Origin of the sequence: Duganella sp. BJB1802 (assembly GCF_013369445.1) — a bacterium.
In the GTDB taxonomy this organism is placed as follows: Bacteria; Pseudomonadota; Gammaproteobacteria; order Burkholderiales; family Burkholderiaceae_D; genus Rugamonas; species Rugamonas vulcania_A.
Genome location: NZ_JABWEF010000018.1, coordinates 115,344 through 161,625 on the forward strand (window position 1 = coordinate 115,344; position 46,282 = coordinate 161,625).

General features: G+C 69.6%; 36 protein-coding genes and 6 pseudogenes (1 of these 42 running past the window's edge). 28 read left to right on the forward strand and 14 right to left on the reverse strand.

Annotated elements, in window-relative coordinates:
* The 3 genes from HUX88_RS24875 to HUX88_RS24885 form a co-directional block, all read right to left on the reverse strand.
* Positions 1-1,391, reverse strand: the 5' portion of a protein-coding gene (locus HUX88_RS24875; RefSeq protein WP_176363524.1) for a sodium/solute symporter. Its footprint begins 283 nt before the window's first position; 1,391 of the gene's 1,674 nt are visible here — the first part of the coding sequence; its start codon is at positions 1,389-1,391; its stop codon lies beyond the left edge, outside the window.
* A gap of 171 nt (positions 1,392-1,562) precedes the next feature.
* On the reverse strand, positions 1,563-3,911 hold the full coding sequence (locus HUX88_RS24880; protein WP_176363525.1) for a glycoside hydrolase family 31 protein: 2,349 nt from the start codon (positions 3,909-3,911) through the stop codon (positions 1,563-1,565).
* Between the two features lie 30 nt (positions 3,912-3,941).
* Complete coding sequence (locus HUX88_RS24885; RefSeq protein WP_176363526.1) at positions 3,942-4,838, reverse strand: alpha/beta hydrolase; 897 nt, start codon at positions 4,836-4,838, stop codon at positions 3,942-3,944.
* 153 nt (positions 4,839-4,991) lie between these two features.
* On the opposite strand from HUX88_RS24885, the gene HUX88_RS24890 reads away from it, so the two are divergent.
* Both HUX88_RS24890 and HUX88_RS24895 read left to right on the forward strand, forming a co-directional pair.
* The gene (locus tag HUX88_RS24890; RefSeq protein WP_176363527.1) at positions 4,992-5,732 is read left to right on the forward strand and encodes a hypothetical protein; all 741 of its coding nucleotides are present in this window, start codon (positions 4,992-4,994) and stop codon (positions 5,730-5,732) included.
* 6 nt (positions 5,733-5,738) lie between these two features.
* Positions 5,739-6,224 carry a hypothetical protein gene (locus HUX88_RS24895; protein ID WP_176363528.1) on the forward strand — a complete coding sequence of 162 codons (486 nt, stop codon included), beginning with the start codon at positions 5,739-5,741 and terminating at the stop codon, positions 6,222-6,224.
* Positions 6,225-6,510: 286 nt separating this feature from the next.
* On the opposite strand, the gene HUX88_RS24900 is transcribed toward HUX88_RS24895, so the two are convergent.
* The 3 genes from HUX88_RS24900 to HUX88_RS24910 form a co-directional block, all read right to left on the reverse strand.
* Positions 6,511-8,895: a GH92 family glycosyl hydrolase gene (locus HUX88_RS24900; RefSeq protein ID WP_229219529.1), complete on the reverse strand. Its 2,385-nt coding sequence runs from the start codon at positions 8,893-8,895 to the stop codon at positions 6,511-6,513.
* Positions 8,896-8,927: 32 nt separating this feature from the next.
* Positions 8,928-10,952 carry a glycoside hydrolase family 97 protein gene (locus HUX88_RS24905; RefSeq protein WP_176363529.1) on the reverse strand — a complete coding sequence of 675 codons (2,025 nt, stop codon included), beginning with the start codon at positions 10,950-10,952 and terminating at the stop codon, positions 8,928-8,930.
* A gap of 116 nt (positions 10,953-11,068) precedes the next feature.
* On the reverse strand, positions 11,069-11,851 hold the full coding sequence (locus tag HUX88_RS24910) for an IclR family transcriptional regulator C-terminal domain-containing protein (protein WP_117011157.1): 783 nt from the start codon (positions 11,849-11,851) through the stop codon (positions 11,069-11,071).
* 130 nt (positions 11,852-11,981) lie between these two features.
* Here HUX88_RS24910 and HUX88_RS24915 point away from each other — a divergent pair, with 130 nt between their 5' ends.
* The 18 genes and pseudogenes from HUX88_RS24915 to HUX88_RS33355 form a co-directional block, all read left to right on the forward strand.
* On the forward strand, positions 11,982-12,866 hold the full coding sequence (locus tag HUX88_RS24915; RefSeq protein ID WP_176363530.1) for a 4-hydroxyphenylpyruvate dioxygenase: 885 nt from the start codon (positions 11,982-11,984) through the stop codon (positions 12,864-12,866).
* The gene (locus tag HUX88_RS24920; RefSeq protein ID WP_176363531.1) at positions 12,859-13,704 is read left to right on the forward strand and encodes a shikimate dehydrogenase; all 846 of its coding nucleotides are present in this window, start codon (positions 12,859-12,861) and stop codon (positions 13,702-13,704) included. The genes HUX88_RS24915 and HUX88_RS24920 overlap by 8 nt, the downstream gene beginning before the upstream one ends.
* Positions 13,701-14,588, forward strand: a complete 888-nt coding sequence (locus HUX88_RS24925; RefSeq protein WP_117011154.1) for a sugar phosphate isomerase/epimerase — start codon at positions 13,701-13,703, stop codon at positions 14,586-14,588. The genes HUX88_RS24920 and HUX88_RS24925 overlap by 4 nt, the downstream gene beginning before the upstream one ends.
* A 15-nt stretch (positions 14,589-14,603) precedes the next feature.
* Positions 14,604-15,059: a type II 3-dehydroquinate dehydratase gene (gene aroQ, locus HUX88_RS24930; RefSeq protein WP_176363532.1), complete on the forward strand. Its 456-nt coding sequence runs from the start codon at positions 14,604-14,606 to the stop codon at positions 15,057-15,059.
* A gap of 77 nt (positions 15,060-15,136) precedes the next feature.
* The gene (locus HUX88_RS24935; protein ID WP_117011152.1) at positions 15,137-16,261 is read left to right on the forward strand and encodes a porin; all 1,125 of its coding nucleotides are present in this window, start codon (positions 15,137-15,139) and stop codon (positions 16,259-16,261) included.
* A gap of 30 nt (positions 16,262-16,291) precedes the next feature.
* Complete coding sequence (locus HUX88_RS24940; protein ID WP_176363533.1) at positions 16,292-17,647, forward strand: MFS transporter; 1,356 nt, start codon at positions 16,292-16,294, stop codon at positions 17,645-17,647.
* A gap of 124 nt (positions 17,648-17,771) precedes the next feature.
* Complete coding sequence (locus HUX88_RS24945; protein WP_176363534.1) at positions 17,772-20,708, forward strand: diguanylate cyclase; 2,937 nt, start codon at positions 17,772-17,774, stop codon at positions 20,706-20,708.
* A 141-nt stretch (positions 20,709-20,849) separates the two neighbouring features.
* Entirely contained in the window at positions 20,850-21,305 is a 456-nt protein-coding gene (locus HUX88_RS24950) for a cache domain-containing protein (protein ID WP_229213260.1), read from the forward strand.
* A 112-nt stretch (positions 21,306-21,417) separates the two neighbouring features.
* Complete coding sequence (locus HUX88_RS24955; protein ID WP_176363535.1) at positions 21,418-22,023, forward strand: PEP-CTERM sorting domain-containing protein; 606 nt, start codon at positions 21,418-21,420, stop codon at positions 22,021-22,023.
* 111 nt (positions 22,024-22,134) lie between these two features.
* A pseudogene (locus HUX88_RS33335) lies at positions 22,135-22,515 on the forward strand (response regulator); the annotation flags it as partial.
* Between the two features lie 437 nt (positions 22,516-22,952).
* Positions 22,953-23,237: pseudogene (locus HUX88_RS33340) on the forward strand (diguanylate cyclase domain-containing protein); the annotation flags it as partial.
* Between the two features lie 259 nt (positions 23,238-23,496).
* A complete protein-coding gene (locus HUX88_RS24965) occupies positions 23,497-24,444 on the forward strand; it encodes a bifunctional diguanylate cyclase/phosphodiesterase (RefSeq protein WP_176363537.1) in 948 nt (315 codons plus the stop codon).
* A 7-nt stretch (positions 24,445-24,451) separates the two neighbouring features.
* Positions 24,452-24,757 (forward strand): annotated as a pseudogene (locus HUX88_RS33345) (response regulator); the annotation flags it as partial.
* A gap of 187 nt (positions 24,758-24,944) precedes the next feature.
* Positions 24,945-25,535: a sensor histidine kinase gene (locus HUX88_RS24975; RefSeq protein WP_176363538.1), complete on the forward strand. Its 591-nt coding sequence runs from the start codon at positions 24,945-24,947 to the stop codon at positions 25,533-25,535.
* A 159-nt stretch (positions 25,536-25,694) separates the two neighbouring features.
* Positions 25,695-26,072: a two-component regulator propeller domain-containing protein gene (locus HUX88_RS24980; protein WP_176363539.1), complete on the forward strand. Its 378-nt coding sequence runs from the start codon at positions 25,695-25,697 to the stop codon at positions 26,070-26,072.
* Positions 26,039-26,200: pseudogene (locus HUX88_RS33350) on the forward strand (two-component regulator propeller domain-containing protein); the annotation flags it as partial. The gene HUX88_RS24980 and the pseudogene HUX88_RS33350, both read left to right, overlap by 34 nt.
* 301 nt (positions 26,201-26,501) lie before the next feature.
* Entirely contained in the window at positions 26,502-27,749 is a 1,248-nt protein-coding gene (locus tag HUX88_RS24985; protein ID WP_176363540.1) for a two-component regulator propeller domain-containing protein, read from the forward strand.
* Positions 27,683-27,865, forward strand: a pseudogene (locus HUX88_RS33355) (triple tyrosine motif-containing protein); the annotation flags it as partial. The gene HUX88_RS24985 and the pseudogene HUX88_RS33355, both read left to right, overlap by 67 nt.
* Positions 27,866-27,990: 125 nt before the next feature.
* Here the strand turns inward: HUX88_RS33355 and HUX88_RS32690 are convergent.
* Positions 27,991-28,488 carry a hypothetical protein gene (locus tag HUX88_RS32690; RefSeq protein ID WP_229219531.1) on the reverse strand — a complete coding sequence of 166 codons (498 nt, stop codon included), beginning with the start codon at positions 28,486-28,488 and terminating at the stop codon, positions 27,991-27,993.
* Here HUX88_RS32690 and HUX88_RS24995 point away from each other — a divergent pair.
* From HUX88_RS24995 to HUX88_RS25025, 7 genes are all read left to right on the forward strand, one after another.
* A complete protein-coding gene (locus HUX88_RS24995) occupies positions 28,460-29,266 on the forward strand; it encodes a histidine kinase dimerization/phospho-acceptor domain-containing protein (RefSeq protein ID WP_229219532.1) in 807 nt (268 codons plus the stop codon). The two genes, HUX88_RS32690 and HUX88_RS24995, sit on opposite strands and share 29 nt — an antisense overlap.
* 439 nt (positions 29,267-29,705) lie before the next feature.
* A complete protein-coding gene (locus tag HUX88_RS25000; protein ID WP_176363542.1) occupies positions 29,706-30,614 on the forward strand; it encodes a response regulator in 909 nt (302 codons plus the stop codon).
* A complete protein-coding gene (locus HUX88_RS25005; RefSeq protein WP_176363543.1) occupies positions 30,614-30,838 on the forward strand; it encodes a hypothetical protein in 225 nt (74 codons plus the stop codon). The genes HUX88_RS25000 and HUX88_RS25005 overlap by 1 nt, the downstream gene beginning before the upstream one ends.
* A 30-nt stretch (positions 30,839-30,868) precedes the next feature.
* Positions 30,869-31,423: a two-component regulator propeller domain-containing protein gene (locus tag HUX88_RS25010; RefSeq protein ID WP_176363544.1), complete on the forward strand. Its 555-nt coding sequence runs from the start codon at positions 30,869-30,871 to the stop codon at positions 31,421-31,423.
* Positions 31,424-31,506: 83 nt separating this feature from the next.
* The gene (locus HUX88_RS33360) at positions 31,507-33,798 is read left to right on the forward strand and encodes a diguanylate cyclase (RefSeq protein ID WP_176363545.1); all 2,292 of its coding nucleotides are present in this window, start codon (positions 31,507-31,509) and stop codon (positions 33,796-33,798) included.
* Between the two features lie 85 nt (positions 33,799-33,883).
* Positions 33,884-34,516, forward strand: a complete 633-nt coding sequence (locus tag HUX88_RS25020; protein WP_117011144.1) for a response regulator transcription factor — start codon at positions 33,884-33,886, stop codon at positions 34,514-34,516.
* A 150-nt stretch (positions 34,517-34,666) separates the two neighbouring features.
* Complete coding sequence (locus HUX88_RS25025) at positions 34,667-35,062, forward strand: hypothetical protein (RefSeq protein WP_176363546.1); 396 nt, start codon at positions 34,667-34,669, stop codon at positions 35,060-35,062.
* Positions 35,063-35,095: 33 nt separating this feature from the next.
* Here HUX88_RS25025 and HUX88_RS25030 read toward each other — a convergent pair whose 3' ends face one another.
* Genes HUX88_RS25030 through HUX88_RS25040 form a run of 3 tightly spaced genes read right to left on the reverse strand, consistent with a single transcriptional unit; the run spans position 35,096 to position 39,308 of the window.
* Complete coding sequence (locus HUX88_RS25030; protein WP_176363547.1) at positions 35,096-36,958, reverse strand: feruloyl-CoA synthase; 1,863 nt, start codon at positions 36,956-36,958, stop codon at positions 35,096-35,098.
* 14 nt (positions 36,959-36,972) lie between these two features.
* Positions 36,973-38,427 (reverse strand): aldehyde dehydrogenase, encoded by a 1,455-nt coding sequence (locus tag HUX88_RS25035; RefSeq protein ID WP_176363548.1) that lies wholly within the window; start codon positions 38,425-38,427, stop codon positions 36,973-36,975.
* 47 nt (positions 38,428-38,474) lie between these two features.
* Positions 38,475-39,308, reverse strand: coding sequence for a p-hydroxycinnamoyl CoA hydratase/lyase (locus HUX88_RS25040; protein WP_117011140.1), 834 nt, complete (start codon positions 39,306-39,308; stop codon positions 38,475-38,477).
* A 119-nt stretch (positions 39,309-39,427) separates the two neighbouring features.
* Between HUX88_RS25040 and HUX88_RS25045 the strand changes: the two genes are divergently transcribed.
* Positions 39,428-39,886 carry a MarR family winged helix-turn-helix transcriptional regulator gene (locus HUX88_RS25045; RefSeq protein WP_117011484.1) on the forward strand — a complete coding sequence of 153 codons (459 nt, stop codon included), beginning with the start codon at positions 39,428-39,430 and terminating at the stop codon, positions 39,884-39,886.
* Here the strand turns inward: HUX88_RS25045 and HUX88_RS25050 are convergent.
* The 4 genes and pseudogenes from HUX88_RS25050 to HUX88_RS25060 all read right to left on the reverse strand — a co-directional run.
* On the reverse strand, positions 39,863-41,146 hold the full coding sequence (locus HUX88_RS25050; RefSeq protein ID WP_176363549.1) for a thiolase family protein: 1,284 nt from the start codon (positions 41,144-41,146) through the stop codon (positions 39,863-39,865). The genes HUX88_RS25045 and HUX88_RS25050 overlap by 24 nt on opposite strands.
* Positions 41,143-42,882, reverse strand: coding sequence for a carboxylesterase/lipase family protein (locus tag HUX88_RS32700; RefSeq protein ID WP_373886837.1), 1,740 nt, complete (start codon positions 42,880-42,882; stop codon positions 41,143-41,145). Before HUX88_RS32700 ends, HUX88_RS25050 begins: the two co-directional genes overlap by 4 nt.
* Before the next feature lie 42 nt (positions 42,883-42,924).
* Positions 42,925-45,333 (reverse strand): annotated as a pseudogene (locus tag HUX88_RS32705) (RND family transporter); the annotation flags it as partial.
* Positions 45,334-45,366: 33 nt separating this feature from the next.
* Positions 45,367-46,282 (reverse strand): YCF48-related protein (locus HUX88_RS25060; RefSeq protein WP_176363551.1); only part of this gene is annotated, 916 nt, incomplete at its 5' end.

The window sequence follows — 46,282 nt, forward strand, 5'->3', positions numbered from 1 at the left end:
TTCAGCAGGATCGAGCCGGCCAGGCCGCCCAGCGTGGCGAACATGGCGGCGCCGGAGGTGGTTTTCTTCCAGAAGAAGCCCATCAGGAACATGGCCAGGATGCCTGGCGAGACGAAGCCGGTGTATTCCTGGATGTACTGGAAGCCGCCTTTCTTGTCGATGCCCAGCATCGGCGCGATCAACACGGCCAGGGCCATCGCCACGACCACGCTCACGCGGCCGATCCACACCATGCGCTGCTCGGTCGCTTCCTTGTTGAAGGCCTTCTTGTAGATGTCGAGCGTGAAGATGGTGGCGATACTATTGGCCTTGCCCGCCAGCGAAGCAACCACGGCGGCGGTCAGCGCGGCGAACGCGATACCCTTCAAGCCCGAAGGCAGCAGGCCCAGCAGGATAGGGTAGGCGCGGTCGGGATTGACTTCGCCGCCGACCTTCATGGCGTCGCCCAGCGCGCCGGACTTGTCCAGCGCGTAGGCCGCGATACCAGGCAGCACCACGATGACCGGCATCAGCAGCTTCAGGAATGCCGCGAACAGCAGGCCCTTGCGGGCGGTCGGCAGGTCTGCGCCCAGCGCGCGCTGCGTGATGTATTGATTGCAGCCCCAGTAGTTCAGGTTGACGATCCACATGCCGCCCAGCAGGACCGACAGGCCAGGCAGGTCCATGTAGTTCGGGTTGTCGCGCTTGAGGACCATGTCGAAGTGGCCGCGGGCGTGGTTGTACAGCTCGGAGAAGCCTTGCAGCGCGCCGTGCTTGTTGCCCAGCGCGGCGACCATGTCGAGCGCCAGCCAGGTCGTGACCAGGCCGCCGACCACCAGGCAGGTGACCTGCACCACGTCGGTGTAGCCGATGACCTTCATGCCGCCCAAGGTGATGATGGCGGCGAACACGGCCAGGAACAGCATGCAGGGCAGCAGGGCGATGCCGGACAGGCTGCTGATCGCCAGCGCGCCCAGGTACAGGATCGAGGTCAGGTTGACCACGACATACAGGCCCAGCCAGAACAGCGCCATGGTGGTGGCGACCGCCTTGCCGTAGCGCTGCTCGAGGAATTGCGGCATGGTGTAGATGCGGTTCTTCAAATAGACCGGCATGAAGAACACGGCCACGATCACCAGCGTGGCGGCCGCCATCAGCTCGTAGACCGCGATGGCCATGCCGATGCGGAAGCCGGAGCCGCTCATGCCGATGAACTGTTCGGCCGAGATGTTGGAGGCGATCAGCGAAGCGCCGATGGCCCACCAGGTCAGCGAGCCTTCGGCCAGGAAGTAGTCATGCGAGGCGAGGCCGGAACCGGCCTGCTTGCGCCGGTAGACCCAGATGCCGTAGCCGGCGACCAGGACAAAATATACAAGAAAGACGGTCACGTCCAAGGTGGAAAAAGTGCTCATGCGGTACTCGCGAAAAAGATTGTCTCCGGATTGACGGCCCAAGCTGCGGCCGTGCCCATTTTATTGATGAATCTGCCAATGGATGATCTTAGGCGATTTCCACCTATAATTTCCAATACCACTTTTGCATGCAGCTATATTGTTTGGGTGGGGGCAGCTTCGGTTTTGCGCCTATTTTCCCGCGACCTTGACCAGGCTCGGCGCCTTGCGGGCCACTTCGCCGTCGCCGCTCGCGTTCAGGCGGCCGGTGGCGTCGTTCCAGTGCAGCCGGACCGTCGTTCCCTTGCCTTTTTCATAATCGTAGGACACGCCGTCGTCGTCATACAGCGCGAAGTCGCCATCCTTGCCGGGGTAGACCCGGATTTCGGCGACCGATTGGCGCTCGGCGGTCGACTGGATCTCCGAGCCCAGCGGCACGATGGCGCCGGCCCGCACGAACACCGGGATCTGGTCGATCGGCGCCGCCACCTTGACCCAGCTGCCACCGGCCAGCTTCTCGTTGGTCCAGAAGTTGTACCAGTCGCTGCCGGCCGGCAGGTAGACATCCTTCTGCGTCTGGCCCTGCTCGGTCACGGGCGCGACCAGGAACGCCGGCCCGAACATGTACTGCGTGCCGATGTCGGCCACCTTCGGATCGTTCGGGAAGTCCATCCACAGCGGCCGCATGAACGGCGCGCCGCTGTCGTAGGTCGCCTTGGCCTGGCTGTAGATGTAGGGCAGCAGCTGGTAGCGCAGGCGGTCGTAGCGGGCCAGGATCGGCTCGGCCTGGGTGCCGAATTCCCACAGTTCCGTGTGCTTGCGGTCGCCGTGCACGCGCAAGGTCGGCAGGAAGGTGCCGTACTGGAACCAGCGCGTGAACAGTTCAGGATAGTCGTGGTTCTGGCCGACCGTGTCGGTGCCGCCGGCCGGGTCGAGCAGCGGCGCCTTGGTGGCCTTGGTCGACTGCGGCAGCCACTGCCAGCCGCCGATGTCGTTGCCCCAGTAGGCGATGCCGGAGGCCGTCATGTTCAGGCCGGTCGGGATCTGGCGCGTCAGCGCTTCCCACGACGGACTGATGTCGGACGACCAGAACAGCGCGCCGGTGCGCTGCGAGCCCAGGTAGGCGGCGCGCGACAGAATCATGGCGCGCTTGTTCGGCTTCCACGCGCGCATGTTCTCGGCGAAGCCTTCGACGTGCAGCAGCGGGTAGACGTTGTGGTAGCGGTCGCCTGAGCCGATCGAATAGAAGTAGCCGTCCGGTACCAGGTCGGGTTCGGTCTCATCCAGCCATGGGTAATCGAAGCCGTGCGACATCACGTTGTCGCGCGCGTGTTCCCAGAACCATTTGCGGGCCGCCGGGTTGGTGGAGTCGATCAGCGCGCCGGTGCGGTCGGAGCGCGACGGCAGGCCGTCGACGGTCTTGCCGTCCTTGTCCTTGAGGAAGTAGCCCTTGGTATCCAGTTCGTTGAAGTAGCGGCCCGAGCTCTCGAAGCGCGGCCAGAACGAAATGATGGACTGCATGCCCAGGCCGTGCAGCTCCTTGTTCATGGCGTCCGGGTCGGGGAACTGCGCCGGGTCGATGTCCAGCTGGCCCATGCGGGTCCAGTAGAACCAGTCCACCACCATGATGTCGAGCGGGTACTTCTTCTGGCGGTAGGTGTTGGCCATGCGCAGCACTTCCTGCTGGCTCTCGTAGCGCGCCTTGGACTGGATCAGGCCGAACGCGGCCTTCGGCGGGATCGGCGTCTTGCCGGTCACGCGCGCGTAGCCCGAATACAGTTCCTCCGGCGTGTTGCCGGTGATGACGAAGAAGCTGACGCGCTCGCCCACGCTGGACTGGAACGCGGTGCGGCCGTTGATGCCGGCGATGAAGCGCGTCGGCGACGGGTTGTCCCAGACGATGCCGTAACCCTTGGACGACACCATGAACGGCACGCACACGGTCTCGCCGGCCGGCGCGTCGTACCAGTGCTTGCAGTCGATGACGCGGCCGCGCAGGTCCAGCGGGCCCATCGATTCCTGGTTCTGGCCCATGCCGTAGTAGTGCTCGTCGGCCGGCGCGCTGAACGAGGCGCTGGCCTGGTAGGTCTTCTCGGTGTTGATGGTTTGCGGCGCCAGGTCCCAGCCTGTCATGTCGAGCACCACTTCGCCCTTGGCGTTCTTCACCTGCAGCGCGACCGGCGCCAGCGTCGAGGCGAAATATTTCTCGCTCATGGACGGCACGTGCGGCGCGGGCGCCGGCGCCACGTGCAGGCTCAGCGCGGACGAGCTGAAGGTGTCGCCGTCCTTGCCGCCGGTGTGGCGGAAGGCCGCGTTGTCGGCGCCGGCCGGCAAGATGCCGTAGCCGCCGGCCTTCAGCGCCTCGGCCTTGTCGGCGGCCACTGTGACGCGGACCACGTTCGGTCCGTAGGCCTCGACCGAGACCCAGGCGCCGTTGCGGTCCAGCGTGGCGATCGGCGCGGCCTGGGCCGACGCGGCGGCGCCGAGCGCGATCAGGGAAATCGAGGCGGCCAGGGTCTTGCGCCGGTGATGCATAGTCATGTTGTCTCCTGAATTGTTGGTCATGGATGGTTATGGAATCAGTTTGCGGTCGCGCAGCCACTCTTCGGCGCGGCGCGGCCAGTTCGATGCCGTGCCCTGGCCGGCGCGCATGCCCATGCCGTGACCGCCGTGCTCGAACAGCAGCATCTCGGCCGGCACGTGGGCGCGGGTCAGGGCCTGGAAGTACAGGATGCTGTTATCGACCGGCACCGCGCCGTCGTCCTGGGAGTGCATCAGCAGCGTCGGCGGGGTCTGCGCGTTGACCTGCTGGTCGAGCGACATCTGCCGCACCAGCTCGGCGGACGGCGACGTGCCGAGCAGCGCCCGGCGCGAGCCGGCGTGCGTGACCACCGACTCCATCGAGATCACGGGATACATCAGCATGGCGAAGTCCGGGCGCGCGCTGACGGCGTCGAGCGCGTCGCCGCCACGGCCGGCCGGCAAGTTGTACAGGGTGGAGGCGCTGGCGGCCAGGTGTCCGCCGGCCGAGCTGCCCATGACGCCGATGCGGTCCGGCGCCACGCCGTATTGCGCGGCCTGCGAGCGCACCAGGCGGATCGCGCGCAGCACGTCCTGCAGCGGCGCGGGATGGCCGTAGCCGGACAGGCGCGACTTGAGCACGAAGGCGGTGATGCCCAGGTTGGACAGCCATTGGGCGTACTGGTGGCCCTCGCGGGTGAAGGACAGGATCTCATAGCCGCCGCCGGGGCAAATGATGACGGCGGCGTGGGCCGGCCTATCGTACGAGGCGGGATACACGGTCAGCGTGGGGACGCTGACGTTGCTGATCCGCTCGTCGTCCAGCCGTTCCGGCCCCAGCTGCGGGTGCGGGCCGGGGAAGCCGCTCGGCCAGAGGGTGACGACGTTGCCCTGGGCGCCGGCGCCGGCCGAGGCCACGAGCAGTAGGGCCAGTATCCATGAACGCATGATGTGATCTCCTTTGTTATACTTTTGATCCCGGTATTTTGGGCGCTTCATCATTGCAGAGCCGCCGTGCGACCGCAATTATGAAAATCACCGACCACGAGTATGATTTCACCGCCGGGACGTGCGCCGATCATCCATTTTCAGGACCAATAAATGAAACAGTACGGCACACCCGCCATTCTCCTGGGCCTGGCAAGCTCGCTGCTGCTGCTCGCTTGCACGCCCAAGACGCCGCAGGTCGCCGCCGAGGATATCCGCATCGCCAAGCTGGAGCCGCTGGCCGTCAGCGGCCCCGACCGGAATATCGAGAAGGTCCGGGTGGTCAAGTCCAGCGAGCCGGACTATGTGCCCGAGCCGGTGGCGCAGGCCCTGCTGGCGCAGCTCAAGCAATGGCCGAAGACGGGGGCGGAGCTTGGCAGCGCGCTCAATACCTGCTCGGCACAGCTGGCGGTCAAGCAGCTCGGCGACAAGTCCGCATGCCGGGAAGCGATGGGGGAGGACGAAGAAACCGCCTGCCACAAGCAGCACGGCTACGGCAGGAAGACGGTGGGGCAGGCGCTGATGGCCGATCATCGCGACCTGAACGGCGATGGCGTGAAGGACTACATCATCTCGGACCGCTACTATTGCCAGGCCTTGTCGGCCAATCAGGGGGCGGTGTATTTTGTCATGCTGTCGCAGCCGAAAGGGGGCTACCAGCTGGCCTTTGCGGACTGGGCTGCGCCGACCCTGTATGCGGTGGACGCCAAGGTCGACGGCAAGGCGGTGCTGGTCGAGCGCATCGCCAAGCTGGACGGCGCGACCACGCGCATCCTGAACCTGGTCGACGCGAAGTACGTGCGCAAGAGCTGCTTGTTCCAGGACGAGCACGGCTACAGCGCATGCCCGCTATAGGCGAATATGAAGAACTTGTCGATACCGGCGCTGGCGCTTGCCTTGCTGTTCCCGTTCCATTGCTCCGCTGAGCAAGGCGCAGCGCCAGCGTCCGTGGATATTATTTTTGTAGCTAACGGCGTGGCTTTCGGAACGCGTATTGACGATGCCATTTTAGAGAAGATCGGTTGCGCATATACGTTCCGCGATACCGAGACATTCTCGAAGCTGCTGAAACTGGCGGAGGCGGCGCGGGATGTGCCGCAAGACGCCAATGATCCGAGGCCGAATTTCGAAGTTCGAAACAAGCTCCTTTTCCATTTCCAGGAAGGCCCTGATATATCAGTCAGATTCGGTCAAAAGTACCTCAACCAATCGTATCTGGACGGAAGCTGGAATTCCGTCCCCATGCATCTGCAAAACGACCTGGTCGAACAGGTACGTGCAACAATCAGGAAAGCGGGCGGCACGCAGGCCAACAAGAACGCTTCCGGTTCTTGCGAAGGGTCTTGACCGCAGCGCATGCCCGCCGGCGCTGAACCGCCTGGTCCGTGATGGCCTTCTCGCGCCAGCCGGTTACGCGCATGCAGAGTATCTTGCGGTCGGCCAGCCACCGCGCGCAGGCGTTTAGCAGGGGCGTGGTGGCCGCATCGTTGTTGCCCATCCCCGCGCCGCCCTGGCTGCGCCAGTTCAGCTTGAGCGTCGCGCAGGCGGCGTCGATGGGCGCCGAAATTGGGAGAGTTCGTTTCCCAATTCTGCAAGGCCCCCAGCATGCTTTCGCGGTCGGCGCCACATGCGATCAGTTTGCGTCGGGCGGCACGCTGGTCGGGCTGCTGCCCCAGCGTGCGGCGGCCGGGTCGGTGGACAATTGCATGCGCAGCTGTCCGCCGCGTTGCAACTGTTCCCAGTCCAGCCAGACCTTGTCGTGCGGCTTGGCGTTCCAGTTCAGCCGCGTGACGAAGGAGGATGACGCGGCCGGCCCATCTTTCTCGATGAGCAGCTGCTTGCCGTTGCCCAGGTCGACCCGGGCCTTGGCGAACTTCGGCTCATGCAGCAGGAAGCGGCCGCTGCCTGGCGTGGACGGATAGATGCCCAACGCGCTGAACACGTACCATGCCGACATCGTGCCCAGGTCGTCGTTGCCGGTCACGCCGTTGGGCGCGTTGCTGAACAGCGTCTCGGCGGCGCGCAGCACGGCGCTGGTCTTCCACGGCTGGCCGACCAGCGTGTACATCCACGGCGCGTGCAGGTCGGGCTCGTTGTTCGGGTTGTAGCGGAACTGGTTGTAGTAGTTGTACGCGCCCATCACCCATTCCTTGCGCACCGCCTGGTAGGGATCGGCGCTCAGCGCGTCGTAGGCGAAGAAGGCGTCCAGCCGGCGCGCGGCCTGCTCGCGTCCGCCCATGGCCTTGACCATGCCGCCCACGTCCTGCTGCACCAGCCACTGGTATTGCCAGGCCGTGCCCTCGTGGAAGCCGTGTTCGGCGCGCGGCGTGTAGCTGCCGTCGAGCTCCGTGTACCACTGGCCGTCGGCGGTCTTCGCGCGCGGGAAGCCCTGGAAGCCCAGTTGCTTGTCCTGCGCCGCATTGTCCCAGACGTTGCGCCAGTTGCCGGCGCGCTGGCGCAGCAGCGCGGCGTCGGCCTTTTTGCCCAGCGCCTCGGCCATGTAGGCCAGCGCGCCGTCGGCCTGCGCGTATTCCATCGTGGCCGAGCCGCCGTGGTGCGGATCGACGTCCATGCCCTTGGCGCGGAACGACAGGTCGTACTGCACGTAGCCCTTGCTCAGATAGCTCGGGTTGCCGGCGCGGCCCTCGCTGCGGCTGCCGAACGGCGGCACGCCGAACGCGTTCTCGCGCAGCGCCGCGTAGGCTTGCTGCTCGCGGCCCTTGAGCGCGCCGTAGCGCCACAGGTCGACCAGGAAGGGCGTGACCGGATCGCCCGTCATCACGTTCGATTCGAAATTGGCGTAGCCCCAGCGCGGCAGCCAGCCGCCTTGCTCCCGGATTTTCAGCACCGAATCGGCGATGTCGCGCGCGCGCTCGGGACGCAGCAGCGCGATCAGCTGGTTCTGCGCGCGGTAGGTGTCCCACAGCGAGAAGAATTCGTAGTAGGTGGCGGCGCCGGCCGAGTGGATGCGGTCGTCATAGCCGCGGTAGCGGCCGTCGACGTCGTTGCCGGTCAGCGGTTGCAGCAGCGCGTGGTACAGCGCGGTGTAGAACACGGTGCGCTGGTTCTGGTCGGCGCCCTCGATGTCGACCGACTTGAGTTCCTTCTGCCATGCGTGCTGCGCCTGCTCGCGCATCTGGTCGAAGCTGCGCGGCGCGCCTTGCGCGTAGGCGTCGGCGCGCAGGTTGCGGCGGGCGCCGTCGGCGTCCACGTGCGAGATGGCGCTGATGGCCGTCACCGCCTGATGGTCCTTGACGTCGAAGGTGAACCAGGCGCCGTGCGGGCGGCTGTCGCCTTGCAGGCTGGGCTGGCGCGAACCGGGCGTGCCGCCGGTCTCGTTCCAGATGCCGTGCGCGGCGAACGGGCGGTCGAACTCCATGCGGAACCAGGTGGCGTACTGCGCGCCGCCGCAGAAGCTGCGCGTGACGATCTTGCCTTCCACGCTGTGGTCGTCCACCACGCGCAGGCTGCTGCCGACCACCGAATGGCGTTCGTTGGCCTGGCCCAGGTTGACCAGGATGTGGCCTTGCGCGGTGCCGGGCGCGAAGGTGTAGCGCTCGGCGGCGGCGCGGGTGAGGGCGGTGGTTTCGGCGGTGATGCCGCCGTAGCTGGTCAGCCTGACCTTGAAGTAGCCGGCGTCGCCCACCTCGCCGTCGTGGGTGTACTCGGACGCGTAGCGCTTGTGGTCGAAGCTGTCGGCCTTGCTGATGTCGAAGGCGCCGCCCTTGCCGATGCTGCCGGTGACCGGCAGGACCGACAACTGGCCGCCCTGTTCCCAGCAGCCCGCGCCGGACAGGAAGAAGTGGCCGAAGCCGCGGATCTTGGGATCGGTGTAGTGCCAGCCGGCGTAGTGCTCGCCGATCGGGCTCACCTGCAGCATGCCGAACGGGGCCGACGCACCGGGGAAGGTGTTGCCGTCGTCCTGCGTGCCGATGAAGGTGTTGACCGGCGCCGGCGCTGCTTGAGTGCCCAGGCAAAACGCCGCGCCGGCGAGGATGCCGTAAATCTTGTTCTTCATGCGTGTCTCCAAAAAATTATTGTTATGTGTGTTCAGTCGAGCGCCTTGAAGCGCACCGCCGCGCCGCCGCCCGGCGCCAGCCACAGCGACAGCACATCGTCGCGGCCGACCTCGCGCTGTTCGATGACGATGTCGTAGGGATTGCTTTCCCAGTCCGCCTTCGCGCCATCGCGGTAGATCTGCGCCTGGTAGCGCTTGTGCGGCGCCAGGAAGTCCAGCTTGAGGTTGAGCGAGCGCGGCTTCTCGTTGCTGAGCGTGCCGAGATACCAGTCCGCGCCGCCGCGCTGCTGGCGCGCCATCGCCACGTACTGGCCGACCTCGCCGGCGATGGCGCGGCTTTGCTCCCAGTCGGTCGGCACGTCGACGATGAACTGGAAGGCGTCGCGCCGCGCCTCGTAGTTTTCCGGCAGGTCGGCCGCCATCTGGATCGGGCTGTACAGCACCACATACAGCGCCAGCTCCTTGGCCAGCGTCGAGCGCACGCGGTTCTCGGATTGCTCGCCGTTCGGCTTCAGGTTGAAGATGCCCGGCGTGTAGTCGAACGGCCCGGACAGCATGCGCGTGAACGGGAGGATGGCCGTGTGCTCGGGTGGATTGGGCGGGAAGCCCCAGGCGTTGTATTCCTGGCCGCGCGCGCCTTCGCGGGTGATCCAGTTGGGGTAGGTGCGGCGCAGGCCGGTGTCCTTGACCGGTTCGTGGGTGTCGATGCTGATGTGGCGCTTTGCCGCCTCTTCAACCGAGCGCAGGTATTCGCCGACCATGAACTGGCCGTCGTGCCACTCGTAGCGCACGCGTCCCTGCGCATCGATGCGTTTGATCTTGGCGTTGTCGGCCACGTAGCCGGTCTTCACCTGGGTGACGCCGTTGTCGCGGTAGTAGTCGTAGGCCGCGCCCATCTGGCTGGCGTAGTGGCTGACCGCGCCCGAGGTCTCGTGGTGGCCGATCAGCTGCACGCCGGTCTTCTTGGCGTAGGCGGCCACCGCCTGCATGTCGAAGTCGGGGTAGGGCTGGGTGAACTTGAACAGGTCGCCGTTGTCCGGCCATTCGCCGTCCCAGCCCACGTTCCAGCCCTCGACCAGCACGCCGGAGAAGCCGTACTTGGCGGCGAAGTCCATATAGCGCTTGGTCTCCTCCGTGGTGGCGCCGTGCTTGGGGCCGGACGACCAGGTCTTCTGCCACAGGTGCATGGCCCACCAGATGCCGACGTACTTGCCCGGCTTGACCCAGGAGACGTCGCCCAGTTTGTTCGGCTCGTTCAGGTTGAGGATCAGGTCGGAGTTGAGCAGGCCGGGCGCGTCGGGCGAGATCTGCACGGTGCGCCAGGGCGACTTGAACTCGCCGTGGGTCCTGACCTTGACGCCGTCGTACCACGGCGTCAGGTCGGCCTTGAAGACGCCGTCGCGCTGCTGGGCCAGCGTCATCGACGCGTAGTCGGTCAGCGCCGCCTCGTGGATGCTCAGGTGGACGCCCGAGGCCAGGCGCATCGTGAACGGCGTCTCGACGTGCGCCGCTTCGCGCAGCGGGGTGCTGCGGTACAGGTATTCCAGGCTGCGCCAGGCGCGCGCCGGGATCCACCAGGCGCGGGTGGTGTCGATGTCGGGCAGGTTGAATTCGGTCGATTCGTCGACGATCTCGGCCTGCTCCATGCCGGCCTGCTTCGGCGCCTCGTAGCGGAAGCCGATGCCATCGTCGAACACGCGGAAGCGCACGGTGTAGCGGCCGGCATCCTTGGCGGCGAAGTCGACCCGCAGTTCGTTGTGCTTGTCGTGCACCTGCTTGCGCTCGCCCCAGGGCTGGGTCCATTCGGTATCGGCGGCGGCCGGCGCGCTGGCGACGATCCGGTAGCCGTCGCCGAACGACGGCTGGTCCTTGAACACCAGGCCCAGGCGGGAATGGTTGATGATGTCCTTGCCGCGATAGCTGACCCGGTAGCTCGGATGGGCGCGGTCATCGCTGACGGTGACGACGACCTCGCCGTTGGGCGAGCGCACGCTCAGGTCGGTGGCGCAGGCGAGCGGCGCGATCAATGCCAGCAACAGGGCGGTGGAAATGTGCATGCGGCGGTTCCAGTGTGGATGAAGTGCCGATTTAATCACGATCGGCCGGGGCGGGGCAGGGGAAGGCGCCGGCGAGGGCTCAGTTTCACTTGTTTCACTAAACAAGCGCTTGTTACTCAAACCCACAGCATCAGCGTGTTGGCCACCGCCTGCATGGCCGGCACGCAGCGGGCGATCGCCTCCTTGTGGCTGCCGTGGCTGGCCGGCATGGAGGTCGACAGCGCGCCCACCACGTCGCCGGCCCGGTTCTTGACCGGCACCGAGATGCCGCGCAAGCCCATCTCGTACTGGTTCTCGGTGGCGCCGAAGCCGTCCTCGCGGATCGCGACGATCTCGCGGAACAGCTGGTCCTTGTCGGTCACGGTCAGGTGGGTGTAGGCGATCGGCGTGATCCGCTCCAGGTAGGCGCGCAGGGCCTCGTCGCCGAGCGATGACAGCAGCACCCGGCCGGCGGTCGAGGTGTAGGCCGGCAGGCGCATGCCCGGATCGAAGCCGGCCAGCAGGATGCGCGGCGCGTTGACGCGGCTGACGTAGACCACGTCGTCGCCGTCGCGCACCGAGTAGTTGGTCGATTCCTGCAGCTGGTTGGTCAGCCTTTGCAGATAGGGCACCACGGCGCGCGGCAGCCGCGCCGAATCCACGTACGCATGGCCGATACTCAGCACGCTGGGCCGCAGCCAGAAGGTGCGGCCGTCGGTGGCCGCCATGCCCACGTGGACCAGCGTGAGCAGATAGCGCCGCGCCGCCGTGCGGCTCAGGCCCACCTTTTCGCCCAGCTCCGTCGGCGTCAGCCGCACCGATTCGTGGTCGAAGGCGCGTATCACCTCCAATCCCTTGATCAGTCCCTCGATCTGGTCGCGCTTGTCGACCACCACATCCTGCAACGCGCTTTTCTTCATCGTCCCGCCTCTTTGTTTGCGCGATTATCGCGCAATGTGCGCGCTCTGCGCAATATTCGCGGTTTTGCGGGCTGTTTTTCGTTCGCCGGCTTTCCTACACTGGTCCCCATTCAACCAAGCGAGGACCACCATGACGGCACACGAACACAATCCCGAACCGCACAATCCACTGGGCATAGACGGCATCGAGTTCGTCGAATATGCCAGTGCGCAGCCGCTGGCGTTCGGCGCGTTGCTGGAGCAGTTCGGGTTCGTGGCCACCGCCCGTCACCGCTCGCGCGAGGTCACGCTGTACCGCCAGGGCGGCATGAACGTGATCGTCAACGCCGACCCGCGCGCCTTGCCGCAATCGGGCACCGATCCGCAATCGACCGTCATCAGCGCCATCGCGCTGCGGGTGCGCGACGCCGACGCCGCCTACCGCCACGCCATCGACATGGGCGCCTGGGCGATCCAGACCCGCGCCGGCGTGATGGAGCTGAACATCCCCGGCGTGCACGGCGCCGGCGATTCGATCCTGTACTTCGTCGACCGCTTCCGCGACTTCTCGATCTACGACGTCGACTTCAAGCCTATCCCCAACGCCCCGGCCAATCCGCCGGCGCTGGCGGGCCTGCATTTCTTTGGCGTGGTGCAGGCCATCGGCGCCGGTCGCGCGCCGGAGTGGATCGATTTCTACCAGCAGCTGATGGACTTCCGCGTGCTGCCCGAAGGCCGCTACTTCGGCGTGGTGCCGAAAGGGACGCTGCTGGAAAGCCCGTGCCACGGCTTCTACCTGCAGCTGGTCGAGCCGCCCGAAGGCGCCGGCGGCCTGCAGTGGGGCGAGCAGCTGATACGGGTGGGCTTCGGCGCGCCGGACGTGCTGGCGGCGGTCCGCGCGTTGCAGCAGAGGGGCATCGTGTTCATCGACCGCGCACCGGCGCAGTCCAATGAGCGCGGCGCATTGACACAACTGTACAAGGGTGGCGTCAGTTTCGAGCTGGTCGTCAGCCACCTGGAGAAGAACCATGATTGAGATTTCCGGCACTACCCGCATTTTCCCCGTGATCGGCTGGCCGGTCGAACAGGTCAAGGCGCCCGCGCTGTTCAACGCCTACTTCCAGCGCCACGGCATCGACGCCCGCGTGGTGCCGCTGAAGGTGCCGCCCGAGTCCTACACCGCCGCCGTGCGGATGCTGATGTCCTTCCCGAATGTGGGCGGCATCTTCGTCTCCATCCCGCACAAGCCGATGAGCGTGGACGCGGTGGACGTGCCCAGCCCGCGCGCGCGCCTGGCCGGTTCCTGCAACGCCATCTACAAGGACGGGCAGGGCCGCATACTGGGTGACCTGATCGACGGCGAAGGTTTCATCCGCGCCTTCGACCGCACCTGCGGCGCCGCGCCGCTGGACTGGCCGGCATCGCGCGCGCTGGTGGTGGGCGCCGGCGGCGTCGGCTGCGCGGTGGCTTATGCGCTGGCCGAACGCGGCATCGGCGAAGTGGCGCTGTACGACACCCGCGCCGACCAGGCGCTGGCCTTGCAGCAGCGCCTGCGGCTGGCGTTCCCCGCCACCCGCATCGTGATCGCGCCGCCGGCCGCCGCCGGCTTCGACCTGGTGGTCAATTCGACCCCGCTCGGCATGCACCCCGACGATCCGTTGCCGCTGGACCTGCGCGGCGTGTCGCCGCACTGCATCGTGGCCGACTGCGGCATGAAGATCGAGATGAGCCGCTTGCTGCGCCAGGCGCAGGAACTGGGTTGCCGCATCCAGAAGGGCAAGGAGATGCTGATCGAGCAGGCACCCCTGTACCTGGAGTTGTTCGGCTGGCCCGGCGTGTCATCGGATGCGTTCCGCGCGCTGGAGGCCCTGTGAATCTCTCCAACTTCGGCATGGACAGCATCACCCTGGCCGGTCCGCTGGAAGCGAAGCTGCGTGCCTCGCGCGCGGCGGGCTTCAGCCAGATCATGTTGTGGGCGCGCGACCTGGCCGGCCATCCGGGCGGCCTCGATGAAGCGGTGCGGCTGGTGCGCGCCAGCGGCGTGCGCGTGACCGGCATCCAGGTGATGCGCGACTACGAGGGCCTGGACGGCGCCCTGCACGAGTACAAGCTCGATATCGCCCGCCAGATGCTGCTGGTGTGCCAGGCGGTCGGCGCGCCGCTGCTGATGGTCTGCTCCAGCACCTCCAGCCACGCCAGCGGCGACATGCGGCTGATCGCGCGCCACCTGGCCAAGCTGGCCACGCTGGCGGTGCCGCTGGGCGTGCGGGTCGGCTACGAGGCGCTGTCGTGGGGCCGCCACGTCAACCAGTACGAGCAATCGTGGGAGGCGGTGGAGCTGGCCGACCACGCCAACCTGGGCGTGGTGATCGATTCCTTCCACATGCTGGCCAACCGCGCCAACCTGGACGGACTGGAGGACATCCCCAGCCACAAGATCGCGATGGTGCAGCTGTCCGACTTCATGTGGCGCGACATCCGCAGCGCCGAGGAGCGGCTGGAAACGGCGCGCCACCTGCGCGTGTTCCCCGGCGAGGGTGCGCATTCGGCGGAGCTCACGGATCTGCTGCGCCGGCTGGACAGGGCCGGCTATCGCGGCGACTACAGCTTCGAAGTGTTCAACGACGACTACCTGCAACTGGCGCCGGAGATCGTCGGCCAGCGCGCGCACCGCGCCGCCAAGTGGGTCACCGACCAGGTGCTGCGGCGCAGCCTCGAGGTGCGCCGTCCCACCGCCGCCCATCCGACCATGGCCTGAACCGGAGACCTCACCATGCAGAACCCCAACCAGACCGTGATGGTGCTGAACGGCCCCAATCTGAACCTGCTCGGCCAGCGCGAGCCCGCCGTGTATGGCTCGGCCACGCTGGCCGACGTCGAGCGCCTGTGCGCCGCCGCCTGCGAACGGCACGGCTTCACGCTCGATTTTCGCCAGTCCAACCACGAGGGCGTGCTGATCGACGCCATCCACGCAGCCGGCGCGGCGCAGGCGCAGGGCGCCTTGGCCGGCGTGGTGTTCAACGCCGGCGCCTACACCCACACCTCGGTGGCGCTGCACGACGCCATCAAGGGCGCGGCGGTGCGCGTGATCGAGCTGCACATCTCCAACGTCCATGCGCGCGAGCCGTTCCGCCATCACTCGTGGTTGTCGCCGGTGGCGCACGGCGTGATGGCCGGCTTCGGCGTGCGTGGCTATGCGCTGGCCATCGCCGCGCTGGCACAGGATTGAAACGAAGCCCCTCGCTTCGCGGCAGCACCGGGGGAAACCAGCAGCACACATAACGATATAAATAATACGGAGATTAAATGAAGAAGCAAGCAATCGCGCTGGCCTGCATGGCGGCATGGCAGGCGGCCGCCCAGGCGCAGTCCAACGTTGAAATCTACGGCAATTTCGACGAATACATCGGCTACATCCGCAGCAGCAGCGGCGCCCACATCACGGGCCTGAACGACGGCGCCATCCTGCGCAGCCGCCTCGGTTTTCGCGGCACGGAGGACATCGGCGGCGGCTACAAGGTGAAGTTCACGCTGGAGCAGGGCGTCAACGCCGACACGGGGACCGGCGCCGACACCACACGCCTGTTCGACCGCCAGTCGTGGGTCGGCATCGAGGCGCCCAGCGGCGAATATCGCATCGGCCGCCAGAACACGGAGATCTTCCTGATCGGCGGCGCCATCGACTATACCGACCGCACCACCTTCGGCTCCTTGTTCAACACCTTCGGCATTCCTTCGCGCTACGACAACGACCTGTCCTACCGCACGCCGCGCCTGGCGGGCGCGCAGCTGGTGCTGCACTACGCGCTGCCGGAAAACGGCGGCGCCACGCGCGGCAACAGCCCGATCTACCAGCTGGCGCTGGACTACCGCAACGGGCCTTGGCGCGCGGGCTACGCCGGCTTGCAGGCCAGCCCGAACACCGTCACCGCCACGGTGGGGGACAAGGTGGTGTACCACAACGTCTACGCCGACTATCAATACGGCGGCGGCACCATCTACCTGGCGGCGGCGCGCAGCAACAACTCCACGTCCAACGCCAATGGCCTGAACGCGGGCGTCATCCTCAACAACGTCAGCAACCCGACCAACTTCTTCGCCGGCACCGACCGCAACGCCGCCCGCTACTACAACCTCTATCAGATTTCGGCCGACTACCGCATCAACAGCCGGCTGAGGGTGGGGGCCTTGTATGGCGTGATCCACGACACCTCCGGCGGCGACGCCGGCGCGCGCGGGACCAACGTGGGCGCGTACTACGAGCTGTCCAAGCGCACCACGCTGTACGGCTTCGCCAGCGAGATGCGGAACCAGGCCAACGCCGGCTTCCGCTTCAGCGGCTCGGCCGGACCTTCGGCCAACCTGGCAGGCGCCGACATCAACGGCAAACATTTGACCGGCCTGCAGGCCGGCATCCTGCACAAGTTTTAACCCAACTACAATAACCATCTGGAGGACGACATGACAGCAGCAGCAACGACAAGAGACAAGGCTGACAAGATAGCCAAGGCGGCAAGCGCCGCGGGCAACACAACGGCGCCGGCACGCTCGCCGCGCAAGGCGGCCTTCGCCAGCTGGATCGGCAGCGCGGTCGAATACTACGACTTCTTCATCTACGGCACGGCGGCGGCGCTGGTGTTCGGTAAAATCTTCTTCCCCGCCTTCGATCCGGCGACGGCCACGGTGGCGGCCTTCGCCACCTTCGGCGTCGGCTATGTCACGCGGCCGTTCGGCGCGGTGCTGCTGGGCCACGTGGGCGACCGCTACGGCCGCAAGCGCGTGCTGACCTTCACCCTGCTGCTGATGGGGATTTCAACCTTCCTGGTCGGCCTGCTGCCGACCTACGGCCAGGTCGGCATCGCCGCGCCCATCATGCTGGTGGTGCTGCGCATGCTGCAGGGGATTTCGGCGGCGGGCGAACAGGCCGGCGCCAACTCGATGACGCTGGAGCACGCGCCGGCGCACCGCCGCGCGTTCTTCACCAGCTTCACGCTGAGCGGCACGCAGGCGGGCCTGATCCTGGCGACGCTGGTGTTCCTGCCGCTGTCCGCGCTGCCGGAGGAGCAGCTGTTGTCCTGGGGCTGGCGCATTCCCTTCTTCCTGAGCGCCATCGTGGTGGCGGTCGGCATGTGGGTGCGCCGCACCTTGCCCGAGACCCCGGCCTTCGCCGAGGAATCCGGCCACAAGCCGAGCCGCATGCCGCTGGCGCTGCTGTTCCGCGACCACAAGGCCAACCTGCTGCGGGTGATCTTCGCCGCGCTGGTGTCGGTGGTGAGCACGATCTTCAGCGTGTTCACGCTGTCCTACGCTGTCAACACCATGCACATCCCGCGCTCCACCATGCTGACGGTGCTGGTGCTGGCCAACGTGGTGGCGCTGGGCGCGATACCGCTGTTCGCCGCGCTGTCGGACCGCGTCGGCCGCAAGCCGGTGTTCATCTTCGGCGCGCTGGGATCAGCGGCGCTGATCTGGCCCTACATGTGGAGCATCAGCACCGTCAACCTGCCGCTGGTGTTCACCTTCGGCCTGCTGCTGTCGGGCGTGGTGTACAGCGCGGCCAACGGCGTCTGGCCGTCGCTGTACGGCGAGATGTTCAGCACCCGCGTGCGCCTGTCCGGCATGGCGATCGGCACCCAGGTCGGCTTCGCGCTGGGCGGCTTCGCGCCGACCATCAGCGCGGCGGTGCTGCAGCCGGGGCCTGGCGGCTGGATCCCGGTGGCGGCCTTCGTCACGGCCACCAGCGTGGTGGCGGCGATCTCGGTGGCGACCGCGCGCGAGACCTTCCGCCTGCCGATGCATGAACTGGGGAATCCGTAGGCCGGCGATGCCGGGGTAGGGATTTCCCTAGGGCGCAGCCTTACCCCGTTTCAGGTGCATCCTGATATCGCCGAGGTTTCAAAGGGACGATAATGGACCGATACGCGTTCTTCAGTGTGCAACCATGTCATTCAATCCACAGCGGCTGTCCGCGGCGTTCGTCTTCCTCCTGAGCTGGGCCTGGCCCTGTCTCGTCCCCGCCCAGCAACTGCCGTTGCACTATCTGACGCGGCAGGAAGGCCTGGCCAACCTGTCGATCAACGCGCTGGCGCAGGACCGGGCCGGGTATCTGTGGGTCGGCACCGACAATGGCCTGTTCCGTTACAACGGCGCGGCGTTCCGCCGCTACGCCAGGGGCGACGGATTGGCCGACACGCAAATCACCGGCCTGGTGACCGACGCGCGCCAGCGCCTGTGGGTGGGCACCAACGAGGGCACCTACCTGCTGGACGGCGAGCGCCTGGTCGCGGCGCCCTACGACGGCAAGCAGGTGCCGGTGGCGGCGGATCAGCCGATGTCCGCGGGGCCGGACGGCGGCGCGATGGTGGTGAGCGGCGGGCGCGTGTTCCAGGTGACGGTGGCGGACGGCCACCCCGCCGCGCGCCCCCATTTTTCGGCGGACCAGCGCCGGCGCCTGCCTGCGCTGGACCAGGTCGACAGCGTATGGGGCGAGGCGGATGGCGGACTATGGCTCGGATGCGACCGCGCGCTGTGCCAGGCCGGGACGCGCGGGGTGCGGGTATGGGACCGCGCCGCCGGCGTGCCGGACGACCACTGGTACAACATCGCCCGCATGGCGGACGGCGCGCTGTGGGCGCGCGGGGGCAGCCACATCGTGGTGCTGGAACGGGGCGCGACGCGTTTCGTCGACCGCACCCCGCCCGGCGAGGTGATGCGCAAAGCGGTGATCGGCGTGGCGTTGACGGAGGACGCGGAGCACCGCGTGCTGGCCAGCACCGACGACGGCGTGGCGCGCTGGAGCGGGGGGCGCTGGGAATTCTTCGACAGCCGCAATGGCCTCAAGAAGGGCGGCGGCGTGTTGGCGATGCTGTCCGACCGCGACCACGGAATGTGGCTGGGGACGGCCGGGCATGGCCTGGTGCGCTGGCTCGGCTACGACAACTGGGAAAACTGGACCAAGGCGCAAGGGCTGCCCGACGACAGCGTGATCTCCTTCCTGCGCGATGGCGCCGGCAGGATGCGCATCGGCACGCGCTCGGGCATGGCGCGCCTGGGCGCCGGCGACACCGCGCCGGCCGCGCCGGAGCCGGGCCACGCGTCCCAGCAGTGGAGCAGCCAGGCGATGGACGCCCAAGGCCGGCTGTGGGCCGGCAGTTATGGCGGCATGTTGGCCCGCGACGATGGACGCGGCGGCGGCGAGGTGCCGGTGGCGTCGCTGCCGATTATCTTCCGGCTGCTGGCCGACCGCGACGGGCGCTTGTGGATCAGTACCGGCGACGGACTGTATGTGCTGGAACGGCCCGGCGACGGCGCGGCGCCGGCCCGGCCGGCCGGACTGGCGGCCGGCAGCAGCCTGCTGACCGAAATGACGCGGCACAGCTGCCAGAGCCACGACGGCACGCTGTGGTTCCTGACCGACAGCACCTTGTGGCGCCGCCGCGCGGGCCGCTGGGACAGTTATCCGTTGAGGACGGAAGGGCAGACCGATTTCGACTCGATGAGCTGCTCCGCCGACGGTTCCCTGTGGCTGGGGCGGGGGACGGCCGGGCTGTGGCGCGTGGAGGTGGGCGCGGCGGGCCTGGCGAAGCACGAGGTGCGGGTGCCGCTGTTGCGCGACAAGAGCCTGGCGTCCATCCACGAGGACAGCCGCGGCTGGCTTTGGCTGGGGACCGATGCCGGCCTGCTGGCGTGGAACAAGCAACAGTGGCGCCTGTTCGACAGCAACGACGGGCTGGTATGGGACAGCACCATTCCCCGCTCGTTCTACGAGGACAAGGACGGCACGCTGTGGCTGCCGACCCCGAACGGCGCCTCGCACATCCTGCATCCCGAGCGCCTGTTCGCGCCGCACCGGCTGTCGGCCATCGTCGAGGCGGTGGTGCGCGACGGCGCGGTGCTGCCGTTGCATAACGACGACACGCTGGCCTGGTCGTCCGGTTCGCTGCAGTTCACCATGGCCAGCCTGAGCTACGAGCACCGGGGCGCCCTGCGTTTCCGCTACCGGATGGCGGGGCTGGAGCAGGAGTGGTCAAGTTCGGCCACGCCGATGCTGCGCTACCCGGCGCTGCCGCCGGGTAGCTACCGGCTGCAGTACGCGGTCGAGAACATCGATACGCAGAGCATGTCGGCGACGCAGGAACTGGGCTTCGCCATCGCGCCGCCCTGGTGGCGCACCACGGCGTTCCACCTGTCGTGCCTGGCCGCCGCCGCCGTCGCCTTGTGGCTGGCCTACCGCTACCGCGTGCGCGGCCTGCGCGCCAGCAACGCGCGCATGGAGGGCCTGGTGCGCGAGCGCACCCGCCAGCTGGAGCAGCGCACGCGCGAGCTGGAGCTGTCGCAGGAAGCCTTGCGCGAACGCGCGCTGCGCGACGGCCTGACCAAGGCGTGGAACCGGATGGCGATGCTGGAAATGCTGGAGCAGGCGATACTGAAGGCGCAGCGCGAGGGCGCGCACTTTTTGCTGGTCCTGCTCGACCTGGATCACTTCAAGCGGATCAACGACACCTACGGACATCCGGCCGGCGACGCCGTGCTGCGCGAGGTGGTGGCGCGGCTGGGCGCCTGTGTGCGGCCGTATGATCTGGTGGGCCGCTACGGCGGCGAGGAATTCCTGGTGTTGTTGCCCGACCTGGCGCGGCCCGACGGCGCGGCGCGGGTGGAGGCCATGCGGTGGGCGATCGCGGCCTCGCCGGTCGACCTGGGCGGGCCGGGGCCGCTGCCGGTGAGCGCCAGCTTTGGGGTCGCGCAATTCGATCCGGCCAGGCCGGCCGCGGCGGGCGAACTGGTGGGGCGCGCCGACCAGGCCTTGTACCGCGCCAAGGCGCTGGGGCGCAACCGGGTCGAATACGCCGACGACGACCTGCGCGAGGGTGCCGCCTGACGTCGCCCGGCGATGCGGCCGGCCGCGAGGGGCGCGATGAGGGAAACTACGTAGCAGGGAGGCCAGCGGTGGCGGGCGGGGAACTGCTATAGTGGGGCCGCCGCCGACGCAGCGGCGCATACATTCTTTCGGAGACAGGCCATGAAAAATACGATCGTCGCGATGTTGCTTGCCACCTCGGCGCTGGCCTACGCGCCGGCGCGCGCCGCCGACAACGCCGCCGCCGCCATCGCGATGGTGGACAAGGGCGCCGCCTACCTGCAGAAGAACGGCAAGGAGGCCCTGATCAAGGAGGTCAACAACAAGAACCCCGAGTTCGTCACCGACACCACCTACCTGACGGTGCGGGCGCTGGACGGCACCCAGCTGGCCCATCCGACCAATCCCAAGCTGGTCGGCAAGAACATGGTGGTGCTGCCCGACGCGGACGGCAAGCTGTTCCGCAAGGAGATCATCGACCAGGCCGCGGCCAAGGGCAAGGGCTGGGTGGACTACCGCTACAACAACCCGAACACCGGCGAGATCGAGAAGAAGTCGACCTACTTCGTCAAGCACGGCGACATCATCCTGGAAGCCGGCATCTACAAGGGCAAGTAGCGCGGGGTAGGGCAATCCCTACGGCAGGATCATCCCCGCCCGATAGCCATCCGGCGGCGGACTGGTATTATCAAATGGTAACTTTAATTACCTTTTGAATATAGGATACCTCATGTCTATACGTAAGTTCTGCGCCGCCGCCGCCCTGCTGGCGGCCAGCACCGCCTCCCAGGCGGCCGTCGTCACGCTGTTCTCGGACAATTTCGACGGCGACCACACCGGCGACAACGTCACCACCTTCGTCAACGGCTGGCACGTCGCCGACGGCACGGTCGACGTCGACGGCCAGGGCTTCGTGCACAACGAGCTGCCCGGCCACGGCCATTACATCGACCTCGACGGCAGCAGCCTCAAGGCCGGCGTGTTCAGCAACAGCATCAGCCTGCGGGCCGGCGCCACCTACACCATGAGTTTCGAGATCGCCGGCAACCAGCGCCGCTGGGGTTCGGACACCGTCGACGTCAGCTTCGGCGGCACGCAGCAGAGCTTCGTGATCGCCCAGGACGCGCCGCTGTCGACCCGGAGCGTGACCTTCACCCCCGCCAGCGCCGGCGTGTACGGCTTCAGCTTCCACAACCGCGGCGGCGACAACCGCGGCGCCTTCCTGGAACAGGTGACGATCACCGCCGCCGTGCCCGAGCCGGCCGGCTATGCGATGCTGCTGGCCGGCCTGGCCGCCGTGGGCTGGCTGGCCCGCCGCCGGGTCGGGATTTCCTGACCCCGGCCGTCCGCCGGTCTTACACGGGCTTCAAGATTGCCCGATGGCCAAGTGGCCGGCGGCGTGCGATGCTGGCGTCACCGCCATCGGCATTGAATGGAAAGCACCGTGATGAGGAAGGCCGTTACCGGCGGGACGAGGGTCGCGCCGGCCCATCCCTGTAATACGATCCTGATTGTGGACGGGCAGCCGGACAAGCTGGCTGTCGTGGCCGACCGTCTGACCGCGCTCGGCTACCGCCCGGTGCCGGTGCGCGACGGCGCCGAGGCGCTGGCGCGGGTCGACGCGGTCCAGCCCGACCTGATCCTGCTGGGCGCGGCGCTGGCCGACATGGACGGCCTGGAAGTGTGCCGGCAGCTGAAGGCGCGCGCCGGCACCGCGCAGATCCCGGTGATCTTCATGGCCGGCCGCCAGGACGCCGCCAGCCAGCGCCAGGCGCTGGCGCTGGGCGCGGTCGACTGCGTGCGCAAGCCCCTGCGGATGGACGAGCTGGCGGCCAGGGTGGGCGCGCAGCTGCAGCTGCGCCTGCTGCGCCGCGGCGTCCACGAGGCGGTGGAGGCGCGCACCGCCGAACTGAGGGAAAGCAATCGCCGCCTGCAGTTCGAACTGGCCGAGCGCCGCGCGGCCGAGCTGGCGCTGGCCGCCAGCACGCTGGGCTACCAGGAGATCTTCGACTATGCCGCCGACGCCCTGTACCTGATCGAGGGCGGCGAGGACGGCCAGTTCCGCTACGTGCAGGTCAATCCGGCCTTCGCCCGCCTGGCCGGCATGCCGGCCGCCGGCATTCCCGGCCAGCGGGTGTCGCAGCTGTTCGGCGCTGGCCGCCGGCGCGCGCTGGCAGGCCGCCTGCCAGCGCCGCCGAGCGCGGCGAGAGGGTCGACGAGGAACTGCTGCCGGAGCTGGGCTTTTTCGGCCGTGCTGCATCCTGCATGCGACGATGGTGCGCTCGAGCGGTGCCCGGCCGCGCCGGCCGCCGCCTGGCCGGCATCGGCCGCGATCACCCGGCTGCACGATTACCAGCTCCAGCTCAACTCTGGCGCGGGCGCGATCCGCCGACCGCGCTGCCCAACCGGCTCAGCTTCCGCGACCGCCTGTCGCTGGCGCTGGCCCGCGCCGAGGCGCACGGCGGCGAGGTGGCCGTGCTGCTGCTCGGGCTGGACCACTTCCGCGACCTCAACGACGGCCCCGGCCGCAGCCGGGCGACCGCCTGCCGGTGGCGCTGCGCCGCCGCGCTGACCAGGCGGGTGGGCGACGCCGACGCGGTATGGCGCGCATCGGCGGCGACGAGTTCGCCAATGCGGTCGAGGGCGGCGGCGGCCGCGGCGCGCCTGGCGCGGGGGCTGCTGCGCCAGCTGGCCAGCCGCTCGAGATCGACGACTACGAAACCGGCGCCGCCTGCAGCATCGGCACGCCCAGTGGCCGCGCGATGGCCGCGACGCCGACACCCCGGGCTGCGGCAACGCCGACGCCGCGATGTGCCGCGCCAAGGCCGAGGGCGGCGGCCGCCACCAGCTGTTTACGACCGAGATGAACAGCAGCAGCCGGCGCCGGGTGGAGATCGGCAACGCGCTGCGCTACGCCATCCGCCAGGGCGAGCTGTCGCTGCACTACCAGCCGCGCGCCGGCCTGGTCGACGGCGCCGCGGCCGGCATGGAGGCGCTGCTGCGCTGGCACAGCAAGGGGCGCGGCGCGGTGGGGCCGGCCGAATTCATCCCGCTGGCCGAACAGAACGGCCTGATCCTGCAGATCGGCGCCTGGGTGCTGCGCCAGGCCTGCCAGCAGGCGGAGCACTGGCGGCGCCGCTTCGGCCACGCGCTGCCGGTCGCCGTCAACCTGTCGGCGCGCCAGTTCCGCGACGCCGACCTGGTGCGCGTGGTCGAGACGGCGCTGGCGGCCAGCGGCCTGCCGCCCGGGCTGCTGGAGCTGGAGCTGACCGAGAGCATGCTGATGCACGACGCCAGGCGCACCCAGCGCACGCTGGCCGCGCTCAAGTCGCTCGGCGTGCGGCTGGCGGTGGACGACTTCGGCACCGGCTATTCCTCGCTCAGCTATCTGAAGAGCTTTCCGCTCGACTACCTGAAGATCGACCGCGCCTTCGTGGCCGGCCTGCCGGACGACCGCAACGACGGCGCCATCGTGCGCGCCATCATCGCGATGGCGCACACGCTGGGCCTGAAGGTGATCGCCGAGGGCGTGGAGACGGCCGGCCAGCTCGACTTCCTGCGCACCCAGCGCTGCGACGAGGTGCAGGGCTTTTTCTACAGCCGTCCGCTGGCGGTGGCCGAGATGACGACCTATCTGTCGCTGCGCGGCCGCCCCGCGTGGCCGCCGGCCGACGCCGCGGAGGCGGGCGCCGGCGAAACGGCGCAGTTGTCTGGTAGCATGTATATGGCGACGCTGCGGCGCTCGCGAGGAGCCTAGCATGACCATGTCCCCCGATTTACGCGAACGCACCATCCTGATCGTCGACGACAACCAGGCCAACCTGGCGCTGGCGGTGGGCGTGCTGCGCGCGCAGGGCCTGCGGCTGTCGGTCGCGCACAGCGGCGACGAAGCGCTGCGGCGGGTCGCGTTCGCGCCGCCCGACCTGATCCTGCTGGACGTGATGTTGCCCGGCATCGACGGCTTCGAGGTGTGCCGGCGCCTGAAGGCCGACGCCGCGCCGATCGCCGCCGTGCCGGTGATCTTCATGACCGCCCTCAACGACACGGCCGACAAGCTGGCGGGCTTTCGCGCCGGCGCGGTCGACTATGTGACCAAGCCGCTGCGGGCCGAGGAGATGCTGGCGCGGGTGACCACTCACCTGCGCCTGTCGGCGATGCAGGCGCGGCTGGCCAGCCAGAACGCGCTGCTGGCCAGCGAGAACCGCGAGCGGCGCGGCCGGCGGTGCCGCGCAGTACCGGGACAGCCTGGAGCAGCAGGTGGCCGAGCGCACCGCCGAGCTGCGCGAGCTGGGCCAGCACCGCGAGAGCGTGCGCGAGGACGAGCGCAAGCGCATCGCGCGCGAGCTGCACGACGAGCTGGGCCAGTCGCTGACCGCGCTGCGCATGCAGGCCGGGCTGTTGCGGGTGCGCCACGGCGCCGCGGTGCCGGGCTTGAACGAGCAGGTGCGCGACATCACCGAGCTGGTCGACCGTTCCATCGGCGTGGTGCGCAACGTCGCCACCACGCTGCATCCGGCGGTGCTGGAGCTGGGCATCGGCCCGGCGCTGGAATGGCTGGTCGACGAGCTGCGCCGGCACAGCGGCATCGATTGCAGCCTGGTGCTGGCGCTGGAGGAGCGGCTCGACGAGCAGCAGGCCATCGCGGTGTTCCGTATCGCCCAGGAGTCGCTGACCAATGTGGCGCGCCACGCCGGCGCCAGCGAGGCCGCGGTCTCGCTGTGCTGCGGCGGCGGCAGCTGCGAGCTGCGGGTCGACGACAACGGCGGCGGCTTCGATCCGGCCCGGGTGCGGCCGCAGGCGTTCGGCCTGCTGGATCCGCGAGTGCCGATTCTTGAACGGCGAGCTTGAGCGTCGGCGTCGCTTCGGCGGCGGCACCCGGGTGGCCGTGCCGCCACGCTGGCGCCGGCATGAACCGGGGGCGGCGTCCGCGGCCTGGCTGGCCGCCGCGCTGCTGGCCGGCGCGGCGGGGCGGCGCCGCCCGCGCGCTGACCGCTGGCGCAGCCGGGCTTGCTCAGCATAGGCGCGCAGCAGGGCTTGGCCAACGTCACCATCACGGAAGTCAACCAGGACGGCGACGGCTTCCTGTGGGTGGGCACGCAGGGCGGCCTGGCGCGCTGGGACGGCTACCGCTTCCGCAACTATCAGTTCAACCCGGACGATCCGCATACGCTGCCGGACAACCACGTGCTGGCTGCAGGCGCGACCGCCGCGCGGCCGCCAGGTGGGCACGCCAGCGAGTGGTCGGCGCGCTACGACCCCGCCACCGACGGTTTCGTGCGCTACAACAGCGCCAACACCGGCCTGTCCGGCGGCGCGGTGGCCGATATCGTCGACGACGGCGACGGCGGCCTGTGGGTGGGCACCGACACCGGCCAACTGGTCTGAGCGGCGTCGACCAGCCGGCGCAGGCGCGGATCACCCATTTCCGCCATGTCGAGGGCGACGCCGGCAGCCTGCCGGCCGATGTCGTCAAATCCCTGTGCCGCGACGCCAGCGGCACCCTGTGGGTGGGGACGTGGAAGGGCCTGGCCCGGTTCGATCCGGCGGCCGGGCGGTTCACGCGCGTGCCGCTGCCCGCGCGCGACCCGGCGCCCAGCCTGCCCGTGCTGTTCGGCGCCAGCGACGGCAGGCTGTGGATGGGCTGGCCGGTGGACGGCGCCGTGTGGGTGCGCGATCCGCGCACCGGCAAGATCAGTCCGTTCACCGTGCGGCGCGGGCCGGGCGGCGGCGTCAAGCTCGCCTCGGTCACCGACATCGGCGAGGGCGACGACGGCGAGATCTGGCTCGGCACGGACAACCAGCGGCGCGCTGGTGGTGGACGCGGCCAGCGGCGGGCTGCGGCGCGTCGTGCACGGCGGGCTGGCCGGGGAGGAACTGTCGAACGGCAAGCTGTTCCGCGACCGCGCGGGCGCGCTGTGGATCACGGTCGGCGACGGCGTGCAGCAGCACCCGCCGCGCCAGGCCGCCGTGTCCATCGGCCGGCGGCGCGATGGCGCGGCCGGCCTGGGCGACGGCGAACCGATGACCCTGGCCGCCATCGGCGCCGGCCGGCTGTGGCCGGTTAGCGCGCCGGCGTCGACCCATTTGCGCCGACACCGGGCGGGCCAGCGCCTGGCGGCCCGACGCGGGCGCGCCGCCGGCCGTCTTCCGTCTCGGCGCTGCTGGCGGGCGGCGACGGCGCGCTGTGGCTGGCGGCCACCTGGCCTGTACCGCGCCGACCGGGACACGCGGCAACGCGCGCCAAGGCGCCGTGGCTGGACCCGTACCGTACGCGCTGGCCGGCGACAGTTATGTCGTGCTCGGCACCAGCACCGGCGGCCTGTAGCTGGCGCAGCGCGCGCCGCGCGCCGGATCGGACCGTTGCGCCACGTCGAGGGCCTGAGCGCGCTGGACGTGACCGTGCTGCGGGACGGTCCGGGCGCCACGCTGTGGGTCGGCACCACCGCCGGCTTGAACCGGGTGGAGCGGGCCAGCGGCGCCGTGCTCGAGCGCCTGCGCGCGGACCCGGCCAACCCGGCCGCGCTGTCGCACGACTATGTCTCCGCGCTGTACACCGACCGGCGCGGCCGGCTGTGGGTGGGCAACGGCGCCGGCATCGACGTGATGGCGGCGCAGGCCGGCGGCGGCTGGCGCCGGGTGCGGCGCCTGGATATGGCCCATGGCATGCCGGACACCAATATCAACAGCCTGCTGGAGGACGGCCAGGGGCGGGTCTGGGCCAGCACCGACAGCGCCATCGTGGTGATCGATCCGGCCAGCTTCGCGGTCAGCGTGCTGGGCCGGGCCGATGGCGTGCGCTACGCGCCGTACTGGATGGGCTCCGGCGTGGCGGTCGGCGGCGAGCTGGCGTTCGGCGGCACCGGCGGCGTCACGGTGGTGCGGCCGGAACGTTACCAGCCCTGGCGCTGGACGCCGCCGGTGGTGGTGACCGAGGTGCGGCTGGCACAGTGGCGCCGCCGGGCCGCTACAATGGCCCGGCGCCGGCCACGCTGCTGGTGCGGGCCGAGGCCAACAGCTTCGCGCTGGGCTTCGCCGCGCTGGACTTCACGGCGCCCGAACTGAACCGCTACGCCTACCGCCTGGAGGGCTACGACCGCGACTGGATCGCGGTCGACGCCACGCACCGGCTGGCGTCGTACACCAACCTGCCGCCCGGCCGCTACCAGCTGGCGATCCGCGGCTCGAACCGGGAGGGCGTGTGGAACGAGCGCGGGCTGCGGATACCGGTGACGGTGCTGCCGTGGTGGTACCAGACCTGGTGGTTCTGGCGCGGCGCGGGCGCCGGCGCCGGGGCTGTACGCGCCTACCGGCTGCGCACTGGCAGCTGGCGGCGCAGCGCAAGGCGCTCGAGCGCGAGGTGGCCAGCCGCACCGACGACGCGCTGCGGCAGCAGGCGCTGGCCGAGTTCCAGCGCGGCGAGGCCGAGCGCCAGCACCGCGAGGCCAGCGAGCGCAACGCCGAGCTGGCGGCGGTCAACGCGGTGGGTCAGCGATCCTGGCTTTCGGCGCTCTCGAGCTCGGACCACCTGGATCGCCGCCGCGCCGGCGAGCAGCTGCGCCGCCTGTTCCATGGCGACATCACCTACACCGCGCTGCTCGAGCGCGACAGCGGCATGCTGCATTTCCCGTACGCCGACGGCGCCGTCATCGCGCCGCTGCGCCACGGCGAGGGCCTGAGCAGCCGCGTGATCGAGGCCGGCGAGGGCGTGCTGATCCAGGACGGGCAGGCGGTCCCGGCCGCCGAGCCGGGCGGCCTGGCCGGCCGGGCCGCCCATGCTGTCCTGCCTGTGCGTGCCGATCATCGCCGGCGGCGTGGCGCAGGGCGCGGTCTCGGTGCTGAGCGTGCGCCCCGGCGTCTACAAGGCCAGCGACCAGCGCCTGCTCGAGACCATCGCCGCCCACCTGGGCGCGGCGCTGCACGGCGCGCTGCTGTTCCAACAGGCCCAGGCCGCGCGCGCGCGGGCCGAGGAGGCGACCCAGGCCAAGTCCCTGTTCCTGGCCAATATGAGCCACGAGATCCGCACGCCGATGAACGCGGTGATCGGCCTGTCCTACCTGGCGCTGGACACCGACCTGCAGCCGCGCCAGCGCGACTATGTGCAGAAGATCTACAACGCCGGCAATTCGCTGCTGGGCATCATCAGCGACATCCTGGACTTCTCCAAGATCGAGGCGGGCAAGCTCGACCTCGAGAGCGTCGACTTCGACCTCGACGACCTGCTCGACCACGTGGCGGCGGTCGGCGGCGGCGGCGTCGGCGGCAAGGCGCTCGAATGCACCCCACGCCGGCCGAGGTGCCGCGCGGCCTGCGCGGCGACGCCCAGCGCCTCGGCCAGGTGCTGGTCAACCTGCCTGCTCAAGTTCACCGAGCGCGGCGAGGTGGCGCTGGAGGTGGCGCTGCTGGCGCAGCAGCCGGGGCGGGTGCGGCTGGCGTTTTGCGTGCGCGACACCGGCATCGGCATGGCGGCCGACCAGATCGGCCGGTTGTTCCAGGCCTTCACCCAGGCCGACGACAGCGCCCGGCGCAAGTTCGGCGGCACCGGCCTGGGCCTGGCATCTGCCGGAAGCTGGTCGACCTGATGGGCGGCAGAGTCCAGTATCGAGAGCGTCCGGCGCCGCGTCGTCATCGCCCGCGTTGTGGCTCGAGCGGCGGCGCGGCGGCCGCGCGTTGCCAGCCGCTGCCGCCGCACGCTGCGCGGCCTGCGGTGCTGGTGGTGGACGATGCCAGCGCGCGCCGCGCTGCTACCAGCTCTGAGAGCCTGACTGGAGGCGGTCGCGGTCCACAGCCCGGTCGAGGGCGCCGGTCGCGCCTGCTGCACGCGGCGCCCCGCTACGACCTGGTGCTGGCCGACGCCGATATGCCGGCCTGGAGCGGCGCGGAGCTGATGGGCAGGCGGCGGCCGCTGGCGCCGCCGCCGGAGACGGTGCTGCCGGCCGGCGCCGGCGACGCCGCCCGCCGCCCGCCGCATCCCCGGGCCGGGCAACGGCGCCTGCCTGATCGCCGGTCACGCGCGGCGCCGTGGCCGAGCGCTGGCGCGGCTGTTCGGCCCCGACGCCGCCGCCAGCGCCGGGCGCGCGGCCGCAGCCGCGCTTCCACGGCGTGCGCATCCTGCTGGCCGAGGACAACCAGGTCAACCGCGAGATCGCGGTCGGCCTGCTGGAGGCCTGCGGCATCCAGGTCGACCTGGCGCACGACGGCCGCGAGGCGCTCGAGCGGCTGGGGGCGGCCGACGCGGCGCAGCGCTACCAGCTGGTGTTCATGGACCTGCACATGCCGGTGCTGGACGGCCACGCGGCCACGCTGGAGCTGCGCCAGGACCGCCGCTTCGACCGCCTGCCGATCATCGCGCTGACCGCCAACGCCATGGCCGACCAGTGGCGGCGCTGCCAGCGCGAGGGCTTCGACGACCGCCTCAGCAAGCCGGTGATCCCGGCCGAGCTGTACCGGATGCTGCAGCACTATCTGCCGGTCGGCCTGCGCGCCGCCTGGGACGGCGGCGGGGACGGCGGCGCGGCGCCGGCGGCGCTGCCGGCCAGCGTGCCGGGGCTGGATCTGGCGGCCGCGCGCCAGGGCGTCAACGGCGACGAGGCGCTGCTGCTCAAGGTGCTGCGCCTGTTCTGCCACGAGGAGCGCCACGGCGCCGGGCGCATCCGCGCGGCGATCGGCCGCCGCGACTACGAGGAGGCGGCGCGCCACGCGCGCCGCTGCGCGGGCTGGCCGACAGCCTGGGGGCGGGCGCCATCGGGCAATTGGCCGGGCAGCTGGAGGTGGTGCGCGCCGCCAGCCGGCGCCGGACGACGGCGCCGGCGCTGGCCGCGCTGGACGCCGCGCTGGCGCAGGTGTGCTCGCCCTGACCGCGACCTGCCGCCACGGTGGCGGCCCGCGCGCCGGCCGCCTGGGAGGAGCTGCGGCGGCTGCTGGCCCTGATGCGCGGGCGCGACGGCGAGGCGGTGCGGCTGTTCGCCGCCTGCGCCGCAGAGTTCCAGTCCAGCTTTGGCCTGTGGGATGCCGAGGCCACTTCAGCGCGGGCCTGGACGACGGCGATTTCGCCGGCGCCGACAGCCGCGCTGCGCTGGGTGTTGCAATGCTACGGCCCGCCGGCGGTGATCGCCCTACGCCGGGCTCGACATTTCCTGATGGAAAAATATTAGGCGCCGGGGTAGCATATGCGGCCGCATCGCATGACAGGGATTGAAGCCATGATGGACCACCACCGCTCTCGTGGCCGACCGGGCGCCGGCCGCGCCCTGCGGCGCCGGCTGGCGCTGACGCTGACCGCGCTGCTGGCGGGCGGGGCGGCGCACGCGCAGCAGCTGCCGTTGCGCAGCTACGGCCAGGTCGACGGGCTGGCCAACCTGACCGTCACGGCGCTGGCGCAGGACCGGACCGGCTTCCTGTGGGCCGGCACCGAGAACGGTTTATACCGTTTCGACGGCAGCCGCTTCCGCCGCTTCGGGCGGCGCCAGGACGCCGCCGACACCAGCGTCACCAGCCTGTTCGTGGACCCGGCCGGCCGGCTGTGGATCGGCACCGACCGCGCGCTGTTGCTGCGCGACGGCCAGCAGCTGCGGCCGGTGCCGCGGCTGGACGGCAAGCCGTTCGCGGTCAAGCCGGGCCTGCGCTTCGCCGCGGTCGACGCCGACCATCTGCTGGTGCAGAGCAACGGCAGGCTGCAGCGGGTCGAGCCCGACGGCCACGGCGGCTGGCGCGGCGCGGCGGTGTTCAGCGACGCGTAAATCGCCGCTCCAGCCGGGCCAGCGACCCGGGCGCGCTGCTGCGCGATGCCGACGGCACGCTGTGGCTGGGCTGCGGAAACCGCGTGTGCCGCTACCGCGACGGCGTGGCCATGGCGCTGGGCGCCGAGCAGGGCCTGCCGCCGCGGCACTGGGACGCGCTGCTGCGCGACGCCGCCGGCACGCTGTGGGTGGGCGGGCCGGACCGGGTGCTGGCGCTGGCGCCGGGCGCGCAACGCTTCAGCGACCGCACGCCGCCACAGTTCGGCGACGCCGCCAACGGCTGGCCGGTGACGCTGGCGCAAAACAGCGACGGCCAGTTGATCGCCGCCAGCGACCGGGGCCTGTTCCGCGCCGGCGCCGGCGGCTGGACCGTCTACGGCGCCGAGCAGGGCATCCATTTCGGCAGCGGCGTGCATCCGCTGCTGTTCGACCGCGACGGCGACCTGTGGCTCGGCTCCACCGGGCGCGGCCTGGTGCAGTGGCAGGGTTACCGGCACTGGGAAAGCTGGTCCGCGCAGCAGGGCGTGCCGGACGACGACGTCTGGTCCATCCTGCGCGCGCGACGGCACGCTGTACGCCGGCACCGGCCGCCTGGCGCGGCTTCGGAGGCGGCCGCTTCGCCGGCGTCCGCCGGCGGCGCCGGCGGGCAATGGGGCGCGCTGGCCGAGGATGCGCACGGCCGCCTGTGGGCCGGCAGCTTTTCCGGCCTGCTGCTGCGCCGGGACGGGCGCGCCGGCCGCGGCCGGGTGGTGGCGCGGCTGCCCGAGCGCATCATCTACAAGCTGCTGTTCGACGACGCCGGCCGGTTGTGGATCGGCACCGACCGCGGCCTGTACCTGATCGCCGACCCCGGCCATGCGGCCGCGCCGCGTCGGGTCGAGGCCGCCGATGCGCTGCTGGGCCCGGACGGCGGCATCACCGGCATCTGCCGCGACGGCGCCGGCCGCCTGTGGTTCAGCGGCGCGCGCGGCCTGCTGCGGCTGGAGCGCGGCAACTGGTCGCGTCCGCTGCAGGGCAACCAGGGCTTCGAGCACCTGGCCTGCGACGGCGAGACGCTGTGGCTGGGCGAAAGCCATGGATCGCGCGTCTGGCGGGCCGACGCCGCCGACGCCGCGCTGCGCCTGCGGCCCTTCCCGCTGGACTTGCTGGACGGGCGCTTGATCCAGTCGCTGCTGGTGGACCGGCGCCACTGGCTGTGGCTGACCACCGACAGCGGCGCGATGGTGTGGAACGGCAGCCGCTGGCGCCTGTTCAACCAGCAGAGCGGCATGGTGTGGAACGACGCCAACCAGAACGCCATCCACGAGGACCTGGACGGCTCGCTGTGGATCGGCACCAGCAACGGCCTGTCCCATCTGCTGAGGCCGCAGGCGCTGTTCGGCGAGCACGTCATCTCGCTGGAGCCGAGCTCGGTGCGCTACGGCGGCGCCGCGCTGGCCGGGCCGGCGCCGTGGAGCGGGGCGGCGCTGGACGTGCGGGTGGCGGCGCCGCTGTACCAGAACCACGAGGCGCTCAGCTTCCGCTACCGCCTGCTGGGCCAGGAGGAGGCCTGGTCGGTCAGCGGCAACGGCGAGCTGCGCTACGCGGCGCTGGCGGCCGGCCGCTACCGGCTGCAGGTGGTGGCCGACGACGCCGCGCTGCAGGCCAGCTCGCCCATGCTGGAGCTGGCGGTGGTCATCGAGCCGCCGTGGTGGCGCACGCCGTGGGCCTACGCGGGCGGCGCCGTGCTGGCGCTGGGCGCGATCGGCCTGCTGCACCGCTACCGGGTGGCGCGGGTGCTGCGGCAGCAGGCGCTGCTGGAGCGGCGCGTGGCCGAGCGCACGGCGGCGCTGGAGGCCTCGCGCGAGGAACACCGGCTGCGCTCGCTCAAGGACGGCCTGACCCAGGCGTGGAACCGCACCGCGCTGACCGAAAGGCTGACCCAGATGGCGGCGCCGGGCGGCGCGCCGTTCCTGCTGGTGCTGCTCGATCTGGACCACTTCAAGCGCGTCAACGACACGTACGGCCACCTGGCCGGCGACGAGGTGCTGTGCGAAGTGGTGCGGCGGGCGCAGGCGCAGCTGCGCGCCAGCGACACCGTGGGCCGCTACGGCGGCGAGGAATTCATGTTGCTGCTGCCGGGACTGGACGCGGCCAGCGGCGGCGCGCGCCTGGCGCAGCTGCACCAGGCCATCGGCGGCGCGCCGGTGCGCATCGACCCGGCGCAGGCGCTGAGCGTCACCTGCAGCTGCGGCGTGGTGGAGGGCCGCCCCGGCGCGCTGGCGCCGGAGCAATGGATCGGGCTGGCCGACCAGGCCCTGTACCGGGCCAAGGGGCAGGGCCGCAACCGCATCGAGTACACGGACCGGGCCGAGGTGGACGCGCTGTTGTCGTAATGAAACAGCAGATGGGGGCGGGGCGCGGAGTCTGATAGCATGAGCACCACGGACCCTATGGATTTTTCTGGAAAGCCCCCCTTAGATGATACGAATTTTAATTGCCGACGATCATGCCATCGTGCGCGGCGGCCTGTTGCAATTGTTTGGCCTGGCGGGCGACATGGTGGTGGTGGCCCAGGCCACCAATGGCGGGCAGGTGATGGAATGCCTGCGCACCACGCCGTGCGATGTGGTGCTGCTCGACCTGTCGATGCCGGGCATCAGCGGCATCGAGCTGGTCGCCCGCATCCGTGCCCACGCGCCCGGGCTGCCGATCCTGGTGCTGAGCATGCACAACGAGGCGCTGGTGGTGCGCCGCGCGCTCAAGGCCGGCGTCAACGGCTATATGACCAAGGACGGCGATCCCGAAACACTGTTGCTGGCGCTGCGCAAGGTGGCCGCCGGCGGCCGCTATCTCGATCCCGGCCTGGCCGAGCAAATGGTGTTCGAGGGCGACGGCGGGCAGGACGAGCCGGCCCACGAGCAGTTGTCGAACCGCGAGCTGAGCATCTTCCGCCTGTTTGTGCGCGGCAAGACCGTGAACCAGATCGCCGACGAGCTGTCCATCAGCAACAAGACGGTCAGCACCCACAAGGCGCGGCTGATGCAGAAGATGGGTTTCCAGAGCAACGCCGACATGCTGCGTTACGGCATCGACCACGGGCTGGGCAGGTGAGCGCGGCCCGCCGCCCGCGCGGTGGGCTAAGGATTTGCCTACACGCCCGCTGAATTTCCCTAGTTTAATATCCGGCCATCCCTATGACGTCCCGCGTGCGCGCGGTGGCATGCTGTCGTCTGACGACACAGGCCACCAACGGGAGCTAGGATGAACAGGACTGCGCTATTGCGCCAATACCAGACGGAATACCAGATGCTGTTGCGGGCCTTGAAGCTGCTGCTGGAGGCGGTCGCGCTCAGCGAATTGCAGGATGCGCAGCCCAGGCAGCCGTTGCAGGCGCTGGGCGCCGACCTGATGGAGATGTATGCCGCGCTTTCCGGCCGCCTGCGGGTGCAGGTGAGCCGGGGCGAACTGGAGATCGACCTGGTGCTGGGCGCGCAGATCCGCGAAAGTTGCGACGCCATCCAGGACCTGGTCGGCCGGCTCACGCGCGGCGATCCGCAGGAGCATGCGGTCGCCGCGCAGAGCAGTTTGATGCACCGGTATTCGGCCCTGCTGTTCGAACGCTGCTGCGTGCGCGCCATGGCGTGCGACCCCGTCTGAGGCGGTGGCCGCGGCCAGGCGTCCGCGGCGCGCTCAGGCGGCCGTCAGCACCGCCGGATCGCCGCCCGCGTACAGCGCCGCCACCAGCGCCGCGCGCCGCTCCAGCACCACGCGCTGGTTGATCGACCCCTTGTCGGTCTGCTCGCCGGCCGTCACCGACGGCGCCTCCTCCAGCAGCAGCAGGCGGTCGACGCGCGAGGCCGAGCCGGTGGCGACGGCGTTCAACTGCGCCAGCAACCGCTGGAAGTGGCGCCGCACCGGGGCGCTGGACAGGATGGCGGCGGCATCGGCGTCCTCGCCCAGCCCGGACAGCAGCTGGCACTGGTCCATGCGCGGGAACACCAGCAAACCGATGGCGTCGCGGTCGATGCCGGCCACCACCACGTCCTGGATGTAGGGCGCGCCGGTGCTGATGACGCGCGCCCGCAAGGGACCGACGCTGACGAAGGTGCCGCTGCTTAGCTTGAAGTCCTCGGCGATGCGGCCGTCGAACATCAGGCCCAATTCCGGCCGCGCCGGATCGACGAAGCGCACCGCGTCGCCGCTGCGGTAGTAGCCTTCCTCGTCGAAGGCGTCGTCGGTGGCCTGCTGCGCGCGCCAGTAGCCGGGCATGACGTGCGGGCCGCGGAAGCGCGCCTCGTACTTGCCGTCCACCTTCACCAGCTTGACCTCGCAGGCCGGCGCCGGCAGCCCGACATAACCGGCCATCATCACCGGGCCGGTGGTGAAGGTGCAGGACGGCGCGGTCTCCGTCATGCCCAGGCCGGCCATGATGCGGATGCGCTGGCCGCAGCGGTTCTCGCTGACCCGCTCCAGCGCGTCCCACGCCGCCTGCGACAGGCCGGCGCCGGCGAAGAAGAACAGCTCCATCTGCGAGAAGAAGTGGCGGCACAGCTCCGGGTCCGCCTCCAGCGCGGCGGTGAGCAGCTCCCAGCCCTTGGGCACGTTGAAGAACACCGTCGGCGCGATCTCCTTCAGGTTGCGCACCGTGGCGGCGAAGTCGCGCGCGGTGGGCTTGCCGTCGTCGATGTAGTAGCTGCCGCCGTTGTACAGCGCGATGCCGACATTGTGGCTGCCGCCGAAGGTGTGACTCCACGGCAGCCAGTCCAGCAGCACCGGCGGCTTGTCGCCGAAGGCCGGGAAGGTTTGCAGCAGCATCTGCTGGTTGGCGCACAACATGCGCTGCGTGGTGGTGACGGCCTTGGGCAGCTTGGTCGACCCGGACGTGAACAGGAACTTGGCGATGCTGTGCGGGCCGATGGCGGCGTTGGCCGCGTCCACCGTGCGCGGCACGGTCGCCAGCAGCTGCGCCAGCGGCGTGCTGGCGCGGCCGGCGTCGCCCCGGCTGGTGACGATCTCCACGTCGTCCGGCACGGTGACCGCCAGCGCCGCCGCGCAGGCGGCGCCGTCGGACGCGTAGACCATGCCGGGCGTCAGGTGACGCACGAAGTGGGTCAGCTTGGTCAGGTCGGCGTGCGGGCCGGAGGCGGCCGGCGACACCGGGCAATACGGCACGCCGGCGTACAGCGCGCCCAGCGCCAGCTGCAGGTGCTGCAGGTCGTTCCCGGACAGGACCATCAGCGGCCGCTCGGCCGACAGGCCCCGGTCCAGCAAGGCCTGGCCGACGGCGCGCGCCTGCTCCAGCATCTCGCGGTAGCTGATGCGCTGCCAGGCGCCGTCGGCGCCGCGCTGCGCCACCAGCGTGCGCTCGGGATGGCGCTCGGCGCCGAGCACCAGGCGGTCGGTGAGCCGGTCGGGATAGGCGTCCAGCGCCTCGTGCGAGGCCAGGCGCCAGGCGCCATCGGCGCCGGCCTCGATCCGCACCGGCGCGCCGCCGACACGCACCGGGCGATAGCGCGACAGGTCCAGCGCGGAGGAGGTTGGGAGCTGCGTCATCGCGTGCTCCCTCATCACACGGGGTAGTGGCGGTGGCCGCTCTGGATGGTGATCCAGCGCAGGTCCGTGAATTCGGCGATGCCGGCCTTGCCGCCGAAGCGCCCGTAGCCGCTGGCCTTGACGCCGCCGAACGGCATCTGCGCCTCGTCGGCCACGGTGGAGCTGTTGATGTGGCAGATGCCCGATTCGACGCGGCGCGCCAGCGCCATGGCGCGGCCGATGTCGCGGCTGAAGATGGCGGCGGACAGGCCGTATTCGCTGGCGTTGGCCTCGGCCAGCGCCGCCTCGTCGCCGTCGACGCGGATGATGCCGACGATGGGACCGAACGACTCCTCCTGGTACACCGCCATGTCCGGCGTGATGTGGTCGATGATGGCCGCTTGCAGGACGTTGCCGTCGCGGTCCGCGCTGCCGCAGACCAGCTTCGCGCCCTTGGCTTCGGCGTCGGCGATAATGCCGGCCACGCGGCCGGCGGCCGAGGCGTCGACCATGCCGCCCAACACCGCGCCTTCCTCTCCTGGTTTGCCGGCGCGCAGGCCGGCGGTCTTGACGCGCAGTTTTTCGACGAAGGCGTCCGCCACCTTGTTGTCGACGATGATGCGGTCGGTGGACATGCAGATCTGGCCCTGGTTGAAGAAGGAGCCGAAGGCCGCCGCCTGCACCGCTTCATCGAGGTCGGCATCGTCCAGCACCAGCAGCGGATTCTTGCCGCCCAATTCCAGCACCACCGGCTTGAGATGCTGCGCGGCCTGCTGGGCAATGATGCGCCCGACCTTGGTGGAGCCGGTGAAGTTGACGCGCTTGACGGCCGGATGGGCGATCAGGCGCGCCACCACGGCGGCGGCGTCCTGCGGCGCGTTGCTGATCACGTTGACCACGCCGGCCGGGAAGCCGGCGTCCTCGAACACCTTGCCGATCAGGCGGTGCACGGCGGGGCAGATCTCGGACGACTTGAGCACCACCGTGTTGCCGCAGGCCAGAGGCGTGGCGATGGCGCGCGTGCCGAGGATGACCGGCGCGTTCCACGGCGCGATGCCGAGCACCACGCCGCAGGCCTGACGCATGCCCATGGCCATCAGGCCCGGCACGTCGGACGGAATCACCTCGCCGGCGATCTGGGTGGTGAGCGAGGCGGCCTCGCGCAGCATGGAGGAGGCCAGCATCACATTGAAACCGTACCAGCCGGCCACGCCGCCCGCTTCGGCCACGCCGGCCGCGATGAACTCGGGCGCGCGCGCCTGCAGGCAGTCGGCCGCCTTGAGCAGCAGGCGGCGGCGTTCGTTGGGCGCGGTGGCCGACCAGCCGGGGAAGGCCGCCTGCGCGGCGGCGACGGCGGCGTCGGCATCGTCCAGCGTGGCGGCGGCGGCCACCGAGGCGGTGTCGCCGGTGGCCGGGTTGAGGCGCTGGTAAGTGGCGCCGGTGGATGAGGCCTGGTCCAGGCCTCCGATCAGCAAACGGGCTTCAAGCATGGCGTATCTCCTGTGTTGTTTTGTGGCGTCGGGCTGCGTTGTGCGTCTTATGCGCGCTTGTAGGTCTGCAGGCCCGGTTTGATGGTCTTATCGTCCAGGAACTGCTTGAGGCCCTGGGCGCGGCCTTTTTCCGGGTCGCGGTAGTTGGACTGGTCGACCTTGGCGTACAGGTAGTCCTCATTCTGCTCCCAGGTCAGTTCGCGGCAGCGCTTGAAGCCGTTCTTGGCGATGCGCAGCACGGTCGGCGACTTGGCCAGCAGCTTCTCGGCCAGTTCGATGGTGGCCGCGCGCAGCTGCGCCAGCGGCACGCTCTTGTTCACCAGGCCCATGGCCGCCGCTTCCTTGCCGGTGAAGGTGTCGCCGGTCATGATGTAGTGTAGCGCCTGACGGTGGCCCATGGTGTCGGCGACCGCCTTGCTGACCAGGTTACCCGGCGGGATGCCCCAGTTAATCTCCGACAGGCCGTACACGGCTTCGTCGGCGGAGATGGCCAGGTCGCAGGCCACCAGCGGCGAGAAGGCGCCGCCGAAGCACCAGCCGTTGACCATGGCGATGGTCGGCTTGCTGTACATGCGCAGCAGCTTCCACTGCCATTGCGAGCAGTCGCGGCGCAGCTTCTCCTGGTAGATCTCCGGCTTGCCGTCGTTCTCGCGGAAGTACTCCTTCAGGTCCATGCCGGCGGTCCAGCTGTCGCCGGCGCCGGTGAGCACCAGCACTTCGGCTTCCGGATCCTGCTCCAGGGTCTCCAGCACGTCGATCATTTCGCGGTTCAGCGTCGGGCTCATGGCGTTGCGCTTTTCCGGGCGGTTCAGGGTCACCCAGGCGATGCCGCCCGTGATGTCGACTTTGACGGTGGTCCAGCGCTTGTCGTATTGGCTCATTTCGGTCTCACTCTATGTTAGGTTAATATCAGGTTGCCTGATACGTGTCTTATAATATATGCTGCTTGGCCTGTAATGCAAGCGCTTTTCGAACGCTTTTTTTGAACACCTGGACCACGATGAAAAAACAACCGCCCGCCGCCGCGCACGATAAACCCAGCGGCATCGCCTACCTGATCGGCCGCATCGACCATGTGCTGAGCCGGCGCCTGCGCGACAGCCTCGGATTGCTGGGCATGACGGCCGCGCAGTACACGGCGCTGTCGGTGCTGGACACGCAACAGCAGCTGTCCAACGCGCAGCTGGCCGAGCGTTCGATGATCTCGCCGCAGTCGGCCAACGAGATGGTCAAGGCGATGGAGGCGCGCGGCTGGATCGAGCGCCAGGCCGACGCCAATCATGGCCGCATCATCCATCTGCGCCTGAGCGCCGAGGGCAGCGCCTTGCTGCGCCAGGGCGATGCCGCCGTGGCGGAACTGGAGCGCGCCATGCTGGCCGAACTGGGGCCGGACCAGCGCGGCGAGCTGCATGCCCAATTGCGGCTGCTGCTGCGCTCATTGAGCGCCATTGTTTTGTAACTGCCGCCAGCGCGGATTCTCCAGCAACAGGGCGATGCCCTGGCCGCCGCCGATGCAGGCCGCCGCCACGCCGTAGCGCTGGCGCCGCAGGTCGAGCGCGCGCGCCAGCGTGATGGTCAGGCGCACGCCGGTCGCCGCCAGCGGATGGCCCAGCGCGATCGCGCCGCCGTGGACATTGAGGCGGTCCCGGTCCAGTTTCAGTTCGCGCTCCACCGCGATGACCTGCGCGCCCTGCGCTTCGTTGATTTCAAACAGGCCGATTTGCGGCACACCCAGGCCGCAGCGGTCCAGCAGCAGGCGGATCGCCGGCGCGGGGCCGATGCCCATCACCTCCGGCGGAACGCCGACCACCGCGGCGGCCACGATGCGCGCCTGCGGCCGGTGTCCGCCGGCCATTGCGTAGGCGCCGGAGCTGACGATGGCCGCCGCCGCGCCGTCGGCCAGCGCGCAGCTGTTGCCGCCGGGCTGCACGCCGTGCGGATAGAGCGGGCGCAGGGTGGCCAGCACCGACGGCGGCGAGATGCGCGGATGGGTGTCCTGCGCCAGTTCGGTCAGCGCGCCGCTCAGCAGGATGCGTCGGTCGGCATAGCCGTCCAGTGTGAAGACCTCGTTGGCGACGGCGACGGTCTCGCCGGCGTGGAAGCCGGCGTTCCTGGCGTCGAGGGCGCGGGCGTGGGACAGCGCGGCGTATTTATCCACCTCGGCGCGGGTGATGCCGTACTGGCGCGCCAGGTTCTCGGCGGTCTGCGGCATGGTGATGCCGGGTGCGGGATCGGTCAGCGCCTCCCACAGGAAATCCTCGAAGCCGACTTGCGCGCCGAGCTTGAAACCGCCTCGGTGGCCGAAGGCGGCGATCGGGTTGCGCGTCATCGATTCGGTGCCGACCACCAGCACGGTGTCCGCGTAGCCCAGCGCGATCTGGTCGCCGGCCTGGCGGAACAATTCGAAACCGGTGCCGCAGATGCGCTGCACGTTCAGCGCCGGCACGGTCAGCGGCACGCCGGCGTACAGGCCGATATGACGGGCCAGCATGTACTGGTGGCAGTCGCCCGGCGCCATGCTGCCGCTGATGACGGAGTCGATGTCGGCGGCCGGCACGCCGCTGCGCCGCAGCACCGCGCGCGCGGCCTTGATGCCGAGGTCCGTGGGCGAGATGTGGCTGTAGGCGCCGCAGTAGTCGGCCATGGGCGTGCGCAGGCCGTCGATCAGCCACACGTCGTCGTAGGCCTGGAAGAAGCCCTTGCTGGCGGCCGCGCTCATGGCCAGTAGCTGGGACGCAGCTCTCCGGTCGGGCCGGTGTAGCCGTGGGTGAGGGCGTAGGCTTCCAGCGTGTGCGGGGTTTCGAAGCCGCCGAAGATCGACCACAGGAACATGCGGCCGTAAAGCTCGCAGCGTTCGCGTGGATCGCCCCGTAGGGCCGGATCGCGTTCCAGCGCGGCCTTCAGCGCGGACAGGCTGTTTTCGTGGACCACCATGCGGGTGCCGCCGTCGGCGCTGGTGTCGAACACCATCAGGCGCGGGGCGCCGGCGTCGTCGCTCCAGCGCCGCCATTCCGGCAGCGCGCCGGCCGGGCCGTTGGCCGGTTCGCCGTGGCGGGCGAAATGGGTCCAGTAGCCGGCCATGGCGTCGGAGACCTCTTTGCGGCCGGGCAGGTTGGCGGTGGTGAAGGAGCGGAACGGATCGAATTCGCCTTCGAGGTCGCGGAATACGAAGGCCACGTCCAGCACGTGGGCGGCGCCCAGCAGCACGCGTGGCGCGATGAACGGCACGGCGGGTTGCTCGTCCCAGTCGAAGCGGTAGGTCCAGACGTCGCGGTGGCCCGAGGCCACCATGGCGCTGGCCGGCTCCAGCGCGCCGGTGGCCTGCCACAAGGCGGACATGTAGGCGGCGTGGCGCTGGTAGCGGGCGCGGTCGCGCATCAAGGGGATTTGGCCGAACAGCATACGCACGTAGTCGGGATTGTTGGACATGAACAGCTTGTACTCGTCGCGGTTGGTGCCGATGATGACCGGGACCGCGTTGTAGCGGCCACGGTCGGCGAACGCCTCGGCCAGCGGCATGGCCGGCAGCACGTGGCCGTCCTGGATCACGCAGGGGGCGTCGTAGAAGCTGAGCGCACCGGGCGTGATGGCCGCCAGCAGCGTGTCGGCGGGCAGGCCGCGCACGTAGGTGGCGATGTCGGCTGGCGCCATGGATGCGATCAGCGCCTTGGCGGCATCGCGGTCGGCGGCGCGGCCATCGCGCTGCAGCCATCGGCACAGCAGCTCGCGTGAGCTGAGGGCGTGGCCGGGCTGGGCGTCGTCCGTGTAGTTGCGGGCCTGTGCCGGAGAGTAGCTGGCCGCCAGCGGCGACTGCAGGATGGCGCGGTGGAACAGGCCCTTGGCCAATGGGCTGGCCAGGAGCGTGTAGGCATTCAGGCCGCCGGCCGATTCGCCGAATATCGTGACGTTATCGGAATCGCCGCCGAAAGCCGCGATGTGCTGGCGCACCCATTGCAGCGCGGCGACCAGGTCCAGCGTGCCGAAATTGCCGGAGTGGTCGGCGGGAGTGTCGCCTTCCTGCGCCAGCTCTTCGAGGCTGAACCAGCCGAGGATGCCGAGGCGGTAATTGGCCGAGACCACGATCACCTGATCGTGGCCGGCCAGGTTGCGCAGCGTGGTGTAGGTGGCAGCGGTGCCGGCGGTGTTGGCGCCGCCGTGGATCCAGAACATCACCGGCAGCGCGGCGGCTTGCGCCTGTTCAGGCGTCATCCGAGGTGCGAAGACGTTCAGCGTCAGGCAGTCCTCGGAGCCGGCCACCTGTCCCCATACCGCCGGCGGCAGTTCCAGTGTGATGCCGCCCAGTTGCAACGCCGGACGGCCGAAGGCCAGTGCCTCGCGCACGCCCTCCCACGGTTGCGGTGGACGCGGCGCCCTCCAGCGCAGCGGACCGACCGGCGGCTGGGCAAAGGGGAGGCCGAGCCAGGCGTGGGTCTGGTGGCGGTCCGCGCGGCCCACGACATCGCCCAGCGCTGTATGGCGCAGGGAATCGGCGGCGGGTATCGCGGCGTCGGGTTGCGGCGCTTCGTTGTGCGCGGTCTTTGGCGGCATCAGGAAGTGCGCCAGCGCCGGCACCAGCACCAGCGCACCCACCATATTCCAAAGGAACATGAAGGCCAGCAGGATGCCCATGTCGGCCTGGAATTTGATCGGCGAGAACAGCCAGGTGGCCACGGCCACGGCCAGCGTCACGCCGGTCAGTATCACCACGCGGCCGGTGAAGCGCAGCGCATGCAGGTAGGCGTCGGACAGGTTGTCGCCGGCGCGCATGCGGGTCAGCATCACGCTGAGCACATACAGCGCGTAGTCCACGCCGATGCCCACGCCGAGCGCGATCACCGGCAGCGTGGCGACCTTGACGCCCATGCCCAGCACCACCATCAGCACCTCGCACAGGATGGACGTGAGCACCAGCGGCAGGATGGCCACCACCACCGCGCGCCAGTTGCGGAAGGTGGCGTAGCACAGCAGGATCACCGCGCCGTAGACCCAGAACAGCATATCGTGCATGGCCTGCTTGACGACGATGTTGGTGGCTGCCTCGATGCCGGCGCTGCCGGCGGCCAGCTGGAACTGCACCTCCGGTGTGTTGTTGGCGGCGGCGAAGGCTTCGACCGCGTCGACCACGCGGGTCAGCGTGGCGGCCTTGTGGTCCTTCAGGTAGACGTACAGCGAAAGCAGCGAGCAGCTCTGGTTGAACAGTTCGCGCGGCGCGCGGGTCTGCACCGCGCCCAGCGCGCCGGCGTTGGGGATCAGGTCATACCATTTGAAGTTGCCTTCGTTGTAGCCGGTGGTGGCGAGCTTGCTCAGCGCCGCCATCGAGTTGGTCGAGTCGACCCCGGGCAGCTGTTCCAGCTGCCACGCCAGCGCGTCCACGCTGGCCAGCGTGGCATAGCGGGTGCACTGGTCGGGCGCGGTCTTGATCATCACCACCAGGATGTCGGAGCTGGCCGCGTAGTTGGCGACCATGAAGCCGTTGTCGCGGTTGTAGCGCGAATCGGCGCGCAGTTCCGGCGCGCCGGGATCGAGGTCGCCCACCTTCAGGTTAAGGCTGTACAGGTAGCCCAGCCCCCCCAGCAGCACGCTGGCGGCCACCGTGGCGGCGGCCCAGCGGTGCTGGGTGAAGCGGTCGAGGAAGGTCCACAGCCATGGCTGCGCGCCGTCTTCGGCGCTGTCGGCCTGCAGGCTGCGCGCGGCCGCCTTGGCGCTCACGCCGGTGTAGGACAGCAGTATGGGCAGCAGCACCAGGTTGGTGAAGATCAGCACCGCCACGCCAATGCTGGCGATGACGGCGAGATCCTGGATCACCTTGATGCGGATGCTGACCAGCACCGCGAAGCCGACCGCGTCGCACAGCAGCGCGGTCAGGCCGGCCGCGAACAGGCGGCGGAAGGTGTAGCGCGCGGCCACCACGCGGTGCGTGCCACGGCCCACGTCCTGCATGATGCCGTTCATCTTCTGCGCGCCGTGGCTCATGCCGATGGCGAACACCAGGAACGGCACCAGCACCGAGTAGGGATCGAGTTCGTAGTGCAGGCTGGCCAGCAGGCCGCACTGCCACAGCACCGCGATCAGCGAGCAGACCACCACCAGCGTGGTGCTGCGCCAGCAGCGCGTGTACCAGAACAGCACCCCGCCGGCGATGGCGATCGCCAGCAGGAAGAACATCAGCACCTGCCGCAGGCCTTCGATCAAGTCGCCGACGATCTTGGCGAAGCCGGTGATGTGTATATGGACGCCTTCCTTCTGGTACTTGGCGCGGATCTGTTCCAGCCGCTGCGACAGGGCGCCGTAGTCGAGCGCCTGGCCGGTCTGCGGGTTCTGCTCCAGCAGCGGCACGAAGACGATGCTGGACTTGAAATCGGCCGCCACCAGCTGGCCGATCTCGCCGGAGCGCGCGACGTTGGCGCGCAACTGCGCCAGGCTGGCGGCGGAACCGTCGTAGCCGTCCGGGATGACGGTGCCGCCGTCCAGGCCTTCCTCGGTGACAGCGGCCCAGCGCGTGCTGGGCGTCCACAGCGATTTCATGAAGGGACGGTCCACGCCGGGCAGCAGGAACAGTTCATCGTTCAGGCGTTGCAGGGTGTCGAGATAGGCGCGGTCGTAGATGGTGCCGCCGCCCGCTTCGACGGCGATGCGCACCGAGTTGCCCAGCCCATTCAGGTCGGCCTTGTTGGCCAGGTAGTTGACCACGTAGGGATGGGCGCTGGGGATCATCTTCTCGAAGCTGGCATTGAGCTTGATGCGCGTGGCCTGGTAGCCCAGCACGATGGTCGCCAGCAGGCAAAGCAGGATGACCAGCGGCCGGTGGTTGAACAGCGCGCGCTCGCCCAGGTTGCCCGAGCCGGTATCGAAATCCTGCAGCCGCTTTACCACCGGCTGTTGTTCTAAGTCTTGATCTGTGTGCATGATGTTCCAGCCATAGTATGTAGGGGAAGGGCGCTAGCGGGCCGCTGCCGGCGAGGCGACCCGCCGCAGGCCGCGCAGCCCGGCCACGACCAGCGCGCCGTCGCGTGCCTGCGCCACGGCGGCCAGCGGCAGGGCGGGCGGCAGCGCGCCGGCGGCTTGCGCGGCGAAGCTGCGGCCCTGGTCGCGGCTGAGCAGCACGTCGCCGCCCTGGCTGACGAGTACCAGCGTGCCGTCGGCCAGTTCGGCGCCGCCGGCCAGCGAAGCCTGGATGCCGGTATCGACCTTGCTCCAACTGGCGCCCTGGTCGCCGGACCAGTAGGCGTTGCCGCGCAAGCCATAGGCCAGCAGCGCGCCGCCGCGCGCGGCCAGCAGGCCGAAGTAGCTGCCCTTGTACGGCGTGGCGAGGGCGTTGAAGCTGGCTCCCTGGTCGGTGGAGCGCAGCAGCAGCCCCTGTTCTCCGACCAGATAGAGCGCGCCGCCGGCGCCGCGCATGCCGTACAGGTGCAGGCCCTTGGGATTGGCGACGTGCTGCTGCCATGGCTGCCAGGTGGCGCCGCCGTCGCCGGTCTTGAACAGCAGGTTGTAGGCGCCCAGCACATAGCCGCTGCGCGGGCTGTCGAAGTACAGGTCGAGGAAGGGCTTGTCCGGCCCATCGTCCACCAGATGCTGGGCGTCGGCCAGCGCGCGCGCCTGTTCCGGGCCGGCGGCATCGGCCGCCGCCCGCAGCGCCAGCGCGGCGGCCTGGATGCCGTCCAGCTGCTTGTTCCAGGTGGCGCCGCCATCGGCGCTGTGCAGCACCACGCCCTGATGGCCGACCGCCCATCCCTGTTTGGCGTCGACGAACTGCAATGCCGTCAGGCTGACGCCCACCGGCACGCTGGCCTGGCGCCAGGTCACGCCGGCATCGTCCGAATACAGGATGGTTCCGCGCTCGCCGGCCGCCACCAGC

What these genes read in the sequence shown, in the direction of transcription:
- HUX88_RS24880 (WP_176363525.1), bottom strand. Translation starts at nt 3,911, where the DNA reads ATGACTATGCATCACCGGCGCAAGACCCTGGCCGCCTCGATTTCCCTG.
- HUX88_RS24885 (WP_176363526.1), bottom strand. Translation starts at nt 4,838, where the DNA reads ATGCGTTCATGGATACTGGCCCTACTGCTCGTGGCCTCGGCCGGCGCC.
- HUX88_RS24890 (WP_176363527.1), top strand. Translation starts at nt 4,992, where the DNA reads ATGAAACAGTACGGCACACCCGCCATTCTCCTGGGCCTGGCAAGCTCG.
- HUX88_RS24895 (WP_176363528.1), top strand. Translation starts at nt 5,739, where the DNA reads ATGAAGAACTTGTCGATACCGGCGCTGGCGCTTGCCTTGCTGTTCCCG.
- HUX88_RS24900 (WP_229219529.1), bottom strand. Translation starts at nt 8,895, where the DNA reads ATGAAGAACAAGATTTACGGCATCCTCGCCGGCGCGGCGTTTTGCCTG.
- HUX88_RS24905 (WP_176363529.1), bottom strand. Translation starts at nt 10,952, where the DNA reads ATGCACATTTCCACCGCCCTGTTGCTGGCATTGATCGCGCCGCTCGCC.
- HUX88_RS24910 (WP_117011157.1), bottom strand. Translation starts at nt 11,851, where the DNA reads ATGAAGAAAAGCGCGTTGCAGGATGTGGTGGTCGACAAGCGCGACCAG.
- HUX88_RS24915 (WP_176363530.1), top strand. Translation starts at nt 11,982, where the DNA reads ATGACGGCACACGAACACAATCCCGAACCGCACAATCCACTGGGCATA.
- HUX88_RS24920 (WP_176363531.1), top strand. Translation starts at nt 12,859, where the DNA reads ATGATTGAGATTTCCGGCACTACCCGCATTTTCCCCGTGATCGGCTGG.
- aroQ (WP_176363532.1), top strand. Translation starts at nt 14,604, where the DNA reads ATGCAGAACCCCAACCAGACCGTGATGGTGCTGAACGGCCCCAATCTG.
- HUX88_RS24935 (WP_117011152.1), top strand. Translation starts at nt 15,137, where the DNA reads ATGAAGAAGCAAGCAATCGCGCTGGCCTGCATGGCGGCATGGCAGGCG.
- HUX88_RS24940 (WP_176363533.1), top strand. Translation starts at nt 16,292, where the DNA reads ATGACAGCAGCAGCAACGACAAGAGACAAGGCTGACAAGATAGCCAAG.
- HUX88_RS24945 (WP_176363534.1), top strand. Translation starts at nt 17,772, where the DNA reads ATGTCATTCAATCCACAGCGGCTGTCCGCGGCGTTCGTCTTCCTCCTG.
- HUX88_RS24950 (WP_229213260.1), top strand. Translation starts at nt 20,850, where the DNA reads ATGAAAAATACGATCGTCGCGATGTTGCTTGCCACCTCGGCGCTGGCC.
- HUX88_RS24955 (WP_176363535.1), top strand. Translation starts at nt 21,418, where the DNA reads ATGTCTATACGTAAGTTCTGCGCCGCCGCCGCCCTGCTGGCGGCCAGC.
- HUX88_RS24965 (WP_176363537.1), top strand. Translation starts at nt 23,497, where the DNA reads ATGTGCCGCGCCAAGGCCGAGGGCGGCGGCCGCCACCAGCTGTTTACG.
- HUX88_RS24995 (WP_229219532.1), top strand. Translation starts at nt 28,460, where the DNA reads ATGCTGTCCTGCCTGTGCGTGCCGATCATCGCCGGCGGCGTGGCGCAG.
- HUX88_RS32690 (WP_229219531.1), bottom strand. Translation starts at nt 28,488, where the DNA reads ATGATCGGCACGCACAGGCAGGACAGCATGGGCGGCCCGGCCGGCCAG.
- HUX88_RS25005 (WP_176363543.1), top strand. Translation starts at nt 30,614, where the DNA reads ATGCGCGGGCGCGACGGCGAGGCGGTGCGGCTGTTCGCCGCCTGCGCC.
- HUX88_RS25010 (WP_176363544.1), top strand. Translation starts at nt 30,869, where the DNA reads ATGACAGGGATTGAAGCCATGATGGACCACCACCGCTCTCGTGGCCGA.
- HUX88_RS25020 (WP_117011144.1), top strand. Translation starts at nt 33,884, where the DNA reads ATGATACGAATTTTAATTGCCGACGATCATGCCATCGTGCGCGGCGGC.
- HUX88_RS25025 (WP_176363546.1), top strand. Translation starts at nt 34,667, where the DNA reads ATGAACAGGACTGCGCTATTGCGCCAATACCAGACGGAATACCAGATG.
- HUX88_RS25030 (WP_176363547.1), bottom strand. Translation starts at nt 36,958, where the DNA reads ATGACGCAGCTCCCAACCTCCTCCGCGCTGGACCTGTCGCGCTATCGC.
- HUX88_RS25035 (WP_176363548.1), bottom strand. Translation starts at nt 38,427, where the DNA reads ATGCTTGAAGCCCGTTTGCTGATCGGAGGCCTGGACCAGGCCTCATCC.
- HUX88_RS25040 (WP_117011140.1), bottom strand. Translation starts at nt 39,308, where the DNA reads ATGAGCCAATACGACAAGCGCTGGACCACCGTCAAAGTCGACATCACG.
- HUX88_RS25045 (WP_117011484.1), top strand. Translation starts at nt 39,428, where the DNA reads ATGAAAAAACAACCGCCCGCCGCCGCGCACGATAAACCCAGCGGCATC.
- HUX88_RS25050 (WP_176363549.1), bottom strand. Translation starts at nt 41,146, where the DNA reads ATGAGCGCGGCCGCCAGCAAGGGCTTCTTCCAGGCCTACGACGACGTG.